Source organism: Deltaproteobacteria bacterium (assembly GCA_016180855.1).
Classification (GTDB): Bacteria; UBA10199; UBA10199; order JACPAL01; family JACPAL01; genus JACPAL01.
Genome location: JACPAL010000013.1, coordinates 1 through 57,671, shown reverse-complemented (window position 1 = coordinate 57,671; position 57,671 = coordinate 1). Strand labels below are relative to the sequence as shown.

Sequence of the window (57,671 nt, the reverse complement as noted above, 5' to 3'; positions counted from 1 at the left end):
CTCTCCCATCCTGGCAACATCATGAGGATGGACTCCGACGGCAGCATAGAGATTGGGGAACTGATGGGCCATAGTGATCGCTTCACGACTTGAGAGAAGATCAGTCCCAACATTGATCATCGTCGTCACACCGGCCTGCCTTGCCCGCTCCAAAACTTCCGGGAGGTCATTTTTGAATTCTTTGAAAAAAAGGTGGGAATGCGTGTCAATGAGCATCAGGTCTTATCGACAATGATATCGAGAACCTTCTCTTGCGGATTGTAATTGTGCTTGAACTCCTTGGCGGGGGAGGAGAGATCAATCTCACGCTGAAAGCGGTCCGGAAATGAATTAATCATCCCTGAAAATCTCTTGAGAGAGGCATCCTCCAGCCAGGCCTTTAACTTGAGACCGGTTCCGCCGTCTGTCATCTGGATATCAAATTTGTAATCCGGCATCTTGTTCGGGAGATTCATCTTATATTTGAGGGGATGCTCCGGAACAAAGGTCGGCAGTGAAAATCTGAAGTGATACTGGCTGGGGGTCTCCTCAACGGAATACGCCTGCCCATAACGCTTCATCCGTTCCCAGTAGGGCTCCGAGCCACGCTTTTCCGCCTCCGCCCAACGCACCTCCCAAGGTCGGGTATCAACAACCTCCGGCACCGGTAGTTTTTCTTCCTTGGTGCTCTTCGGTTTTTTACCTGCCGGGGGCGGTGGAAGCTCCCCTTTGATGAGTGAGATCGCATCAACCGGGCAGTCATAAATAATATCCCATGGATCAAACTGGCCCGCCTCAACCTCAGCATAGGCGATCGCACGGGTATGGTCGGCATTCATCTTGAATACTTCTGAAAAATCGTTACAACAGGCGTCACACGCAATACAGGCCTCCGAAACGGCATACCCTTCCATTTTCTTGGCAGCTTCACCCATGATGGACTCGGTATTATGTTTTTTTAACCCGTTTTGTCAAGAAACGCACTTACCAATCAATCCTTTGCCGAGACGAATCGGGAATGAGCGGACCAATCCATCGAAAAAGAAAGGAGTGGGGATTGGATTTGAATTCGCGGTCCGCCACGCGGCTCTTCACGATTCCCTGGTCCGTTCCGTCGATAAACTCGACCCTTTCAAGATCGACATAACTCAAGTCAATCTTGATCGGTCCATGCCGGGCCCCAAAATCTCCAAAGAGCTGCACCTTGCCAAAATCCTCAGCGATGAGATTCCGTTTTTTTTCGCGCAGACGAAAACCAAATCCGTTGTAAAAAATCAGCTCCCTCGCCCACTGGCACTTGCCATGTTCATAAACCGCAAAACCAACCCCTGAATTTAAAGGAAAACGCACCTCCGGCGCGTCAAAAAAAACGGTAAAACGCCTCTCTCTGTCCAACTCTACTTTCTGGATACGGTTCGGAAAGGAAGGATCCGTAAAAACCTTGGCGGCTAATAAGATCTCTGTAATGCCCGGAGGAGTCACCTCAAGGGGGATTTGCTCGGCACGATCCTTCTGGATGTAATAGAGCAGCCGAAAGAATTGCTCCAATTTTGTCCTGGGAGGTTCATTGTGAAAGATCATGTAGAGCTCCTCATCACGGGTGCTGACATCGAGTTTTTTTAAACCCCGAAGGAGTTCAATAAAATCGGCCCTCCGGTTGGAAGGCGGGGGAAGCTGGGCAAGCGGACACTGTTTATCTGGCCCTCTCCCCTCAGGGGTCTGCCGTTCGGAGGACCAAACCAAGGGGTTGCAGAGGATCAACACTAGTGCTAACCAGCGGACCATGTCATTCTCCGTCAAACAGTTGATTGAAGATCGATGGGGCGAGAACTACGAGCTTCACGATCGGCATGTCAATCCCCAGTTCGTCAAGGTGCTCCGAACGATCGGCTTTGACAAAATATATAAACGAGCCCGAGGGCCGTACCTTTATGACAAGGATAACAATCAGTATCTCGATTTTCTCTCCGGTTATGGCGTCTTTGCGCTGGGCCGCAATCATCCGCGCATCCAGGAGACAATCCGGGAGATTCTTGAGATGGACCTCCCTCATATGGTGCAGATGGACTGCTCCTTGCTCTCCGGTCTGCTGGCCGAAAGACTGTTAACTCTCACCCCGCACCTTGATACCGTCTTCTTCACCAACTCCGGAACCGAGGCGGTGGAAGGAGCCATCAAATTTTCCCGTGGGGCGACCGGCAGGGATCAGATTCTTTATCTGAAAAATGCCTTTCATGGATTGACGCTCGGCTCTCTCTCCGCCAACGGCAATCCTGAATTCCGTGACAATTTCGGAACACTCCTCCCTGGCAAGGAGGTCCCTAACAATGACCTCAAGGCACTCGAACAGGAGCTCTCTCAAAAAACATACGCCGCTTTTATCTTCGAACCGATCCAGGGGAAGGGTCTCTATCTGACCGAAACCGGTTTCTTGAAAGAGGCGGAACGGCTCTGCAAGAAATACGGGACCCTTATGATCGCCGATGAGGTGCAGACCGGTCTCGGCCGGACGGGAAGGTGGTTTGCCTACGAACAGGCCGGGATTTCACCCGACCTTGTCTGCATTGCCAAGGGGCTCTCCGGCGGTTTTGTTCCGATCGGGGCGATCCTCTACCGGCGTGAGATCTACAGGAAGATCTTCTCCAAGATGGATCGCTGCGTTGTCCACTCTAACACCTTTGGAAAAAACAACCTCGCAATGGCCTGTGGACTATCGACCCTTCAGATCATGCAGGAGGAGAAATTACCCGAGAGGGCTGAATCACTCGGAGCCCAACTCCTTCTGGGGATCAACGAACTCGGAAAGAGATACGAGATGTTCAAGGAGGCGCGTGGAAGAGGACTCATGATCGGAATTGAGTTTCAGGAGCCGAAATCGCTCAAGCTCCGGGCCGGCTGGAAGATGATCCATGTCGCTCATGGTCTCTTTGGTCAGATGATTGTGGTCCCTTTGCTGACCAAGCATCGGATCCTCACACAGGTCGCAGGACACAACGACCTCGTGAAATTGCTACCACCACTGATTATTGATGAAAAAGATGTCCAGAATTTTCTGCAGGCGTTTGATCAGGTTGTCTCTGATTGCCACAAATTTCCCGGCGCCGCCTGGGAGATCGGAATGACGCTCGCCAAAAATGCCTTATCTTCGTAATATGGTTGATCAGCTTTTGATTAGTACATTTTTGTTGATAAACCATACTAGGGTTTCCAGGGGGCGCAGCGCCTATGCCCCATCCCCTCAAGAGAGTTGAGATTTGAATCGCGGCAGACCTCACAAGGTCCGCGGCTATTAGCGGGATCCTCACAGTAATGGTAGCAATCTGCATCAACATCACAAAGGCTACCCCGCGCCTCACCATCAAGAGGCGCCTTTATAAATCTCCTGTTCGAAATCCGGAATTGTCGTTTGCGTGTCAGTGTCCGGCCGTCATACCCCTTGGCCTTCATCACGACACGATACTGCCGGAAGCGAGCATTGGAGATCTTGATGTGCGACCCACCACCACCCATCTCCCTCTCCTCCCGGCTGACGGTATTGTAGCTCCCCGGATCACAATCCTCATCAGGTATGACTTCTTCAGGTTGCGCAATGGGATGGATATTCCCCTGTAATTTATACTCGTTGTCAAAGTTGTAATACTTGACCCCGTCCAGTTGAGGATTGCGGGTCGAAATGTAGTAACCTTCTCCCATGCTTCCTGGAAACAACAGGGGGAGATCTTCATACCAATCCGTTCTGCTCAAATAGTTAACATCCGGATCCTCTTCGGCAAGCGCCTCAAGAACGTTATCTAAATCCCAATCATCACGTCCCAGGAAATCACTCCCGTAGAAAATCTCCTCTCCCCTTGTCTCTTTAAACCAGCCACAGACATTGGACCAATAATGACCTTGCTGGTAGGTAGCAAACTCTGAGAGCGTCGGCCGATGCCGGCATCCCCAGAAGTAGACCTTGGTGTCGATCTCCTTGATATGCTGGGCCTCAAATGGGATTCTCCAGGTCACCCCACGCCCCCAGCCATCACTATAGTTAACACACCAGTTGCTGATGGAGCCGATATCCTCTCGATCCCCCACCTCAAACTCCGAGTGATATTGCAGGTTCAACGTGTGCTGTTCCGTTTCACCACCGTCGAACGATTTCGCCTTGATCTTGTATCGGTTGCAGGTGGAATAGCTCCGCGAGACATTCTTCTGTTGCTTGATGATAAATCCTTGACTTGCTCCCGTTCTCCCCCCCCCGGGAATCGGGGCATTGTTGTACGGTTCAGGATCGCTCCAGTTGGAGGCAACGATGCTAAGGCCCGCATTCCCCTCCTTCAATATTCCGCCTTCTGTGTAATCGCTTGCCTTGAAGCTCCAAACATTATCATTGCAGGTAACGCCGTTGTTGATCGCCGCCTCATTCTCCGTCTGGTACGATTTAACTTTTAGTTCCCCTGTCCAGGGGGTCTTGTAGCGCCCCACGACCCGCTCCTCGGAAGAGACCTGGGTAATCTTCATGTCCTGGGCAAACTGCCAGAGAAGGGTCGCATTGCACTGGCCGCCATCGTCATCATGATCCATATCCTGGGGATTGTTCCCAAAATCCCAACGGATCATGCGCCAATCACAGTCATCCCCCTGACTTGTCTGGGGAATCGTATGGAAGGCAAAATCCCCACCCAACTGGAACCCGCTTTCACCCAACTCAATATTGCCGTCCTCTTCAACCACAGAGGGCAGGGGTCCAATCTCCACCCTGTGGACCACTGTCTCTGTATTGGTAATCCCCGAGGCCCGGCAGGTAATCTCCATGCGATTCTTTTTGATTGGGACATACCGTTTCACTTCATCAATGGCGATCACCCCGGACGGGTCGAGATCAAAAGAGGAGGTTTGCCCTGAAAGAAGCGACAACAGGTTGAAATTCATTAGGACCCGTGTAAATAAGAAAGAACCTCCTGTTCCATCACTGCCGGAGTCACTCCCTCCTGAACCGGAGCCTCCACCAGAATCCTCCTCGGAATCAGACTCTGGTCTTAAATATCTTACGGAGATACTCGCACTGAGTGCCTTCTGAACCGCCATATCGACCTGGATATGAGGGGACTTTTCCCAAGGGAGGAGGTTGCACGTAGGGATAGAGGCACGGGGCGATTCTTCGTCATCCCCTTCATGAACCTCAAGAGGATTTTCGCCACATCGAAAAACGGGAACAAACTGATGCCTCTCCTCACTCATCTCGAAGAGAAAGGCATATGACCCATTTTGAAGCGGGACCTTGTAGCGATAAAGATCCCCTTCAATCTCCTCAAACAGCTCCTCGTCGTCCATTTCGGGACAAAGCTCCGGAGTGCAGGGGACAAAATCTTGACTCGGCACTGCTCTCAATTGGTAGTAATCAGTACTGGGGGCCTCTGCCAACTCTGGATTAAAAATGAGGGGGATGACTCGTTCAACGCCCGTGAGATCATCCGTCTCATGTCTCACACTGAAGTTGCCGTAGATATAGGCCTCGGTCACATTGGGGGCGGTCAGCTTGATCGCGGCATACCGGACCGTTGGATCTTCCCCATCTCCAAGATCCAACTCTTCAATCTGCCGCTCATTGGCAGTCACATCAAGATCGATGCCGGCAACGACCGACTCAGTGCAAGACGTGGGGGGGCCATCGGGAACGCACAGTTCTCCTTCGCAATGCTCCCCTGCATCACAATCGGTATCGGCGTCACAGGTTTCCGGAGGAGGCTCCTCCTCAACATCGGGGCTCTCTTCAAATAGCGGGAGCCTTGAGAGTGTTCGGGTTGGCCCTACCTCAGCCGTCTGACGCTCCGTGAGCGAGGGCCCCGGAGGAGGTGTTAAACTATCTCCATCCTCTTCGATCTCACCACACCCTAAAGTAGACAAGAACAGACAGAGGCCAACCACGAGGACTGTTCTCAAAAGAGGGTTCGGAAAACGATAGAAATTCATCCGTCAGATTCTAGTGCAGATGTCATGCCAAGTGAGGCCAAGGGACCATGTTTTTAATTATTTGATTTTATTATTAAATTTTTCTATATTCCTGCCTGTTTGGGGGTAAACAGACAAAAAATGAGGTCTTGGTTCTACAGTCTGAGTGTTTTCCTCACCCTTCTCCCCTCCCTCCTTTTTGCCTTCCCCGGAGAGGGACAGTTGCCGGCGAGCCTCGATTTTGACCACCGTCACTCGGACAATTTCCGGATCGAGATGACCCCAATGGGGGGGGAATATTTTGGAGACAAGCTCAATCACACCTTTATTGTCGGCGGGGATTTTCAGTTCAATCTGATTCCCTCTCTCGGTATTTCTTTAAATTACGACTATTCCCAAGCCGGGGCCGATGGGACGAGCCTCCTCGGTCAGAGTCTCACCAACAGAAACATGCAGTTCCTTATGGGAGGATTGGTCGCCACAAAACCGGCCGCGTATGCCGGTAAGAATGAAACGGTCGAGGCGGATTTCTATTCCTCTCTGGGAGGAGGATTATTGGAGTTCAACGGGAATGGGAGTGGCGTTGGATATCTCGGGGGTGGGATGAAAATCAGATTCAAGAAGATCGACTGGATCGCCTGGAGAATTGATGTCCGGGGAATTCTTTATTCAATGCCGAATCCAAGCGGTAGCAATTTCGCTGCCGATTTGTCACTGATGGTTGGGCCAACTTTTCTCGTCTGGCCAATGCCCTAATTCCCCTCATCCACCTTTCGGGACCGTTGAAGAATGCCATTTTTCAACACACCCCTTTCAGGCCACGAGGGGAGAGGGAGGAGTCTCACAACTCTTCAACAATCTTTCAAATAACTGGATCGACTTCTTTTCGCTCCGTTGATGAGCCAGTGTCAAACCTTTCTCCAAATACTGACGACAGAGATCCAACTCAAAATTCCGGGCCGCAAAGGCGGCAACCACGTCCAGGTTGATATTGTCGGCCGTGATCATCGATTGAAAATCATCCCTCATCGACTCCACCATCTTGTCAATCGCTTCCTTTCGGTCACCCTTCTTAAGATAGGCAATCGCCAACAAGGCGTTGGCCTGGTGCTCAAAGGAGGGAACCCCTTTGGTCAGCTTCAGCACTTTTTTCAGTTTTTTAATTGCCGTATCAAACTGGGCAAACTGGTCGATCAAACACTTGGCGGTTATAATCTTCAAGGCAGGGTCATCCGGAAGGAGCTTTTCGGCCTTCTCGTAATGCCGCCAGGCGTTCTGAAAATCCTCTTTCAATTTGAAGAGAATTCCCAAGACTGAGTGAAAGAGCGCCTGTTCCGATTTCTTCTCCCCCTGTTCCGACTCTCTCAAACCGGATTGAAGCAGTTTTTCCGCCTCCTCATAGTTTTTCTCCTTCATCAATTCAAACGCCCTTTGAATTTTTGGGCTACCGGTGTCGGCCATGTTTTAAAACCTCCAGCATTCCATGATGAATCAGCCCATTGCTCGCAACAATCTCACGACCGTAAATATTGAGCCTCTGCCCGTTAAAGCTGCTCACCTTTCCCCCCGCCTCTTCGATGATTAGGGCGGCAGCGGCAACATCCCACGCCCACAAACCCAACTCCCAAAACCCCTCAAAGCGCCCGCAGGCAACATAACAGAGATCCGAGGCCGCCACACCATCCCGGCGAACCGCTTGGGCCGACATAATAAAATTCCCGAAGTTTTTAAGGTTATTATCCCTCACCCTCTTGAGGTCGTAGGCAAACCCGGTACAGAGAAGGGCCCTCTTCATCCTGTTTATTTTGGAGACCCGAATCCGACGACCATTGAGAAACGCCCCATGCCCACGCTCTGCATAAAAAAGTTCATCGAGATTCGGCTCGTAGACAGCCCCCGCGATAACTCGGCCTCGATGCTCCAGGGCGATCGATGTGCAGAACAGTGGATAGCCATGCGAATAGTTGGCCGTCCCGTCGAGAGGATCGACGATCCAGCGATAATCGGAGGGTCTTTCCATCATTCCGGCCTCTTCGGAGAGAATCTGGTGCTCGGGGAATCGCTTGCGGATGATCTTGAGGATCGTCGCCTCACACTGAAGATCAACCTCTGTAACCGGATTGATCTCCCCCTTGAACCGGAGGCGGCGGACACGACCCAGTTTAGCCATCTGAATCTTGCCCGACTCGCGCACCGCCTCAAGGGCGATCTTTAAAAATTGATTCATGGCGTCCTTGCAGCAACACAAACATTAATTTCAACCGCCCCTGCTTTTTTTAAAACCTTGCCGCACTCCCGAAGCGTCGCCCCTGTTGTGTAGACATCATCAATCAGGATGACCTGTTTCCCCTCCAGCAACGCCTCTTTTTCAACCTGAAAAGCCCCTTTCATATTTTTCTTTCGGTCAACTGCCTCCAGCCCCGTTTGGGGAGAAGTATCCCGGACCCGTCGGAGAAGGAAAGGGGAAAACGGAATCCCGGTCACTCGCGAGATCACCTTCGACATCACAACCGCCTGATTGAATCCTCTCTCACGCAATCTCTTGGGATGCAGGGGAACCGGGATGAGCCAATCTCCCTTTATCTGTTCATCGATCATCTTTCGGGCAAGACGCTCCCCAAAAAATTCTGCAACCCTCTCCTCCTGATGATATTTCATGCGAATAATCATCTCGTGAAGAAGCTCCTTATAGACTCCTAGCGCGATGGTTCGTGCAAAAGGGGGGGACACCTCAAGACAAGAAGAGCAAAGGTGATCGCTATCCAGACTGGAATCAAAAGGAAGTGAACAGAGGGGACAACACGGCCCCTGAAGAAACGAAAAGCGAGGCTCACATCGGTCACAAAAATCCCCACGGGCAATCAATGTCCGACATTCGAGACACTGAAGGGGCCAGAAGAGATTAAGGGCGAAATGACTGATCTGTGACAGAATCACCAGTTTTCAACCTCTTTAAGAGATAATGACTCTGATTGCCACTACGGGGATATAAATAAATCTCACGGGCCAGGTAACTTTCAGGATCAATAACCAGAATAATTTTTTTAAAAGGGGATCTTTCGCTCCTCGGCCTAAGCTCCAGTCTCTTGCTGACCCCTGTATCTTTCTTGACAGAGACATCAAACTCACGATTCATCTCGGCCAGACCGGAGAGAAAGGCAAGCGCCTCCTGGGAGACAGCCTCCCTCACATTGGCAATCGTTTCGATCTCTTTTTCCCCCGGATAAACGATCCAGAGCCTGCGGCCATCCGAGAGATACTTCCGCTCCCTCTTGCCATGATAATGGATGGCAAACCGTCCTGGCTTCGCCAAAAGAAGCGCCCCCTCTTCTACAACCTCTTTTTCCAGGAGTTCGACGTAGGTCCTCTGGACGAACTCGGCCCGAAGGACGACGGTTTCCTGGTACGCCTTCTCGACGCGGGCAACGAGATCATTGGCGAGACCTTGGACCGAAAACAGAATAAGGAGGACCGAAAAACAAAGCGTCCCTTTGAAAATCGACATGGAAAGTTCATCCTTCGATTCCGGACATCGCCCCGGCATAAACCTCGCGCGGTTTGGCCCCATCGGCCGGCCCAACAACCCCCTCTCGCTCCATCCTCTCAATCAAGCGGGCCGCCCGGTTATACCCGATTCGTAACCTCCGCTGAACCATCGAGATGGAGGCCTGACGTGTCTCGGTAACGAGACTGACCGCCTGATCATAAAGTTCGTCTTCTGCCCCCTCCTCCGCTTGAGAGTCGGCCGCCTCTTCCTTCTGCTCCAGTTCTTTCAAGACAGATTCCTCGAGATATTCCGGTTTCCCCTGGTTCTTGCAGTGTTCAACAACCTTCAAGATTTCATGCTCGGAGACATAGGCCCCATGAATCCTCAAAAGGTGAGAGGAACCCCCGGACATGAACAACATATCTCCGGCCCCCAACAGGTGTTCAGAACCGACGGTGTCAATAATCGTCCTGGAATCATGCTTGGAGGTCACCTTGAAGGAGATCCGCGCCGGAAAATTCGCCTTGATGAGTCCGGTAATGACGTCGACGGAAGGTCGTTGTGTTGCGAGAATCAGATGAATGCCGGCCGCACGAGCCATCTGAGCCAGACGGGTAATGAGTCTCTCCACCTCGTGGGAAGTGGTCATCATGAGATCCGCCAATTCATCGATAATAATAACAATGAGCGGCAACTGTTCCTTGGCCTCAACCTGACGATTGTAGCTATCGATATTCCTCGCCGATTTTTTGGAGAGGACCTCGTACCGTCTCTCCATCTCCTTGACGGCCCATTGAAGTGCCAGGGCAGCCCGACGGGGACTCGTCACCACCGGCAGTAGAAGATGGGGGATCCCTTCATAAATTGAAAGCTCCAGCATCTTGAGGTCGACCATAATAAGGCGGGCCTCACGGGGAGACATCTTGTACAGGAGCGAAAGGACCATCGAATTGATCGAGACCGACTTCCCCGAACCGGTCGCACCTGCCACAAGAAGATGGGGCATCCGGGCCAGATCGGAAACAAAGGGAATCCCCTCCGTATCCTTTCCCAAGGCGAGCGAAAGCTTCTGGGTCGACTTCTGAAAGCGGGAATGCCCGATGATATCTTTTAGCCAAACAGTTTCACGAAGATTATTGGGGATTTCAATACCAACCGCCGCCTTGCCGGGGAGGGGGGCGATGATCCGGACCGATTTTCCCCCCATGGTCAGCGCGAGGTCGTCCTCAAGATTCACAATCTTGTTCACCTTGACACCGGATGCCGGTTCGAACTCGTACATCGTAATCACGGGGCCTGGATGAATCTCCGTAATCCTCCCATCCACCCCATAGTCCTTGAGTTTGGTTTCAAGAAGCTTTGAATTGAGTTTCAACCCCTCTTCATCCACCTGGGTCTTTTCCTGGGAGTCAGACTCGAGAAAGCTCAAGGGAGGAAGTTCATAATCCGACCTCACCGGAGGACGTATTAACTCAAGCTGCTCCTGCGATCTCTGCTTATGATCAGAACGAGGCCGGATCTGTGGCCCAGGCACCGCCCTGTCAACGGCCTTTTCCATAAAAAAAGGTTTTGGTTTTTCAACCGCGATGACCGGTTCTCTTCCGACTATCCGATCCTTTTGTTTTTGGAAACGACTACGAACTTTTTTGAAGGCGCTTTCTACAAAACGGGTTGCAATGATCTTGGCACGCGCCCAAAAAATGCGCGAGACAGTCGTCAAGCGGCTTGAGATCTCTTTTGCAAGGAGCAGGAGAATCTTCCCAAACTGGGCCAGCGGAATTTCAGTCACCCAAACAAAGGCGACCAACAGGAAAACAGTCGTCAGGAGATAGGTCCCTACCAGACCAAAGGCCCGGCTGAGCAATCGGCTAAGCCCCCATCCCGCAAGCCCTCCCGCAGAAATGCCCCTCTCGCCGATCGGCGCCAACTGCAAATGACACAAAACAGATGCGGCGAGCAGAACAAGCAGGAGACCAAAAATTTTGACAACAGCCCCCCCCCTCCCGCGGTGGAGAAGACCCGCCACCCCGAGGCTCATAAGGGCTATCGGCAGGAGATAGGAACCATATCCGAGGAGAGTGATTAAAAAGTCCGCCAGATAGGAGCCGATAAGCCCACCCAGGTTTTGGATCTCACGGGAAGAAGAGTAGGAGTGGAGCGACGGGTCAAACGGATCGAAAGAGAAGAGGCAGAGGGCAACAAAAATGCCGATCGCAACGACCAACAACCCCTTAAGGTCGCCCGTATGACGTTTTCCGACAAGTTCGCCCCGCCCCCGAAGTGGCATGATATCAGAATTATAAGTTGGGCACCCTGAAAGTCAAAGGCTCTTTTGACAGGTGGTTCGCTTCTTCGATAGAAGACCTTTCTATGGGACACCTTCCGTCAAAATCAGTACTCCTCCTCCTTGCTTCTCTCACAATCATTCATTGTGCCTCTCTTGGCACGAAACGGGAAGAGACGATCCGGATCGCCACGCAAAGGAACCCCCTCACAATCATCGAGATCCCTCTGGAGGAGTATCTGATCGGGGTCCTGCAGAATGAGGTCTTTCCGAACTGGCCACTCGAGGCATTGAAGGCCCAGGCAGTCGCAAGCCGCACCTATGCGCTTTACAGAAGGGAACATCCCCGCACAGGAGAAAATTACGACCTCGAGTCATCCGTAAAGGATCAGCTCTACCTTCCAGAGACCAAAACCTCCCCTCTCATTCTACAGGCGGTGCAGGAAACGGAGGGGGAATATCTCACTTATGACGATAAAATCATTCCAGCCTTCTTTCATAGTACCTGCGGGGGAGTCAGCGAGAAGGCAAAAGATGTTTGGGGAGAACCTGACATCTCTCCTCTCAATCAGGTCCATGACGATCCCTATTGTGAGGAGGCCCCTTATTACTTCTGGGAATACGAATTCGCTCTGCCGGGGACCGATGTGGACCTCAAGGTTCTTCGAAAAACGGATTCAGGTCGTATCGACAACCTGCTTCTCGCCTCTACGGATCATCAGGAGGAGTTTAAAGGGAACGATTTCCGAAGGCGGTTTGGTTTTGACAAGGTCAAGAGCACACTCTTTGATATTTATCCCGAGGAGGGGGAGGCTCGTCTGGTTGGCAGGGGATACGGGCATGGTGTTGGGCTCTGCCAATGGGGGGCGAAGGGGATGGCGGATCAGGGATTCCACTATGAAGAGATCCTCGATTTTTATTATCCGGGGGCCGGCCTCAAGCAAAAAAGGCGGTGATTGATGGAAACCTCTCTATTTACCTATCAATACCCCGAGGAGCTCGTCGCCCAACATCCACTTCCGCGGCGAGAGGACTCCAGAATGATCGTCTTAAATCGCCAAACCGACTCCTGGCTCCACCAAGGATTTTCTGATTTTACCCAATATATTCGGGAGGGAGACCTTCTGATCCTGAACAACGCCGAGGCCGATCTCGTGGAAAGGGACGGGAAGAAGATCCCCCCCCTCCCTCCTTATATAAGGCGGATCGACCCCAGTGACTTTACCGAGGAAGACTTCCAGAGGTACCGGACGGTCTACGCCTCCGTTCCAGGCTCCAAGGCAGCCCCAACCGCCGGCTTCCATTTGACCGAAGAGATCTTGGGACGCCTTGCCCAAAAAGGGACCGAGATCAAATTCCTGACCCTCCATGTCAACTACGATACCTTCAAGCCGATCCGCTCCCAAAAGTTGGACCAACACCCGATGCACGGAGAGGAGTATCTGATTCCCCCGGAAACGATTGAGGCCGTTATAAAGGCCAAGGCGGAGAAGAGGAGGGTCGTCGCTGTAGGAACAACGGTGGTGAGGGCGCTCGAGTCGTGGGCCGGTATCGCCCCCCTTCCATGGTTGCAAAGACCACCAGTACTCCCCCCTCTTAATTTAAGAAGGGGGGATCCTGTCTCCGAAAAATCTTTGGGGGGGAGATATGAGACATCTCTATTCATCACCCCCGGTTTTCAATTTCAAATCGTCGACGCCCTCCTCACAAATTTTCACCGCCCCCGCTCAACCGTACTCGTTATGGTCTCGGCCTTTGCGGGCCGGGAGTTTATCCTATCGGCCTACAAAGAGGTGGTTCATCAAGGATATCGCCTCTTCTCCTACGGCGACTGCATGCTGATTTTATAACTTCTTCCGTCAAAATTCCGTCGTCAAACGGGTGAAACAGGACCCTTTTTAAAATTGACAGTTTCTAAAAATTGGATCATATTGCGCAGTTATAAAATCCCGTCTTTGGCACTGGGGTTGCACATCCTCCCTGTCCGGGACGGAAAAACAAGGAGGGGGATCCTATGTTCACTATTAAAAAGATCGCAACGGGGCTCATGGTCGTTGCCTTTGTCTGGGCCCTCAACACAGTAACAGGATTTGGGGGATGCGGGAGCACGAGAGGCTCTTCCAGCGATTCCGGAGGCTCTTCCGGAACCGGTTCAGGGGGCTCTACCGGCTCCACGACCGGAACGACCACTGCAGGGACAGCCGATGTCTCTTCCTTAAGGACGGTTCCATCGACTGACATTTCCACCCTGGATCTCTCTCAATCCTCAAGCGCCAGCGCATTGCAAACCGCCTCACGATCGGCCCTGGCCTTGAAGGTCGTTGAAGAGAAGGGGACAAAACTCGGTTCTTTCAAGGATGCACTCGATGCGGTTGACAAGCCTTCACGCGCCGGTTGCGAGAGCAACATGCACAAGAAGGAGGTCATCCGGATGAGCAGGCAGGCCCAGCTCCCTCGTTGTTACGTGGAGGCGATGGAAAAGGCTAAGTTGATTACCATCCCGGCGGGAGAGCGTGCCTTGTACAACCTTACCCCCCCGGCGGCAGCGGAAGACGACAAGGATGACTTCTGCGATGGCATCCCTGCCGAGAGGACCGAGGAGAAGGCGGCCTGCGAGTCGGAGGTTGAGACAGGGCCTGAAGAGATCAAGATACGTGTTGGTGTCATCGACAACGCCCTTCAGCTCGACATGTGTTTCAACGGTAGCCTTGAGGAGGAGGCGACCTATTCAGCCGACGGAGCGGTCTACACTGCCAGCATCGTTCACGCTGGAGAGTTCCAAGGGCGCAGTGAGTCTTCCTCTTTTAGTATGACAGTGGATCTCGGAGCAACCGGAAAGGTGACCGACGGTGTTGTGAGCCTCGGTGATGGAACAGCCACAGCAACCGCCAATGTGGATGGTGGTTTTGGCACTGGATTCATTGGATTCGAGGCAACAGCGAGCTACAATGCACTCCGCGGGGCGTTCGCGGGTAACTTTGTCGATCCTTTTACCCAGAAGAGGACCACATTCACCGGAAAGGCCTATGCCAAGTTCAACGCAACGGAAGGGTGCGCCAAATTCAGTTTTACCGGCTCTCCCCCTCCGATGCGCCTGTCCGACATGGTTCCATACAGTGTTGATACCGCCGCCTTGGGGGATTTCCTCCAGGCGTTCAGTGGTGAGATCTGCGGGCTTACAGAGGCGCTCACATCAACCAACTATACGACTGTAGCCGTCTGTCCAAATCCCGACTTTGATCCGAATGCAGCCAGTGCAACCGATTGTCCGATGGTTGCCGCGGAGGCCGATGGCTCCTGTGGGACAGTGACACATTCAGAGACCGAGTGTTTTGCAATCTCCAATGGGGTGACCACCTCCGAATTTGGTGGGCGGAAGATCACGCAAACCTTCCAGAGGATCGCGTCGGCAACCGCGAGGTACTTCACAGAGGTCGCCGCCTACAATGTTGATGCCTTGAGTGAATCGATTACAACCCCTGCCTTCTCCAGATCCTGGGATTGCGGAGGAACCTTCACAGCGATCAAGTTTGAAGGGATGTCCCAGGAGGATGGACGGAAGATCGAGGGCTACATGCAGGAATGTTTCGCAATGGAAGAGGGACTTCGTGATGAAGAAGGGATGGGTGGTTACAACTGTCAATCGGAAGAGATGGCCAATGGGGCAGAAGAACTCCACGAGGAAGGCCCCCCTAACTTCGGACAGTTTGGTGGTCAGTTACAAAGAACGTCGAATGTGTGCGGTAGCGGACGATCACCAGAGTCTATCTTCGTCAACCCGATCGATACTGATGCTAAAAAGTACTGCATCCCGACCGAGAGATCGTGTGAGGATTTTACCCTGACCCCCACGGGTCAGCCGAATATGCTTGGTGCTACAACAAATATCACGATGCCAGGACATCTGACAATCGTTACGGTCGGTTACAACACGAGCACGACCCCTGTAGTAGCCAGCCTTGGCTTTGGGGGGACCGCCCAGTCTCCGACCTGTACAGAAACCTACACTGTTGACCCGCCGAGCTTCGATAAGCCGCCTGAATTCGGCTCAGCAACCGGACCTAACGCTGCCCCTTCAGATGGCGGCACGCCTCAGGCCTGTATCGACGAGTTCGGTGATGATGTAACAAAACCGGAGTGTGATGCGTTCTGCCACCAACCGGGTAATGCCCAGACTTGCCGTGGGGAGGTCATGTAGGGAGTCTAGAATAAGAGTAAACTTAAAGAGAAGGCCCCTGTCAGTTGCGTGACAGGGGCCTTGCTGTTTTTAGCGAAATAACAGGACCCTTTCGATCACATCCCCCATCACCTGATTGGGGGTTGAGGCCCCTGAAGTAATGCCGATACTGAGCTCACCAGAGGGCAACCAGTCTTTACTCGTAACAACATCAAATTTGCCAACCGGCTTATGCCGGATCTCGTCCGGAGAGATAAGAAAATCCTTGTCTTCGATGTGATAGGTACGCGGGATCTTCGAGGAGGCGATCTTGGCCAGGTGGTTTGTATTGCTGGAATTGAAGCCGCCGATCACGAGCATCAAATCCAAATGCCTATTCTTCACCAAATCAATCATCGCATTTTGCCGATCCTCCGTCGCACTGCAAATCGTGTCAAAATTTCTGAAATGGGTTGCAAGATTTTCGCTCCCATAACGATCGGCCAGCGCCTGTTCCAGACGACGCGCAATCTCGATCGATTCGCTCATGAGCATTGTCGTCTGATTCGCCACGCCAATCCTCTTGAGATCCTGATCAGGATCAAACCCTGGAGAAACCTGTTTTGCAAAACGATCCAAAAAATCCTGTTTCTCCACCCCCTCCCGGATGTAGCGGCAGACATAATCGGTTTCATTCAAGTCCAACACCACAAGATACCGTCCACCGGGATACTCAAAAACACGAGAGCTCGTTGCCTGGGTCTCCTCATGATAATATTTTCCATGGATGACCGCCGTGAAGCGTTCCATGGCGTAGCTCTCCACCCTTTTCCAGACGTTCAATACGGAACCGCAAATGGTGTCAACCAACACACACCCAATCCCTTTCAATGTCTCAATCTGGCTCGCCGTCGCCCCAAAGGCGGGGAGGACAACGACGTCTTTGGAGGTCACCTGACTGTAGTCTTCAAGAAAATCGATCCCCATCTCCTGCAGGTTCTTGTTCACCCGTGGATTATGAATGATCTGCGCCGTGAGGAAAATACGGCGATCAGGAAACTTCTTCCGGGTTTCGTAGGCCAGATCGACCGCCCGATCGACTCCGTAACAGAATCCGAACGATCTCGCCAGATGAAAGGTCAAACCCTTTTCGCTGTACAGATAATCCGCTTCAACAATCTTCTGGATAATCGGACTGGCGTAATCTTGCTTCAGGCTCTCCTGAATCGCCTCTTTCAATCCAAAACTTTTTCTGACGATCTGGCCGGGCCGGAAGGAATCAGGATGAAGGTGGGAGGTCATTTGGAAAGCTCCATCGCCCCTTGATGTTTGGGATTCAGCTCAAGTGCCTTTTTGACAAGACGAGCCGACTCGTCTTGTTCCCCCTTTTCTTTGGCAATAAACCCAAGCTCATAGTAGGTCTCGGCGTCCGCCAGGTTATGATCCACGACCTCCCGAAGAAGAGGCTCGGCATCATCATAATGCCCCGACGCAAAATAGGCGAAGGCCAGCTTCTGTTTGAGGGGAATATTGTCGGGATATTTAACTAACATTCTTTTTAGGGTCTCGATTACAGGGGCATACTGCTTCTCCCTGACCCCTTGAGCTCCTTTTTTCTGAAAGTAGTCGTGTTGCTCTCTCAGGAGACTTTTTGTCTCCTCAGTGGAAACTGTCTTGGGGGCCTGCGGCGTCCCTCTGAAATGCCGGTAAATCAAAAAGGATCCAATGATGGCCGTCAGTAGGGCAAAAACTAACACTCCCTTTTTCATTCCCCTCTCCTCTCTTGAATCAGTAGCTGCTGTCAAGAATCGGAATTGACTTCGTCGGCGGCTCCTCGACGTACCACAGCAAGTACGCCTGCGTCGCGCCTCCTCGTCTGCCTCGGATCTTTCTCATTATTTTTGGAAGGCATCGTCTTTCTATGGCTTATGTGTAAGTCAATAAGAAATGTCTAAAATGTGCGAGATGATTTTTTGCGCCAGCTGTTTTTTGCCTGTTACCTTCCTGGAATCAGACCTCCCCTTTAAAAGCAGGTACCCCGTATGCCTCTCGTCATCCCCTTGTGGGAGTTGATTCACCAGAACAAGATCGGCGCCGGAGTCACGCAAAAGCATCCTCCCTCGACGAATGAGCCTGGGGACCGAAAGACCGCTCTCCAGCTTGAAGCCGACCAGAAAAACATCGGGAGACCATTTTTTTATTCTTGAAATGATCTTGGGGGTCGGTACAAACGTCACGGACCATCGGCCTACCCTTGAACTTCTCTTACCCTTCCCAATCTTCTCCGGCCTGAAATCCAGAACCGCCATCGCGTGAATAACGGCGTCATACCGCCTGTTTTTTAACTCATGCCTTAAAACAGCCTTAAGGTCCTCGTTCGTTTCGATTGCGATGGTTTGTAAGCGGTGGTGCCGTGGAGGGATCTCACTCCCAATTCCATAGACAAAGGTAACGCGACATCCTCTCTTCAACGCCTCTCTGGCCAACAGCGTCCCAAAACGGCCCGTTGACCGGTTCGTCAAGAACCGGACGTCATCCAGAGCGGCTCGGGTAGGGCCGGAGGTGACAAGAATTCTTTTGGACATGGGGGATCGCTATATGCCAAGTAAGTGCCGGCTGCAATGGCAACCCCTCGTATCACACAAATAGCGACCCCCCACGGCTCCTTGACAACTCCTATTTTTATGCCGGTGGGAACTGTTGGTACCGTTAAGGCACTCTCCTCGGAGGAACTGGAGGCGTTGGGGGCTGAGATCATTCTGGGAAATACCTACCATTTGATGCTCCGCCCCGGACATGAGACCGTGAGAAATCTTGGGGGATTACACCACTTCATGTCCTGGAATCGCCCCCTCCTGACCGATTCCGGCGGTTATCAGGTCTTTTCCCTCTCAAAAATCAGAAAGATGAAACCCGACGGCGTCGAATTCCAGTCTCATATCGACGGAGAACGTCACTTTCTTACGCCAGAGAAGGCAATTGCAATCCAGCAGGCATTGGGATCGGATATCATGATGGTCCTGGATGACTGCACACCTTATCCGGTCTCCGAAAGTGACGCAAGACGATCGATGGAACTAACGATTGAATGGGCCAAGCGGTCGACAACCGCCGTTCTTCGTTCACGTTCTTTGTTGTTTGGGATTATTCAAGGAAGCATCTATAAAAACCTTCGCAAGGAATGTACGGAAAGACTTCTTGAAACGACCGGCTTCGCCGGTTTTGCCATCGGTGGCCTTTCGGTTGGTGAGCCGAAGGAGCTGCTCTACGAAATGGCAGCAGAAACGGCCGACGCAATCCCTCCGGAATACCCCCGCTACGCAATGGGGATCGGATTACCCGAAGATATCGTAGAACTGATTGGCGCAGGAGTTGACATGTTTGATTGCGTCGTACCGACCCGCAACGCCCGTAATGGGGAACTTTTTACGACGTTTGGTGAAATGCAGATACGACATGCCTGTTATAAGGAGGATGCGCGGCCGATCGACGAAAATTGTTCTTGCCCGGTCTGTCAGAGATATAGTAGGGCCTACCTTCGACATTTGTACCTTGCGAAAGAGATTCTTTCAGCGAGGCTCAATACGATACATAACCTTCATTATTACCTAACGCTGATCCGGGAACTCCGGACGGCGATTCAGGAGGGGAGATACGATGAATTTAGAGAGTCTTTTTATCGGAACCGCAGCGGCTCAAGAGTCTAGCCCTGTCTCACAGGCAACCCCGCCGGGAGGAAGCCTCATGACGTTTCTCCCCCTCATACTGGTCTTCTTCGTCTTCTACTTCCTGATCCTTCGGCCACAGTCCAAACAGAGGAAGAAACATCAGGAGTTGATCAACAACCTTAAAAAGGGGGATGAGGTCGTAACGCTTTCGGGGATTCATGGCAAAGTTGCCAATCTGGTCGATTCCATTGTTCACCTGGAAGTCTCTGAGAATGTCCGACTCAAAATGGACAAGCACCAGGTGGCCTTGGTCAAGACAGCCGCAACGACTCCATCCAAGTGACCCCCTTCAAGCCCTACGGTCCTTAAACAATGCCGTCTCATTGGCGTACAAAAGCAATCTTAAGTTCCGTTATGATCCTTCTCTCCGTCTATTTTCTCGTTCCGACGATCGGACATTTTGAGAATGTTCGTACCTTGGCACAGGAGAAAGAGACTCCACTCCCTTTCTATGTTTACCTCTTTCCGCCCGACGAGATCAAGCTCGGTCTCGATCTTCAGGGAGGGATTTATGTCGAACTTGAGGTTCAAGTCGAAGAAGCCCTCAAGAACAAGGCGGACCTTCTCTCTTCCGATCTGGAACGCCTACTCAAGAAAGAGCCGTTTGCGCCGGAAAAAATCGAGAGAAACCCCGACAATTCGGAGATTCTTATCACCCCCAAGGAGGGTCAGTCTCATGAAGAGATCTCCCACTGGATCAGAAAAAACTATAACGAGACTTTGATTGAGGCCGGTGGTCAGAACGGAGAAAAGAGACTCGTTTATCATCTCACCAAAAGTTTTGAAGATCAGACAAGAAATTATGCAGTTCAGCAGGCCCTGGAGACAATCCGGAACCGAATCGATCGTTATGGGGTTTCTGAACCGACGATCGTACGGCTAGGCGGCAACAAAATTTCCGTGGAACTCCCCGGAATGACCGATCCCGATCGCGCACTCAATCTTATCAAAAAATCCGGTAAACTTGAGTTCAAACTGGTTGATGAATCGGTTGCCGATGATACGGTGCGTGGATGGGTTGCCGAAACCCGAAATGAGTCGAACCTGACGGAAGATTACTCTGAACAAAGCATCGCCAAAATTAATGAGAAACTCAAAGAGAGATTGCCGGTCGAGAGTGAGATCCTTTTTGAGATCCAGCGTGATCCACTGACAAAGAAAATTGTGGGCGGCACGCCCTATCTTCTGAAGAGAAAGGCGGAGGTCACCGGCGAGATGCTGAAAAACGCCCAAGTTAACATCAACAATAATGAACCTTACGTCAGCCTTTCATTCAACAGTATCGGGACAAGGCTTTTTGCCGACCTGACCAAAAATCACGTCGGAAAACGACTGGCGATCTTATTGGACGACAATGTGGCCTCTGCGCCGGTTATTCGTGAGCCGATTTTGTCGGGGGAGGCCCAAATCACGCTCGGCCTTGGCGATTATCAAACGCTCCTAAGGGAGGCGGACGACCTGACCCTCGTTCTGCGTGAGGGGGCCCTGCCGGCAAAACTCAAGGAGCTGACAAAAACAGTTGTGGGGGCTTCTCTCGGAAAGGACACGATACAGCGCGGAATGAAGGTCATGCTCATGGCGAGCCTCGTTGTCATCATTTTTATGATCACCTATTATAAACTGTCCGGTCTCTTGGCGGATATCGCACTGATCTTAAACATTCTCTTCGTTCTGGCCGCGCTGGCCATTTTTCAGGCCACGCTGACCATGCCGGGCATTGCGGGCCTTGTTCTGACGATCGGTATGGCGGTCGATGCCAATATCCTGATTTTTGAAAGAATGAGGGAAGAGCTTCGCCATGGGCATTCAGGTCGCTCTGCGATTGAAGCGGGTTATCATAACGCTACGAGGGCGATTCTAGACTCGAATATTACCACTTTCCTCGCCGGCATTGTTCTGTATCAGTTTGGAACAGGCCCTATTCGAGGCTTTGCAGTTACCTTGATGATTGGAATTGTTTCTACTCTGGTCACTGCCCTGTGGGTCACCCGTGTCCTGCAAGACGGAATTCTGTATGGTCTGAAAAAGGAGTCGATCAGTGTTTAATTTCCAATTTATCCGCCGGATGAACCTCTTCATACTGGTCTCCGTTATTGCTGTTGGCGGAAGCCTTTACCTCATGGGCAGTCGAGGACTTAATTTTGGTATCGATTTTAAAGGGGGGATCAAGCTTCACTACCGTTTTTCGGAACCGGTCTCAGAAACCGCTCTACGGACACTTCTGGAACCATTAGAGTTGGGGGACTTTTCGGTTCAGCAGGTGGGAGAGATCTCTGAAAATCGGATGATGATAAAATTTGAAGTTAGTGAAAAAGAGGGGCTGTCGTCAAAGATCACGGAGGCGTTTCGTAAAGGGCTGAACGTCGCCTCCCTTGAGATAGAACAGGAGGAAACGGTTGGCCCGAAGGCCGGTTCCGAACTCCGTAAAAAGGGGATCCTGGCAATTATCGTCTCATGGCTTCTCATGCTGATCTATGTCGGTTACCGTTTCGACTTTATTTTTGCCCCGGGCGCCATCCTGGCCCTTGTTCACGATGTGCTGATCACCCTGGGCGCCTTTGCCCTGACCGGACGTGAGGTCAGCCTGACGGTCATCGCCGCGCTGCTGACGATTATTGGTTACTCCATCAACGATACAATTGTTATCTACGACCGTGTCCGGGAAAACCTTCCGATTATGGAAAAGAAGCCGCTTAGAGAACTGATCAATATCACCTTGAACGAAACCCTTTCACGAACGATCATCACCACACTCACCGTCCTGTTTGTCGTTGTCTTGATGTATCTCTTTGGGGAGGGTGAGTTTCAAAACTTTGGATTCGCCATGACGGTCGGCTGTATTTCGGGGACCTACTCGACAATTTTTGTCGCCTGTCCATTCTATATTTATCTTAAAGAGTATGGTCCCCGTCTTACACAAAAATTTAAACACCGCTAGCAGGATGGTGAGAAATGGTTTATCAACAGACTTCCAGTTGGAAACCGTCTGAACGAAACCAGGAAAAGGAGACCCTTCTTGCGGAGCCCCTCTCACTGCATCCTGTTATCGCCCACCTCCTGATCCGAAGGGGATTGGCCTCTCCGGAAGCGGCACGCCGCTTTCTCTATCCCCAATGGGATCATCTTCCCGACATCACACTTCTTCCGGATGTTGAAAAGGGGTTGGCGCGACTTCTGCAGGCCTGGGAGAGGCAGGAGAACATACTTTTTTACGGCGATTACGACGTTGATGGGATCACCGGTACGGCCCAATGGGTCTCCTTTTTTCGTGAAATCGGTCTTCCGGTCGATTTCTTTCTGCCACATCGTCTCAACGACGGCTATGGTCTCAACCGAAAATCACTGGAAACTCTGCTCGCCAAGAAAAAACCGGATCTTCTCGTAACCATAGACAACGGGACCAATGCCTACGAAGAGCTTTGTTATCTGGCGGAGCAGAAAATCGACGTTATTGTGATTGATCATCATGAGGCACCGAAAAAACTGCCTCCTGTAACGGCCCTCCTAAACCCAAAAAGGAGTGATTCGCAATTTCCAGACCCGGTCGCTTCCGCAGGGCTTGTCTTTCTTCTGCTAATTGCTTTTCGGAAAAAATTGCGCGAACGAGGCGTGTCGCCCCTTCCTAATCTGAAACGCTATCTCGACTTGGCCTGTCTCGGGACAATCGCCGACATCGTTCCCTTGACAAATACCAACCGCCTTCTGGTGAAAGAGGGGCTCAAAGAGATTGAAAGATCGGAGCGACCCGGTATTCGGGCCCTTTTAGCCCAATCACAATCCCGACCGCCTATTGGAGTCGGAACCGTTTCATTCCGATTAGCTCCCCGCATCAACGCCGCTGGAAGGCTTTCCGATCCCCAAATAGCCCTTAAACTCCTGCTTTCTGAAAACGAGGAGGCGGCGACATGTCTCGCATCCGAACTCGACTCCCTGAATCGAAGGCGACAACAAATCGAAGAAGAGGTCCTCCAGGAAGCGGTCATCATCATTGAAAGAGAGCAAAAACAAAATCCAGGTATTGTTGTGGCATCGGAAAAATGGCACCTTGGTGTCGTTGGCATTGTCGCTGCCAAGCTGGTGGAAAGATATGGACGCCCCGCTATTGTCCTGTCACTTCAGGATGGGATTGGAAAGGGATCTGGAAGGACGGTGCCTGGCATTTCGCTCTACAAGACCCTGAACGATTTAAGGGACTGCTTTATAGGATTCGGAGGACATGACGCTGCCTGTGGTCTCACACTGGATCGCGAGAAAGTCAGTGAATTTCGATCCCGTTTCAACGAAAGACTCCGGGGGGAACCTCTTGCATCCAATAAAATTCGGATCCTGGATGCCCTCGTTCCATTCTGCGAGATCTCACCTCTTTTTGTGAAACAGCTCCAACTTCTGGAACCGTTCGGTCCGTCAAACCCCTCTCCTCTCCTCGGAAGCTGTTCCGTACGTTTTCACGATTGCCGAATCGTTGGCCAGAAACATCTCAAGGCAAAAGTCATCCAGGAGGGAACTGCCTTGGAGGCAATCGCGTTTGATCAGGGTGATTTTCTCCCAAAAATTTCGTCGGGAAATCCTGTTACCATTATCCACACCCCCCAAATCCAGTGCTGGAATGGCATTGAAACCCTGCAATTGAATATAAAAGAAATATCACTAACTAATTGAAATATAAATACATTTAAAGTATTCATAACGCAACGCATAAAATTCCCTTGACTCATTAACGCGCTGTGTTATATTGAGTTTGAAAAAAACAAGGAGGTCTCTATGGCAGCCAAAAGAAAAACAAAGAAGGGTCTTGAGAATCTTACCGATCTTTTGACCCGTCTTGAGAAAGAGGCAGAGAAGGTCGTTCACCAATTGCGTCTTCTGGCGGAACAGACGTCCGAAGAGCTGAGAACGAGTATTCGTGGTCTTGTGAGTCAGATTCGACATGATGGCCTTTACAGTGTCGCCTCTGAGAAAACAGAGAATTTGAGAGAGCTCGTTGATGATGTCATCGAACGCGCAAGAGAAATTCAGTCTGGCACCTTTAGCAAGGATTTCCTGATCCAGGAGGCCAGAAAAAATCTGGAGGATCTTGTGGAGCGGTTTCAGGCAAGTGAATTGGTACTGCGTGCCCGCAGCACGGCCCGCCAGACAAAGAGGCAATTGCTCACAGCCTTGAGCATTCCTTCCGAGTCCGATGTGGAGCATCTGTCGCGTAAAATTGCCCATCTTGAAGATAGAATTAAGAAGCTGTCGCGAAAAGCGGCTTAGTCCTTCGATTCATAAATTCGGTGACGAATTTATTGTCTCAGGACTAGTAAAGCTACACCCCATAATACCCTCGATTTTGCCTGGTCCACAGACCAGGCAAAATCGTTATTGCCCCCCTTGATATTAGGAGAATCTTTTTGATAGAGCGTCCGCATGGCTCATCACTCTATCTTGATTCTCTCAGGAGGTCTGGACTCCACGGTCTCTTCCTGGATTGCTCGGGAGCAGACAAAGCCGGTTCTGGCACTGACTTTTGATTACGGACAGCGGGCCGTAAAAAGGGAGATTGAGGCAGCAAAGTATCAGGCAGATCTCATGGGGGTCTCCCATAGGATCATTACACTGCCATGGCTCTCTGAAATCACCAAGACCTCCCTTGTCGATCAAGGGAAAAAAATCCCCTCCCTGGCTGAAGAGGATCTTGATAATACAGACAAAACCTTTCCGTCCGCTCAGGCAGTCTGGGTCCCCAACCGTAACGGCATTTTTTTAAATATCGCTGCCGCTTTTGCCGAATCGGCCGGCGCTGAAACGCTTGTCACCGGTTTTAATGAGGAGGAAGGAATTACATTTCCCGACAACAGCACCCCCTTTGTCCACGCCGCAAACGAGTTCTTTTGGTATTCGACACTAAGTCGCGTCAAAGTCATGAGTTTCACCGTCGCTATGAACAAGCGAGAGATCGCCAACAAGGCAAAGGCACTGGGTATCGATTTTGAGAAAATCTGGTTTTGTTATGAGGGCGGTTCGTCCCCCTGCCGGCAGTGCGAGTCGTGCAGTCGTTCATTCCGCGCCTTCCGGGAAATCGGCATCACAATATGAAGATTCAGTGGCTGAGTGAACGGATGAACTACGACGGCCGTCAGTTAAGACCCCACTGGATATTCCAGACAACGAACATCCTCGGAGATGCACTGGTAGCCTTTCAGGGAGGATGTCATGTTGCAACCGATCAGATGGTCGACCTGGTCGATCAAAAGGACGGGAAAAAGATCTATAGCGAAGAGATGCTCCATTTTATCGGAGAGTTTTTTGGTGCTGATCTCTCTAGAACAATACTCGTTCAGAGGCTGTTGGTCAGTCTGGCACAACAGGAGATCATCTTCAGGGCAAAGACAACACAGCTGATTCGTGCCGGAAATGATCTTTTTGAAGGAGATGCCAAGCTCTCTGTTTCGATCGCTACAGCCTCTCCTGTCTCTACACTGATTCACTTTGGGATCAACGTCTCCTCAAAAAATACACCGGTAAAAACAAAGGGGCTTCTCGACTATGGACTCGATCCAGCTGTCTTTGCCCAATCACTCCTGGAGACGTTCAAGCATGAGGTTGAATCGGTTTCTATTGCCCAATCTAAGGTCAGACCTGTTTCATGAAGGCAGCCAATCTGGTTGAAATTTTCCCTTCCTTTCAAGGAGAGGGACCTTATGCGGGTGAAGGACACCTGTTTGTCCGTTTTCAAGGTTGTGAACTCTCCTGCCAATGGTGTGATACGCCAGCCACCTTTCAAATAAACAGATTTTGCAAGGTAATCCCAGACTTTTTTTCGGAAATGAAACTCGAAATTCCAAATCCGGTCTCTGTGGACACCCTTCAAAAAGTCATTAGCGATTTTCCCAAAATCCCGATCGCCCTAACGGGTGGTGAGCCACTCCAACGATCCAAATTCTTAAAAGAATGGTTGTCCAATCTTTCGGGGAGAACGATTCTTTTGGAAACAGCCGGTGTTCATATGGCAGCTCTGAAGGAAGTACTCCCCTTTGTCTCCATCATCAGCATGGATCTTAAACTCCCCTCCTCCACGGGAATGAGGCCTTATTGGAAAGAGCATGAGGAATTCTTAAAGATTGCCCTCTCCAGAGAGGTGTATGTGAAGGTGGTTGTCACCGCAGAAACAAGAGATGAAGAAATTGCCCAAGCGATAAATTTAGTTGCCAAGCTGGCTCCTCAAGTACCTTTTATCCTCCAGCCGGTCAGTGAGACATCTACTTTTGATGGGGTACCAATCTTGAGGCAACTATACCAATGGTGGCAGTTGGCCAATGACCTCTTACCAAACGTCCGAGTTTTGCCTCAAATGCATAAGACGCTGGGAATGCCATAATTGACCCTCACCTTTCTCAATAATTTATCTATTGCCAATTCATTCTTTTACACTAGAAAAAGAAATCCCCATGTTAACTCGCCAAGAGTACGAGCAGTCTGAACAGCAGTTTTTAGCCCCTTATGCGATGAAGAGTGGTGACAGTGAGGGACGAGAATATCCGGAGCAGGAACATCCCTATCGAACCGCTTTTCAACGCGATCGGGACCGGATCATCCATTCCAATGCCTTCCGGCGGTTGGAGTACAAGACACAGGTTTTTGTTTATCATGAGGGGGATCATTACCGAACCCGCCTGACTCACTCCATTGAGGGGGCTCAAATCGCCCGAACGCTCGCCAGAGCACTTCGATTAAACGAGGATCTTTCCGAGGCGATTATTCTGGCCCATGATTTAGGTCACACCCCGTTTGGACATTCCGGCGAGGTTGTTTTGAATCGTCTCATGAAAGAGTGCGGCGGCTACGAGCACAATCGACAAAGCCTAAGAATCGTCACCCTGCTGGAAAAGAGGTACCCGCAGTTCCCGGGCTTAAACCTGACCTATGAGGTCCGGGAGGGGTTGGCCAAGCATATGACGACCTATGATCAGCCGAACCCCCAAGCAAGTTTCAAAAAGAAAGGTCATCCGACACTCGAGGCACAAATTGTCAATCTGGCCGATGAGATTGCCTATACGAACCATGACCTGGATGACGGAATCCGGTCGGGCCTTCTCAACTACGACGAATTAAAAGAGATCACGCTCTGGAAAGAATACTTCAAGGGCGATCGAGGCCTCTTTCTTGGAGACAAACTTGAGACAAGGCAGGCGATACGCAACATCATTAACGCTTACGTTACCGATCTCGTAAACCAGATCGAGACAAACCTTAAACAGACGGATGTCAGATCGTTACAAGAGGTGCGAGAGAGCAAGGTGAGCCTGGTTGCCTATAGTGAATCATTTGACAGAAAAAACAGGGAGATCAAAAAATTCTTGCGCGAAAAGATGTATCGACATTATCGCGTGGAGCGGATGGCCGACAAGGCCCAGCGAATTATCGAAAATCTTTTCAAGACCTATCTGAAAAACCCAAAGATCCTCCCCCCCGATGTTCAAGCACGAGGTGCTAACGAGACAATCGAAAGGGTCGTGTGCGATTACATCGCCGGTATGACCGATCGGTTTGCCCAGGAAGAATATCAAAAATTGTTTGATGCAGAGACCCGAGTCTAAAAATCGAGAGGAATGGTGATCGTAAATCCTACTCTTGGAACCGGATCGGGGGTATGAAACTTTCCATCTTCCATGATCGGCCAGCCAACGGTCAGCGTCGCTCCGCCCAGGAAATTAAGCTCCACACCAACTCCGACCCCCATACGCTGATGCCATCCAGCAGGATCTCCAGAAAAGGTTAGTTCATTTGAGCCTGTCCATGTGGCCCCGGCAACGAGGGTAACCGGTCCAAGCGGTTTTTTAATAAATCCACCCAGATGGGCGTTGGTCCTATAAGGCGCACGATCCATACCAGCGGAAAAGTCGATTGGCCTATCCATGCCTTGGTACATGCGATAAATTGACGGTTTCTCACCAATAAGAGTTTCACGGTGGAAAAGATTCGCCTGCCACTCCCAATACATCCCCCACAGATTAACGGGATGCCGGTAGCCTATCTTTCCTTTCGTTGTTGTATCGGCCGTCTCTCCGTCTTTTTCCACATCAATATCTTGTCCCAGATAGAGTGAGAGGAGGTCGTTTTTTGTGAGCAGCGAGCCATCGAGATAAGAGAGGCCCGCACCCGTTCCTAAAAACGTGTGGGACTCACTCCCATCCGGCCCCTTTTCAAGTATATGCCTTGCCCGAAACGGGAGGTGAAGCTGCCAAGGACTCGCAATTCCCTCCTTCCCTAATGGAATGAGAAATGTGGCGTAGGGCCCAATGGAAAGGGTCGAGGCATCAGAATGAGAATAACTCTGTCTATCCGCGCTAATTCCTCCCACAACCCGTGTCCCCCCTTCGGTGATCGGGAGACTCGTCGCACTCGCACTGACCCCTTGTGTCGCTCCTCCCAAGACAAGTTGTATGCTGGATCGCGAGGTGCCCGGAACGCGATGAGGAACGGAGAGAGAGCCTTGAACGAGCGGTGTCCCGGAAACGATATCGATACCCGCGCCTACCATGGCGGCCGCCTGTGGGGCCTTGAGCGGAATGGTCACATTAAGATGGACGCCGTCTTCATAAAAATACTCAATCTCTCCATCTAACTGCAGATCGAGCCGCTGAAGGATCCGTATGAGTTTTTTTTCAAACTCCTTGGGTCGAAAAGGCTCTCCCCTCTTCCACTGGATTCCTTTTCGAAACGCTTCTAGAGATGATTTCTGCAACCCGTCTTTTGCCCTCAGGCTGAATTGCCCGCAACGAGCGATACGAAGAGAAAGATGGGCCTCCTCATTATGAAGCTGAACAGGAACCGTACCACTCTCCTTGTTATCGGGATAAGATGAGGCGAGAAGAAAATCGGACTTGCGAAATGTCTCTCCTAATCGAATCGCCCCCTCTTGCAGTTCTTGCCGATTGATCTTTTTCTTCTGTTGAAAAAAGGCCTTTTCGAGAGAGGCCTTATCAGGGAGACCCTTTAAATCGGAATCGGCAACAACAAGATGAATGTTCTCGACCGGCAGAAGTGGGAGGAGCTGTTTGACCTGTAGCCAATAGATCTTTCCTTGATCATAAGAAACGGCCGACTCAGGATGGTCGTGCAAGAACTCGAACCCGGCATCCCGATACTTCTTTTGAAGTCGTTCGATGAAATGATTCCACTGCCTTTGAGACCAATCACCGGTCCCACGATCAAGTTCCTTTTTCTCCTCATTTAAATCAATGCCGATCTTTTGGAGCTCCTCAACATCTTTTGCAAAAATGCGAATCTGTGAAAATGGCTTCTCAATGACCTGAAATCTCCAGAATCCGTCTTTTGCCTCCGGCTGAACATTGATCTCATATTTTCCGACCTCTCGCTCCAACCTTGTTGTAAGCCAGAGCTGAAACTCCTGAAAGAGACTCTGAGGAATCGGCATCAATTCATAAGGAAGAAGCCGAGGGGCCAAAAAGGGGTCCACATCGGTCGTGAGCTCGGTCAGACCACGACCAATCGAGGTAAACTCAGTTTGGGTCGGAGCCCTATCGGGATAATGCCAGGAAAGGTGATTTAAGCTATGATCCAAGACGGGATCTTCGAGGGAATCATCTTGGAAACTATCATTCATCGCACCTCGATTAAATTCAACGACAAGAGGGTGCCTCTTCAAATGGGCTGCCATCCGGGGGCCGAGAAAATGGCCCGCTTCATCCACAATATTGACAGGGAGCCCATCAAAATGAATTCCCAAAGGGGCTCCTCTCACGGCAATTTTTAGACGATATTTTTTTGAGTCGTGAATCTTTTCGAGGTTGAGACTGACCTGTCCTGCGAGACTATCCGTGAGAAAACGTATCTTCTGAATCGCCTGGGCGATCTCTGGTTGGTCAAAACCCTCTTCCTTCTTCTCTTTAATGACTCCTAGAAAGTAATCTTTGAGTCGCCCAGCTAAAAACTGTTCATGGGGTAGCGGATTTTTTGAGTCGAGCTTGACCTCACAATTCTCAATTTGAACCATCCCTTCGTTATCAATCACCTCTTTCAAGGTAATCTCTCGGGAAAGAACCGGAGCTCCCTCTGGGTCGGTCTCCGAAAGCTCCTCCTGAAAAGGGAGTTGGATCTTATAATCTTTAAGCTGCTTGCCTAGTAAGGAGAAGTGTGTCGCGTCCGCTTGAACAACATAGACCCCTTTTTTCTCTCCTTGAAAGAGAAAGTAGTCGGAGAAGGGAGAACCTTCTTGCTCAAGTGTCTGTTTGATTTTTTGGGGATCTTCTTGGGGAATATACTGAATTTCCCCCTGGATTACCTCTCCCGCCCCCCCGGGACCCTGTATTAAGATACGGGTCGCGTCTGCCACGGCGAGTTCTCCTCGCCCCCAAAGACTCTATTGACACTGCTATTATCGTGGATGTTCTTTAAAAGTTGCAGAATATTTTAAAGAAAAAAACAATTATCGTCGCCCTATTCACAAACACCGGATTCTGTCGAACAGAACAGTACTTGATTGTTGGAGAGCCCCGAGTAGGTCCCTCCACCGCGAATGACGACATCCGCAGGGTTGTTTCTTATCGACCTCCCGCGAGATGTTCCAAACTGATTCCATGAGAATGGAGGTTCGATCATCAACGTACTTTCGCCATCACCGCTAACGAGTTCAACGGCCCCCGAACTCTCTTCCATGGCAAAGGTTGCTGAGATTGAGGAATCACCCCGTAAAAAGGCAACTGAATCTTCGAGGTATAAGGCAGTCCCGCGACCCGCCCTCATATTGAAGAGATGGGTATTGACCCCCTCGATAACAGAACCTCTTTCCGCGTAGATCCCTGCCCCCTTCCCCCCTTCAACAAGATCCTCATCCATGAGTGTTTCATAAGTGGTAAACAGGGAGTGGCTTAAAAAAACCGCGGCCCCCTTTTCGCTTGCCTCACAAACAGAGATAAACATCGCCTGCTCCCGCCTCTCAAGACGGCAAAGACTGTTGAAACAAGCAAGTCCTCCTCCACGAACGGCTGTTCCACCCCCTATTTGGGAATCATATAAATGAAGCTGACTATCCTGTACACGAACAACGCCCCCTTCATCCGCTTCTCCATGGGCAAAGCCGATATTTCCAACGGTCACATTCGCACCCGCACTTATTGCCAAAGCCCTCTCTCCCTCTATCGGATTAATAAAAACAGGGTCGATGGTCCCTGGTCGAGAGATATTAGCCGCCAACGTAAAAGATCCTCCGTGAATATTGAGACTTTCAAAGTAACCACCACGGCAAACGACAATCTCCCCTCCCCATGAGATCTGATCCACCGCCTCCTGGATAGAACCCAGGGTTTCAGGATCGTCATCACACCCTACCGTTAAACTCTCTATACGAGGGCGCTCTTCCTCAGTGAGGTTTGGATTGAGATGAGGGGCAACCTCTTCCGATAGAAGACATTGAAGCGTCTCTTTCTCATCCTGATTCAAAGGATCTTGCAGATCATAAACCCCCATCTCTATTTTTTCATCCTCACGATCATAAGTAAGTCCAAAATAACGGGCGAACGCATGAACCCAGTCGACAGGATCGCTCTCTGGAGATAACGTGATAGCAGGATCAAAGGGGGTTACCTGATCCTCTCCGGATTCGACAATAAAGAGATTAATCGCACCTTGGGTAAGCTGATTGAGTGAATCGTCTCCTATCGGAATATCAGACTCCTGATGGAGATAGATCTGGATGCCTGCCGGCTCAAACGCCTGTCTCAATGCCTCAAGACGGTCATCAATCGCTGCCCGAGAGGAATGTCCCGAGTGATTGGCACGAAGCAAATGGTGTATGACCAGTGGAAATCGAAGGGGACGATTTGCTGGTAAGTAACGGCTTCTGTAGTCCGGGTCGTAACAGGGGTGATCGCTCAGGCTTTCCTCACGTAAACTGCAGGCAGCCGTGGCACCCACGCCGACGGCAGCCCCTAAGAGACGAACGATCGATCGTGCAGAAATTCCTAACATAACCTCTAGGGTTATCGGCCAAAATCGGAAACTGTTGTTGTTTTATTCACCAGGAGAGAATCTCGCGAAGGTATTGATGATTAAACAGATTCCACCGCGATGGGCATCTCTCAATCGGCTCATCAAGATCTCTTGACTCTCGAGAACGAGAGCTACAGTCATCGAGATCTCCCCCAAAACCACCCCCTCGGTTACTCATAATTTCTTTAGGGATATAGCGAACTGCTGCCACAAAGGGGGGCTCCATAGGGGTATGACCGATTCCATAGCGGGATCCAGCACGTCGAATTTGAAAGTCTGTGGGATAGGAACTGAATAATCGATAATCAACGAGTCCAAGGGAATGCCCAATCTCATGTGAAGCCGTACCCGCTATCCTTCGTGCGATATCCGTTGCCCTGGTTGATAGCGATTCCTCGGGACTGAAGAAGAAATTCCTTGAATAAATAGAAACCAAATCAATTATACTTGATAGATAAATGTGACAAGGAGTTTCGCTATCGGTATACGCAGGGAAATCATCTTCAAAACCATCAACCAGATTGTCATTCAAGTAATCAATGGTACCACTCCCAGCAGGATAAAGCGCGCAGTCCTCCTCTGTCGTCCCCCCTCCACACGACTCAATCTGAACAATTTGAACGTCGGCCCCTGGCGTTTCTCCCGATCGCGACGGTTCCCAAAAATAGATCCTTAACCCATGAAAATATTCCTGAATGACCCGTTCTATCTCGATCTTGGCCATTTCAACGCCGACGGCAGCCATTTCTTCCGGATCATCAAATCGGCTCAAATCCAATGTCTGTAAAAAGAAATCCTCAAAGTGGGGTCCCGTAATATCTCCCTCATAATCCCAGTCTAAATAGATCCACTGATCGCTGGAAGAATGAAGATCAGGTCGTGAGGTCACCAAATGATGACGCGTATCAATGAGAGGCGGCTCAAAATAAAATCGGTAAAGCCCTGGTAAAGACATCTCAAAATCAGCGCTAAAAATCCCGGCTGTGCCTGACCGAAGATCGCACCCTAAATCAACAACACCACCTCCCAGATAATCCTCATGAGTCTCCCCGTAGTAACTATAATTACATGGCATAGTCGTATCGGGTAGAGGTTCGGACGATTCTTCCACAACGTCCAGAAGAAGACCTGTCATTCTAAATGAATCTGCCCTTGTCAGTTCATCATCCAAATTGGGTTGAACAACACAGGTTGTGGGACAACCTGTTTTGAAAATCAATAAAACAGAGAGTAAATATAATTTCCTGCTCACTGGATCTTCTCTAAATACTGTCTGTTAAATGAATTAAAACGGGCGGGGCATCGCTCTACTGGAAAACCGGGAAGCCTTGGTGTTCTGGTAAAGCAATCTTCTATCCCAAGACCCCAAACCCAAGGTGCCTGCACCGAGCGCATGATGACACGGGGTAGATTCCTCTTGGCGGCGACAACGGCCGGTTCGTACGGATTGTGCGAAGAATCTCCCGTCAGATTTCCATCGTCATCGCGTATGACATTCCCGTAGAGATATTCATAATTCACCAACCCTAACTGATGGCCGATCTCATGTGCCATTGTACGACTGATGAATCTCCCCACATCACCAATTCTCTCACTGATCGATTCATCTGGACTGAAATGATCTGAGTCTTGATACAGGTCGATAATATTTGACCCGATCGCCGGAATCAGGATCTCACAGGCATCGTCACTTGGATCCGAATTTAACCAGTCTTCGTAACAATATCCGAGGGCATTTGGGATATTGACATCACAGCCAGAGGAATCGGTACTCGAAATGGTATTACCTGCAGCATCATAATTATAACAGACATCCATATTGACGACCTGTACATTGGCGGCAGCCCCTTCGCCGGCGGTCCACTCCTCACCCGAAGGAGGCTCCCACATCTCTACCCGAAGGCCTGCATATTTTGCCATAAATTGACGTTCTGCCTCCACCTTCGCAAGTTCGGCCATGGCGAGCGACTCCGAACGGTTAATACCGGCTCCGACAAGATCGATTGTTTGGTTAAAAAATTCAGTTAGTGCGAGATCGACAAGGAATCCATCGGTACCACCATCACCACTCCAGCTCGGAGGGTTCCATTCGACATAGATCTTCTGAGTTGGCGCCGCCGCCGACGCAAGGTCGGGTCGATAGGTGAGCAATCGAGAATAAGAGGGAAACAAGAGGGGAGAACAGTAAAGTTCATAGAGTCCGTATTGCGCGACACCGGCACCGGAAAGCCCAAGCTCCATCTCGAAAAAACCGGTCTCATCGGACATAGTCGCATAAGGGTACTCGACTGTTCCTAAATCGAGATAGTCTTCATAGCCATCCCGATAAAAGGTCGAGAGGCACGAGAGTTCTTCCCTTGCCCCAATACCTTCAAACTCCCCGTCAGAATTAAAATTAAATAGAAAGCCACTGGCGGTTACCGAGTCTTCAGTTGTTAAAAGATCCTCTTGTGACGGACGATTGATTAAAGCGATCGATGTACAGCCGAAGTGTGATACGAGAAGGACCGGAATGATTACGAACCTTAGAAGAGAGTTAAAATCTCTTGTCATAATTTCCCCTGTTTCTTTGTGGAGGTTGTAGCGCCCTCTCCCTTTTGAAGCAGTTCTCCCACCTTTTTGATCTGTTGGAACCGACTTCCCTGACCGATCTGAATCACCTTCTCCTTCTGTTTTGATTCCATAAATGCCATGATCGCATGGCTCTGCCAATATTTCTGGGCATCGGGCCTCATCGCAACCTGCATGATCTGAGAGTCGATCTCAGGGCTTGAATAGTATCTCTTCAAAAAGTGCATCACCTCGGGGACCACCTGAGGATCACCACTCTGGAGTTGATGCATCATCGCCTCCTTGAGACCCTCTTCTGACGGCGTGATCATTTTTTTGTAAATCTGCATCTCAAGCGCCGTAACGGCCTGCTGCTGGATCTGAAAACTGACCTTTCCCCCTTTCGTTGGGAAGGGCCAATCGTGAGGTGAATCCGCCAACAGTGAAATGAGCTGCTTGGCCTTGCCCGGTTGATGCCCCTTGCATCGGGTATAATGTTGAGCGATCGAATCCCAGTCAGGGTTTTCAGCATACCCTTCGAGGTAATGAGCCGGGAGAAATCGTGATAAACCCATGAGATGTTTTTGACCCTTTTCGATATATTGATCCATGAGGTCGCATTGATTCGTCATGAATAGGGCATAGGCGATCTGATCGAGAATAACCGTTGTGAGCTTCCGCGGATTTTTCTCGAAGAACTCGACCCCCTTTTTCACTGCAGCGGCATCCCGTGTGAAGGCAAGGTGATAAGGAACCAACATCGTGACAAATTCATTTTCAGACTTCTGGAGTTCACTCAAAAGCCAGTTAGCGTTACCGGAACAGGAGAGTTGGGTCCGAAGGGTCAGTTCTACTTCATTTAAAATATTCGGCTGAGATTGATTGAAGCTCCCCTTCACCACATCACATAGGGGCCCTGCATTCCTTTTCAATTTTGAAGACGACTGGGCCAAAACCCTTAAAACGGCATCTTTGTCGACGGTCTTGTCTGTCGCCAGGACCTGGGACAGACAGGTCGGCAAGACAGGATTTCCCGGTTCCTTCTCTGCAATCAGAGAACAGACAGAGGCCTTGATGTAAGAATTACGAGTTCCACCGACCTGATTCCAAACGGTTGCGGGTTTCTTTGCTGCCTTCAAAAATTTGAGGAGATCATTTTTATCCTCGGCCTTAAGGGCAACCCCATCACTCGGATGAAACTGATAAAGAACCTCTTTCGCGACCTTTCCCTTTTCTTTTGAAGCGGTCTTTCTCGGGAGGATCTTCGATGTTCTCTGTACAAAAATAAAGGGAGACTTCCTTCGTTTAACCTCACATCCTTTTTTATTCATGGGGTCTGAGCAGAGGAGCTTGATCACCTCATTTTTCTTGAGGGAACCCTGTAGAACATCAGTAACTTTCGCCCTATAGGTTTTGACTCCCCCCTGATCACTCACCAATTCAACAGAGGTGACAGAAATGACCTCTCGAGTCGTCAGGTGATGTAAGAGGTGATAGTCATAACCGCAGGTCATTGCCTGTTCTGGTTGAATGAGAACCCCGATGAGGACGAGCAAGGCCGTTCCAAATGTTCTTTTCATAGATCCCCCTCTGGTTTGATGCTTTTTAATGCAATTTAAAGGCCAAAATCTTCAACTGTTATTTAAAAAATATTAGTAATTACAATTAGTTGTAAGTTTCCCCTAAAACAGGCCTTCTCTCAAAATGATAATACCTATCACTTTGATAATACGCTTATCTAAGTACTTCGATTCATAAATTCGGTGACGAATTTATTCACTCAGGACTAGTGCTGAGCGAGTAATTTCATTGGTTTTTTTGGCTTTTCAGATACGTCATGGTAATTACGAGTCGAAGTACTAAGAAAACTACAGGAAACCTTTTCATACGCGGTGTCGATGGCCTTCTTGCGTGGGGACAATTACTCGAACTTATCCATCTTGTCATTTTGAAACTCCCGATCCGGTTCTTCAGAAACCACCGCTCATTGGCCCCCAGGGACTGCGCATCGATTATCAACATACCTCTGATGCATCCCCCTATGCGACGCTCCTGCTTCACCGAAACCCTGCCCAATCGGTTCTTGTCCTGGAGGGTAACCAGACGGTACCGATCGACAAGTGGCCAATCAGCTTTTTGTATGCCCTTGATCATGCCACAGAACAGACCAATCAGTTCATTCACCAGGCTCCGCAAGCAGAAGCCTCTCTTTTCGCGAGGCATGTCCTCTTTGAGAACTATGAACGATTCATTCAGGCCGCCTTGGCGGGGCATTACCAAAAAAGCCTGCCATTTGGATGTCCGCTCACAACGGAGGAGAAACTCCCCACACTGCCCGCCACTGTAAAACCGATCGATCTCCTCGAAATCAAAGACTACAACAAACGAGAAATGGTATTAATGGGCAATTTTCGTATTTCCGTCATCAGCCAAAGACCCCTCTGGGACGATCAAATAACTAGACTTAAGTACTACCTCCAAACCCTTCCGGAGGAGGTTCAGGAGTATTTCCAAAAGACCCACGCGACCGATCCACTGGCAATCGCCATTGTCTCCCCAGCGGAGTTGGCCCAACTTGCAGAGGTTGAAAGCCACACCGTCAGGCGAGCCGCCTATTCCCGTTACACAAAGATCCTGTATTTCCCGGATAACCTTCTGGTCGATCGACCAACGCCGGAGGCAACCTCCCACTTTCATCACGAATTCTACCACGCCACCTTTGACCGAATCTCCCCCGATTCCTTGAGTTTTGATCTCTGGAATAAAGTGAGTCGGCATGCCCTGGAATCCCGATGGGAGACCCACAATCTCTACGACACCTTCCTGCCACGAACGTTAGCGCAAGTTCTCGTTGATGTCCTGGCGGGGGGAAGTGCGATCGCCTCGCTCGTCCTTGGTGTTCACGTCCTCAGAAAATTTCCAAAGACCCGATACGGCCTTCTGGCCGTTGTCACCCTGGGAGTCCTTTTCTTAGCCTGGGACCAATTGCGTTTTTTTAATGCCAACCGACAGGGACTCATTTCAACAGAATTTCGTCGTCTTCGAGAGAAAGGGGAGGGAGATCTCTATAACTATCAAAACACCGTTTCGGCCTATGCGGGAAGTGATCCGGATGAATTTTCAGCCGAAACGCTGGTCGCTTATTTTCAGACGAAAGAGGATGTCCTAAAAAAAGGATATTACGTTACCGATACCAACCATGGCTTTAAAACGAGAGAAGAGCTCATGCAAAAACACCCCCGTCTCTTTCTCGCCTATGAACTTTTTTTTGCAAAAGATTCCCGCGCGCGATTTGACGCGAAGGCGTTTCAGGAAGACTCCATAATAAAAATCAACGAAGCGCTCCACCAATCTAAGCAGGGAAATCAACGGCCCAATTTGATACAGGCCCGCCGACAGCTCTTTTCAAATCACTTATAGATCCAGCGGTAGGCCTTGTAGTTCCGGTAGATCTTCTTCACATAATCCCTCGTCTCATCATAAGGGATCATCTCAATAAGCTCTTCCTCCTCACTCTCCTTCCGATAGGGGAGCCATCTCTCAATCACTTTTTCACCAGCATTGTAGGCAGCGGCGATTAGATACCACTTTTCATAAAACCGCCGAGAAAGTGTTCCTACATAGTGGAGGGAAAGTTCAATATTGGTCAAGGGATCATAAAGCCAGTCAGGGCGATAATCGCTCCAGTCAGCCTCTTTTGCGAGACGTCGCCCTGTCGCCGGCATAATCTGAAGAAGACCGATCGCTCCGGCCGGTGAAACAACATCCTCCCGATAATGACTCTCCTGACGCATCATCGCATATAAGAACAGAGGATCAACATCCAGGTCAAACTCATCGGCCCTCTTGAAGAGAAACTTCCCGTACGGAAGCGGGTAATCAAGGGTTTCATTCTTCAAGGTATAAACCTTAAAGGAATACCCCTCTTTTTTTCTTCGTATTCTTTTAGGCTCAAAAGGGAGAATCATCCCAGACACCGCCCGCAACCGTCTTCCCTCTATCTGGGCATCTTCCTCGAGTCCCACCGCATAAAGTTCTTCAATCCGCTGCAGAAGAGTCGACAGCCCCATAGAGAAGGTCTCCTTGTGCCACCGGATACGATACCGCCGGGGAGACCACCACTCCCGGAACGCTTTTTTTTCAAACGAAGAGGAAAGGTGTTCCAACGCACGAACGGCATAATAGCTTCTGGGATGACGGAGAACCAGTTCTTTAAAGTTTTCCTTTGCCTCATCCTTCTTTTTCAAATGCTCGAGGGATCGACCTCGCCAATAAAGGCTGAAGGAAGAATCGTTCTCACGCAGATGACCATCAAAGACGTTCAACGCCCTCTCAAAGTGACCTTGTCGATAAAGATTCCAGGCGAGTCTCTCCTGATAGAAAGACCTCTCCTCCACAGAAAGATCGGAGGTCTGTAGCTGTTCAATCGCCTCGACCGCCCTGTCCGGCTCCCCCTTCATTTCATGGAGATAAGCGAGTTTCTTTAGCGTCTCCCACTGAACGTGACTGTCCGAAAATTCCGACCGAATCCTCTCACCCACGGCAATCGCCGTCTCATAATCCTGACTCCGGGAAGCTGAACTGGCGTATCGCTTTAGAAGAGTCAATCTCTCTTCCCCAACGGCTTTCTCGGCCAAGGCCCGATAAAGCTCCTTGGATTCGAAATATCGCTTCGACTCGAAGAAACAGTCGGCCTGTCCCCTCTCTCCGGGAAGATATTCGCATTGAAAGGCAGCCACCTCTTTCAAAAACTCCACGAGTGGAGGACATTTTTCCTCCTGCCCGACCTGGAAGGCGGCAAAACGGCTCCACCGGCTGTCCGGATAATCACGAAGAAGGGTGTCAAAGACCTCGCGGGCCCGTCCACACCGTTTCTCCTCAAGCAGACTTTTCCCCAAGTGGAAAAGAATATAATCACGAAAGGCAACCGGAGCCTCTTGAATCTTTTCGAAATGCCGAGTCGCTTCCTCATGCCGTCCCTTTTGGGTAAGACGGTAGGCCGTTCGAAATTCTTTTTTAACCAACGAATCGATTTCGGCGGACACTGGCAACGATATTAAAACCGTCAGAATAGAAAGGATACGTGTAATCAAGATTTTACAATCTTAGGTGTAATAAAAATCATCAATTCCGTATCGGTCTTGGTCCTCGATTTATGCCTGAAAAAGTAGCCAACAACCGGCACCTTGTGCAGGCCGGGAACACCACGAACCTGATTGGAGGTCCGAACGCGGTAGAGCCCCCCGATCACCGTTGTCGCCCCGTTCCCCAAGAGAACAGTAGTTGAAGCGGTACTGTCAACGACCGCCGGAATTCCGTCAACGGTTCGCGAGAAATCAGCCTCGCTCTGCGTCGCATCAATCTTCATCTTGATAAAATCATCGACCGAAATTTGAGGCGTCACCGTGAGCTCAATACCAGTATCGATCTGCTGAAGTCCCCCGGTGTCACCTGAAGCCGAGGTGCCCCCCGACGTTCCCAGACTGATCGTCGAGGTCGACTTGACATAAATCTTGGTGCCGCTCCGGATCTTTGCCGGCATATTGTTCAGGGTGGTCACCGCCGGTTGGGATAAAATTTTTACGTCCCCTTTTTGTTCCGCTGCGGTGATCTGGGACTCAATATCAAGCCCCGCCACATTACCAATAATAAAACCGATACCGGAAGTCGGACTGGCAGTCCCCAGATTGACATTGAGGGCCGTATCCGTATCTGCACTTTTTCCGACATCTTTTGTCCCGCTCACCTTGAAGTCCCCACCCTGATCTTTCAATCCCCATCGGATGCCGAGCGCTCGCGAAAAATCCCGGGTCGCATCAACAATCCTCGCCTCAATCCGAACCTGCTGGTCTCTTCGGTCAATGACCTCAATCATTTCCCGAATGCTGGCAATGACCGCATCACGATCTTTTACCGTCAACGTGTTGCTTCTTTCATCCGCAATCACCTGTCCACGATCCGATAAAAGAGGTTTGACCGAGTCGACAAGGTTCTTTGCAGTGGCAAATTTCAGGCGGAAATTGGTCGTCAAGAGATCCGTGCCACCGGCAAAATCATCCGGTCGTCCGACCCGGATAATGCCCGACTCAATCGCATACTCGTACCCATTCACGCGTAAAATGGAGCGGATCGCCTGAATGAGATCGACATCATGAAAACTGACCGTTACCTGCCCTAGGAGTCCCTCCGGCGCGATGAGATTCAGGTCGGCGGCACGGGAAAGCAGGCTTAAGGCATCTCTCAATGCCGCGTTTTGAAATTCCACATGAAAAAGACGCGGGATCCCTTTTTCAGTTTTGACGAGATGAGGTAGCTTAAGGGGATATTCAATCCCTCCGTAGGAGAGGATCACCCCATCCTGGGAGATCTCCTTGATGAGATAGCTCCCGAGTTTGTCTCCCACGTTCACCACAAAGTCGGAGAGAAGGGCCATCCGAATTTTTTCGCCCCAAACAACCCCCTGCACGACAACAGTATCTATCTCGAATGCCCCAAGATCACTCTGCCCCGGCTGAAAAGGACTTCGGGGAACGGGGGAAAGAAACTGAGGCCCCCTCTGAAATTCCTCACGGGCAAGATCCGAAAAAGGAGCCGCCTCCAAGGAGAGAGAAAAAAGAAGAAGGATGAGTAAACTGTATCGTTTCATCCGGGGGGCTCCTTTATAATACGATAAAATCGGCAGGAAATTTCTCCTTTAATTCCGCCTCCACGCTCCTCGGAACGACTCAAAATAATATCGGCCACCTGGAAGAGCGCCGGGAATGTTTCAAGCTGCCGAAGATACTGAACAACCCCCCCAAAGGTCCCGCTGGCCTGGAGGATAAAATCGGTCTGGACAATTTTCTGATCTATCTTTTCTGGCTGAAATGAAAACCCCTCTAGACGGGTCCCTTTGAGAAAAGCAGGAGTTGTCAGATGCGATAAAAGGGAGGGGAGATCCTGATAAGGCGCCCCTTGTTCTTTGAACGCCTTTAGTTTCGACTCCTCCAAAGAATCGGCCGGTCGAACCTTGGGAATACGGGGCGTGTTCTTCAGAAATTTCGCCAGGGCATCTCTCTCTATAATCAAGGCCTCCAGACGAGCACGGCGCGTTGCCTGACTTCCCGATTTTAGCGAAAAATGAAACTGGATCAAGAAGAGAAAAAGAGTCGTCAATACCGCAAGAAAGAGAATTCCCTCCCGCTGGGGGGGGGTGTCATTCCATTCCATTTAAAATCCTCCCCACTCTTCGGGAACAGTAACACGGGCGTCAATGGTATAGATGAAAAGACGCCCGTTCCCCCTCTTTTCCTCCTTGGAATCGGTCAAAACAGGTCTCGTAAAATATCTCGACCTTGCGAGTTCCTTCAGAAATCCGGAGACCGATTGCAGGTCGTCCGCCTCCCCCGATAGGAGGAGACCACGACTCATCGCATCTTCCGACCGGACATACGACTTGATACTAACAAGCCAGCTATCCGATGGAATGAGCTTGGCCACCTCTTCCAAAATAAAAGACCAACGAGGCGACCGTTGAAAGAGGCTCCGAAGATGTTCGACTCCTCCCGCCATCGTCCCGGATCCTTTTTCCACTTGGGCCAAAACCTCCTCTTTTTGTTCCCTGAGCTGGTTAACCTCGCTGACAACGGAGGAGATCTCATGATCCAACAACATGAGCGTCAAACCGTGATAGCCAATGATCACACCAAAAAGAGCCCCCCAAACTACCCCCGCCCAGGCAAGAAGCCGGTAGTTCCAGACAACCCACTGTCTCTCCAAAAAATTGATCCGTTGCATCATGGTCGATAAAGGGCAAGTCCGGTTGCCGTCGCATAGCGGCATGGGGCCTCATCAGCAATCTCCCAACCCTGAAAGGGATTCAGACAAGCAACGGACATCCCCAAATTTTTCGAAAGCTCATCAACGAGTCCCGGTTTGGCTCCGCTCCCTCCACAGAGCAGGAGAGTTTCAACTTTCTTCTCCTTGAAGACAAGGGAAAAGGCATCGAGAGATCTCTGGACCTCCACAGCGATATTTCCCTCCGTCTCCTGGATCGGACGTGAGAAGTAAAGCTTCTCCTCGGAGACAACATAAAAACCGGCCGGCCCATTTCCCCAATTAAGAATCCCGTAAAAGACACCCGGTTCCCATTTCATGAAGCGATCCAAAGAGGCGAGAATGGCAACCGGTGTCGGCTCAATCAATACAGGTTTCAGAGAAAGTTTTTTTAAGAGATCACCAAGCCGCGTGACGGCTTCCTTTTTCACGGCATAGACAAGAAGGGCCAACCGATCTGCCTCATTGACTGAATATTCCTCAAGAACCGTATAACGAACCACGTAGTGATCGATCGAATCCTCTACCAGGTCGCGTAACTGCCACTTCACCGCCTCCTTTAAGTCAAAATCCGGCATCTTGGGAAGGTCAGCCCGCCGAATCTTGAGGCTGTTGTCATTCAGACTGCAGGCAACAGGCATTCCAGACAGACCTTCCTTCTGAATCCACTCGCGAAACCGTTCCAGAGAGTTTTGATCCCCACCGTCAATAACTTCAGGGTACTGCCAATGGGTCACATGAACGAGATCTCCCTTGCCTGTCACACGGACCATCCTGCCTCCGGTTGAATCAAGGTCGAGACCGAGAATGACCGAGTTCCGAAAGCGGTCCCAAAAACAGGATTTAAGCTGCAAAAGAAAATCCACCATAATTCAACCGATTGTTACTCCTGTCAGCTCGCGGGTAAAGATTCAATTCTCTCCCGAATCTCAATCATTAACTTTGGATCAACCTGCGGGGAGAGTCCAAGAAACTTCTGGTAATACCCTTTGGCCACACCCTTCTTCCCCTGAGCTTCGGCAATCAATGCCAGGTGAAAATAGGGCTCGGCGTAATCTTGACGAATATCCACTGCCCTTTTGAAGTTGATCTCGGCCTCGATCAGTTTTGCATCACTCAAATAAAGCGCTCCCAGATTGTTGAGCGCCTCCGGATAGTCTCTGCGTAACGCCAAGGCTTTCTGGTACTGCTGGTAGGCCCTGTTTTTTTGCCCCAGTTTTTTCAGGGCAAGGCCCAGATTGTTGTAAGCCTCCGGGTTCTGTGGATCAAGTACCACCCATTTTTCTAAAATCTGCCTCGCCTTTTCCCATTCCCCCTGTTTGAGATGGAGATCGGATTCCTGAATCAGGCGGGGAAGGCTTGTCGCACTTCCAATGCCAAGAGGCGTGTTCAGAGAAGGAGGGACTGAAACAACGGATGGCACTTTTTCCGAGAACCATCGGAGGTAGACAAGATAGCCAAGTCCGATCAGGACCAACGCCATCAAAACAATAACCCTTTTTCCGATCTTCGATGGGGACTCCGGGCTATCGACAAACGCCTCTCCCTCAATACCCTTTCCCCCCTCCTTTTCCATCTCCGCCTTCTTCAACGCCTGGTGTAATAAAGACATACTAAAATCTCCCCCTGATCATGGAAATCAGTTTTCCGTGAGGCTTAACCCAGGATTTATCGTTCAATTCATGGAAAGCGATCTCCACAATTTTTTTGGTGATCATATGGGTCTCCCGCGTGTAAGCTGCTAAAAGGGTCAGCTCGCACAGTGTGTTGATGAGCCGGGGAATGCCGGAAGTGTAGTTATGAATTCTTTCGAGTGCCTCCGGATTAAAGACAAGACAGCACTTGGGAGATGCCTTTCTGATACGATGCAAGATATAGGCTTGTGTCTCAGATCGGCTTAAGGGGCCTAAAAAGTAGCGGATCTGGATTCTTTGGCGAAGCTGCCGCAATGCCTCCTGATTCAATTTTGAATCCAACTCAGGCTGGCCAACCAGGATGATCTGAAGAAGCTTGTGTGTCTCCGTCTCCAGATTTGAGAGGAGACGAACCATCTCAAGTGCCTCTAGAGAGAGGTTCTGGGCCTCATCAATAATGACCGCCGCAATTTTCCCCTTTCGATCTGTCTCAAGTAAAAAATGATTGAGGAGGCCGATCTGTTCCTGAATAGAGACCGCCGATCCCGTATCGAGTCCAAAATCACGGGTAATCGACTGTAGAAGCTCCAGGGTCGAGATGAGGGGGTTGATGATGAGGGCCGTCTCGACCTTCTCTTCCATACTGTTTAATAACTGACGAATGGAGGTCGTCTTGCCGGTCCCTACTTCACCGGTCAAGACCATGAAACCACGCCGCTCTCTTATCCCGTATCGAAGGGTCTCAATCGCCGCCTCATGCTGAGGAGAGGGATAGAGAAAGCGCGTGTCGGGAGTAACATCAAACGGCCTTTCCGAAAAAGAAAAGAAATCGAGATACACACCCCCCCCTTTACGCTGTGTGTGATTATAGCTATTTTTTCAAATAGTTAAAGTGTCTTTAATGAATTAACAAGAAGAATGTGGGCAGCGACTCAAGGTAAAATTCACCTCTTTCTCACTCCCATCCCCAAAGTAGAGTGTCAGACGAAAGCTCCTGTTGTTTCTCATGTCGACCCCAAACCAGATATCCTTTAGCTTGTATTGTTGGTTCCTGATCATTGTGGCATTAATGAGATCAATCTTTGTATCCGATCTGACATTCGGAGGGGCATCATAAAGGCGGCTCTGACTCACGGAGCTGAGTCTCACCTTGGTAAAGTTTTCCCCTTGATCCGGAGACCAGGAGAGTTTCATCTTGTCCAAAACTACCTCCTGACCGCATTTCTTGACGAGCCAGATCCTCGCCAGCTCACGCCCGCTGTAATGGGTGTGCGACTGTGAGGTGTCAATATCAAGACAGCCGGCCTGACGGGGAAGATCGACAACATGCTGGACAAGCGCCTCTCCAACCGAGGCCGACACACGAAGGGAACGGCCACTCTGAGCCACCTGGAAAGCGCCGGGTCCAAAGCGGACCGAACCGGTCACCGGGCTACGACCTTCATAGATTTTTTTCATCGCATACTCGATCCCGGCCTGATTTACAAAGTTCGCCCGATCCTGATCAATATGATCAATTCGTAGAGAGTAGGAGGTCGTTACAAGAGAAGTGATCGCCAGACCAAAAATACCAAGCACGGTCATCAAGCCGACAAAGGCGAGAATGGAAAATCCTCTCTCGTCATACACAAACCTTTTCTTCTCAATCATCATCCGGTGTGAAGGTATAACTTTCCGCACTCCCATCCCCCATAATAAAACTGATGGTAAACGTCTTCCCTTCCATGTCGTTGGTAAACTTGATCTCGTTAAAATTGTTGTTATTGCCTCCGTTCATGATGTAGTCCGCCAACTCCGCTACCTGCCCTGAGGGGACCGGGGGATTGTCATAGATGGTAGAACTTTCCACGCGAACCTTTTGAAGCCCCTCCGTACCAGGATTACTCCATGAAATATTGATCTTATCCAGAACGGTCTGTTCCAAACAGATCTTCTGGAACTGAATATGGCTGAGTTTTTCGTTATCGATTTCAGCATGTGTCAGATCAAATTCAGTGCAATCGGCGTGCGAGGGACTTGTGACACTGTGGACGGCCTGGGAAGTGCTGTAAGTCCCGGTGACCGTTACCTGGCGTCCCGCCCGGCTGATCGTGAAATTTCCCCCACCAAAATTAATACCCGGGGGATCGACTACAGGATTGGCTCCCTCATATATTTTGCGCATCGCATACTCGATCCCGGCTTGGGTCACATAAGAGGTCCGGTCATAAAAATACTGATCCCGATAGATCTCCTTGGAGTTTGAAACGACGGAGGCAACCGCTAATCCAAGGACGGAGAGAAGCACCATAACGGCAATGGCGGCCAAAGCCGAGAGACCTTTTTCACTGAAAGTTGTCATAAAGGTAATTCCTTGGAAAAACGTCGGTACGCAGTGAAAGACGCCCTGCCTCTACAGACTCAGTCACGAGTTCCAGATGAATCCGGCGAACCTGTGGGGCCGCCTCTGTTTCATTACCGTTGTCACGATAATAGGTAAAGGTGAGGCGTGTGATATCCTCTGCCAAGATATCGTTTCCACGATAAAGCCTTCCCCCTTCCAGACGAAAATCGGTCTCCACCATATTGGGATCACGAAAGGCAATCCGGTCGGGCGCCGCATGGGTCACTTCCCTTAATCGTTCCAACTCCTTTTGCATCCTGACCAGTGCCGTTCGTGCCTGATGGACCGTCTCTGTACGAGAGGTAACAAGCCGATAGGCATCAACCCCCCGCCCCATCAGAAAACCCGAAACGGCAACGACAATCGTGATCAACGTCATTGCCAGGACCAATTCAACAAGGGTAAAGCCTTTTGAGTTTATTCGTTCCATTTTGTTAAGAGAGTCTCCAAGGAGACATTATTGCCACCAGGCCAGGCAACGCTGACATTGACCCTTTTATAGCCAGACCGGTTTTCGAGAGTGCTTAAATCCGAGGCCCTTACCTCCTGGATGGTAATTGTACGGCTGAAAGGGGCATAATCGCCCGTAAAGTTCTCAATGGCCGGATAGTTGGCGGAGTTCACGTAGTCATAGCCGAACATCTTTTTATCGAAGGTAAGTCGTTCCAGACGTTCACGTGCCAGTTGTGTTGCCTGGATGGCACGATCGGTCGTAAATGACGAGCTGACACTCCCCTGAAAAAGATTCATGACCCCAAAGAGGCCGACACCAATCACCAAAACCGCCAAAACTGCCTCAATGAGGGTAAATCCATGCTGTTTGTCTCTCATGGTATCACCGTAATGTGGCCTGTATTCGGCGAGATCGCCAGTCTCCTTGTCTGACTCCCGTTGACAAGGGTGAGCCCCCCTCCGCCCCCTCCCAAAACGGGTTGCCCCATCGGATCAAATTCCAGAAGAAAATTGTTGGCAACCTCTGTTTTCCCAAAACGGATTAGATCTTCCGAAAAATTTTGACGGGTGAGAGGATCGAGAATCGGAATACCAACGCTCCCGCGGTAGAGAACATAAGAGCCGCCGGAAACAAAATTTATCCCATGATTGACCCCGCGGCTCATCGCGAGCGACTGTGCGTAGAGTATGTCGCTTTCTATTTTCCGGCTCGCAGCATCGATCCCACTAGGAGAGGGTGTAAACCTCGGTATCACAGCAACTGCAAGAAGAGCTGCCAGGGCAATCACTAAAACCAACTCCAAGAAAGTGAACCCCCGCACTCCTCACACACCCCCTCCCCTCAACATTCGAGACCTTGAGACCTAAAGACAAGGCCGTTACTACTGGAACGTTCCCGCAGCAGTCGTATAGGTAAAGGTCGAACTCGTCGGCGTGTGGGTGTAGGTCCCATCCGCATTGCGTGTCCAGTTTCCATCCTGGATCCCTTGTTCCAGCACATTTCCGAAACAGGGATTGGTTGTATTGCAGGCCCCTGCTGAGGCGCTGTCCAAGGCTGTCGGATAGCTCCCTGAATTTCCCTGTACCAGATCGTTCGCCCTCCACAACGCAATGCCCGACCTGACACTACCGACCACACCCTCGCGAGCCGCCGTCTGGGCACCAGTACTCATGTTGAAGAACCGCGGTAAGGCCACAACCGCAAGAATGCCCAGAAGGGTGATCACAAGGATCAGTTCGATCATCGTAAAACCTTTCTCCCCCTTCGTCATAACCCCCTCCTTTCGATCGATTGAACTCATGGGACACATAATAAAAACCAACCTCCTTTCTTTTTATAATGCAATATACTGTAAATTATACTTATTTTTGATTATTAGTAAATTATATTCTTTATTGATAAAAAATTACGCGTGTAGTTTTATAATTAGTTGATTTATTTTACTATTTGTGTCATATTCCATATTGGAAGGAAGATTGCGAGCGCAAAAAGCCCGACCATTCCAAAGACAATAATGAGTAGAAGAGGCTCCAAAAGGGTCGACAGGTTCTTTACAGTGTGCCCCACTTCCGTGTCGTAGTGATGTCCAATACTCTCCATCATCTCGTCCAGGGCGCCTGACTTTTCACCCGCCGCAACGGCCTCCATCACAACGGGGGTAAAATAGGAACAGAGGCCCATTGCCTCAGCCAAGCTACGCCCCCTTGTTAATTCGGTACGTAACCGCTGGATATCCCGCCCAAACGCCCCATTCTCAATCGTCCCCTCAACAATCTCGAGGGCCCGGATCACAGGAAGGCCGCTTCGATAGAGGGCAGAGAAAATGTGGCAGAATCTTGCGTTAGCGACGCGCAAGGCGAGGGGGCCAAAAACTGGCAGCTTGAAAGCAATCTCCCCCAACCTTAACCTCCCCCTCGCTGTTTTCTGATACCAGTGAAACAGGGAATAGCCTCCAAAAATCACGGCGGCCAATAAAAACCAGTAATGAACAAAAAAGGAGCTGGCTCCCATTAAAAACAGGGTAGGCCACGGAAGGGAGACATCCATGCTGCTGTAAAATGTTGCGAATTTTGGGACCACAAAAATCATGAGGACGGTCGTTGCTAGAATAAGAACCCCAATGACAATCTTGGGATAAAGGGTAGCCGATTTGACCGAGGCATGGATCTCTCGCTCCTTTTCCAGGAGAAGACCGAGGTGCTCCAGTGATTTGTCGAGGATCCCCGCCTCTTCTCCAGCCCCCAGCATGTTAACATAGAGATCTCGAAACAAACTGGAATGCTTGGAAAACGCCTTCGCCAAAGTAGAACCTCCAGCAATATCCGCGCGAATCTTCAGAAGAACTTCGCGAAAGCTCTTGTTCCGGCACTGCTTGATCAGCGCTGTCAGGATGGCATCCATCCCAAGCCCTGCTTTAAAAAGCGTCTGAAATTGCCGGGTAAAGACGATCAACTCCTCCGAACGGATTTTTCTTTGGAACTTGAGCGAGAATGACGGAAAACGAAACCGGGATGAAACCTCGCGAATGAGGACCGGAATCAACCCTTGATCCGTTAATCTGGCCAAGAGATCCGATTCCTTCAGAACTTCAAGGTGTCCTGTGATGAGCGAACCATGCAGATCCCTGGCACGGTAGTAAAAGAGCCCCATGCGTCTTCTCCTTAGCAGTCCGTTGACAAACCCCTTTTCACCGAAGGATGGTGAGAAAGGCCCAGCGGTTCGACAAGCTCACCGTCCTGAGCGAAGTCGAAGGAATGCAAGGCGCCCGCGAGGCCGTAACCGGAGCGTACTTTCGTGGTACGTGAGGATTGCGGACGAAGCGGGCAACGCAGCAAATGGGTCTTTGTCAACATCCTGTTAGTCCTCCTGAACCACCCTCAAGACCTCATCTAACGTCGTGACCCCCTTGACGATCTTCTCAATACCATCATCCAGCATCGATCGAATTCCTGCGGAGCGGATCTCCTTTTCAATCTGATCCTCCTTCGCCCCATCGGCAATGAGCTGAAGGATCTTTCCACGAACAGGCACCAATTCAAAAATTCCGACACGTCCGCTGTAGCCAGAAAGATGGCATTCAGGACACCCTTTGCCTCGGAACATCGTCTCAATCTTCCCTTTAAAAAAGTGAGGCGGACCCTGATCGGAAGAGGGGACCTCTTCGCGACAACTTGAACAGATCTTGCGGACTAGTCGCTGGGCAAGAACTCCGACGAGGGAAGAAGAAAGAAGAAAGGATTCTACCCCCAGATCATTCAAGCGGGAAATCGCTCCTGCAGCCGTATTGGTGTGAAGTGTGGTTAAAACCAAATGCCCCGTAATGGCGGCTCGAACCGAAATTTCAGCCGTCTCACGATCCCGGATTTCACCCAACATGATGATATCCGGATCCTGCCTGAGAATGGCGCGGAGGGCAGAAGCAAAGGTGATCCCTGCCTTGGTATTGATCTGGGCCTGGCTGACTCCGGTTATCTCACGCTCCACAGGATCCTCAATGGAAACAATATTTTTTTCCGGTGAATTAAGCCGTTCGAGCGCCGCATAAAGCGTCGTCGACTTTCCTGAACCGGTGGGCCCGGTCACCAAAAAGATACCATGGGGACGACTGATCAGTTCGGAGAAAATTTTTCTCTCATGTTCGGAAAAACCAAGCTCTTCAATCCCGATTTTTTCAGAAGTGGCCAGGAGTCGAAGGACCACCTTTTCCCCATGGATTGTTGGATAGGTTGAAACACGAAGGTCAATCGGTTTTCCGCCAACCTTGATCCGAACGCGCCCATCCTGAGGGCTCCGCCGTTCCGCAATATCCAGACCTGAAATAATCTTGATACGGGAGACAATCGGCAGATGCATCTCACGCGCATAACGGGCCTTTTCCTCCAGAAGACCGTCAACACGGTAACGAACGATAAGATCTTTCCGGCGCGGCTCAATATGAATATCGGACGCCCTCTCCGTATAAGCCCCAACAATCACTTCATTGACGACCTGAACCACACGGGATCCTACCGCTATCTCCTCAATCTTTTTCTCTTCATCAGGATGAACATAATCATCCTCCGAACTGATTCGTCCCATGGAGGACTCAAGCGAGACGTCCTTGCCGGACCTTCGGGCATGATAGATCCGATGCAGGGTCTCCTCGATCTCATCCGAGGAGGCCAATACTGGCCTTACCTCTGCGCGAAAAGAATGCCGAAGATCCTCGATCGCCTGCAGGTTAAGGGGATCCGACATCGCTACCACCACCTCAATTCCTTCCCTTCTCAAGGGGATCAAATGATGTCGTTTGGCCAGATGATAGGGGAGCTCGTTCGCCACCTGGGTATCAATCGGACATTTCTTTAGCGAGACATAGGGGATAGAAAGATACTTGGCGAGATGGCGCAGGAGCTGCGCCTCACTGATAAAACCTTTCCGGACGAGAACCTGGCCCAAATCTTCTCCAAGATCTTCGTGACGAACCCTTGCGACCGCAACCTGATCGGGGGTTAACACCCCCTCTTTGAGCATCCCTTGAACCAGCTGCTCCATCAGATTAGGACTAATGGAAGTCTCCACAACGGCTGATTATATCTGAAAAAACTCCCGTAATCAATTTTGCTTTATATAAAATTTATTATTTGATAACATGGGGTTCCATTTAAAATATGGCTGATTTTCTCAAAATGGTTTTAGACAAGGGTGCTTCTGACCTCCATTTGGTCCCCGGAAGTCCCGCACAACTGCGAATTGATGGGAGACTGAGATCGGCCTCCGATAGTCCGTTGTCGCCCAAAGAGGTTTATGATTTTTGCATCAATTTTTTGAGCGCTGAGGAGATTGAACTGCTGGCCTCTAGAAAGGAATATGATTTTGCCTTGGAGCCCCCATCGGGCGGACGATTTCGTGTGAATCTCTATCGAGAAAAGGGTCTCCTCGCAGGGGCCTTTCGGCCGATCCCGGAGAAAATTCCGAGTTCCGAAAAGCTGGGACTCCCCGCTTCGGTTCTGGACCTTACGTCCCTCCCCCGAGGACTCGTCTTGGTCACAGGTCCGACCGGTTCAGGAAAGTCGACGACGCTCGCCGCCATGATCAACAAGATCAACATGGAACAACCGCTTCATATCATCACGATTGAAGACCCGATTGAATTTGTCCATGAGCACAAGAAATCGGTCGTGAGCCAGAGGGAGATCGGGCGTGACTCTGCCAATTTCTCCGACGCCCTGAAATATGTGTTACGGCAAGATCCCGATGTCATTCTCGTTGGCGAGATGCGCGACCTTGAAACCGTCGCCGCCGCCATTACCATCTCGGAAACCGGTCATCTGGTCTTCGCGACACTCCATACCAATTCCGCCGTTCAGACGATCAACCGTATTATTGATGTATTTCCTCCACACCAACAACCCCAGATCCGAACACAGCTCTCCTTCATTCTGGAAGGGGTTGTCTCACAACAACTCATCCCCAAAATAGGAGGGGGGCGGGTATTGGCGATGGAGATCATGATCCCGACCCCTGCCATCCGCCATCTGATACGCGAAGATAAGATCCACCAGATCGCGGCACAGATGCAGATGGGGCAGGAAGGGACACGAATGCAAACGATGGACCAGTGTTTGTCGGAGCTCGTTAAGCAAAAGGTGGTTTTAAGGGAGGAGGCGGAGGCGTACGCCTACAACCTGGAAGAATTTCAACGTTTCTTAAGCCCCGTAAAAACGGCAAAATTTCATTCCTTGTCAAAAACAGGAGTCTGACCATGCCAAAACTAAGAGAGTTGCTTCAAGTCATGATTGAACGCCGTGCGTCTGATCTCCATATAGGGAGCGGTTCTCCTCCCCAGATCCGGGTAGATGGTGAGTTGGTCGCACTGGAATCCCCTCCACTGACCCCTGAAGAGTCAAAGAGTCTCTGCTATGAATTTCTGACCCCTGAACAGGTCAAGCGGTTCGAGGCAGAGATGGAATTGGATACCTCTTTTTCGGTCGGCGGTGTTTCCCGTTTTCGGGCGAATCTCTACAGGAACAAGGAGGCAATCGCCGGAGCCTTCCGGGCGATCCCATTCGGCATACCTCCTCCAGACCGCCTCGGCATTCCGGCAGCGGCCCTGGAACTGGTAAAGAAACCCCAAGGACTGATCCTTGTGACAGGTCCTACCGGATCCGGAAAATCAACGACGCTTGCCTCACTCTTGGATCAGATCAATTCAACACGTCATGCTCATATCGTAACCGTTGAGGATCCGATTGAATTCACGCACGATCCCAAAAAATCATTTATCTCACAGAGGGAGGTTGGTCAGGACACCAAAAACTTTTCCGAGGCATTGAAGCATGTCCTGCGGCAGGATCCGAATGTCATCCTGATCGGAGAGCTCTGGGATCTGGAATCAATAGCCGCGGCCCTCACGATTGCGGAAACGGGCCATCTGGTTTTTGCGACCCTTCACACGAACGGGGCCGTACAGACCGTCAACCGGATTATTGATGTCTTTCCACCACATCAGCAGGCACAGATCAGAACCCAGCTCTCTTTTATTCTTGAAGGGGTCCTTTCCCAGCTTCTGATCCCCAAGGTGGGCGGTGGGCGGGTTCTGGCGACAGAGATTTTGATACCAAACCTTGCCATCCGTAATCTTATCCGGGAAAACAAGGTGCAACAGATTCAGAGCATGATGCAGACCGGCCAACAGGAGAGTGGCATGCTGACGATGGACCAATCGTTGGCATCTCTCGTTCAAAAGAAGCTGATCTCACCGGAGAATGCGTTGGCAAGGGCATCGGATCCAGCGCAGTTGAAGAGGCTCTGCCAGCTCAGCTAAAACGAAGTCCCCAGTTCAACGATGAGGACACCATTCTGGGCCGCCCCACCCGTCAAGGGATCACTCAAATTACCAAGACGCCCACGGTTCGTCACGATAAGTCCGTACCCGAGCCGACCTTGTATCGGCATAAAATAGCCCAAGACAAATTCGGCCCGAAGCTCGGCACCAACGCCCAACATTGGTCTGAAACTGTTTCCGGAGCGGGCATAGATATCGCCCAGATCGGCAAAGAGTGCCATATGACCGGCATTCATCGCGAGAGGGAGCGTTCCAAACCCACGTTCCAGATAAAACAGTGGAATCCGATATTCCGCGGAGGCGACCCAGGCCCGATCCTGTGAAAAGGAGACAAGGGGAAGGCCGCGCAGGGTAAAAACCCTCGTTGAGGAACCGGCAAACGGGCTCTCACCCAGCGACCCACCTAACCCGAAGTTCCCTTGAGCAAGTTCATCACCAAGGGTGACCCCTCCGGCCCCTCGCAGCGCAATGACGTGATGAGCCCCCAGATGGAGGTAGTTCCGCAGATCCCCCCAAAAGACCTGCTGTTCAAGGTTTTCATCAGTGCCGAAAATACGGGCGGCCAATTCTCCGTTGAGGGTCAATGAGTATCCCTCTTCTACACTGATCGCCGCGCGTGTCTGTTCCTTGCTGGCAATCCGATAACGCGCCGAGACGCCAGCATAGTGTCCAAGGGTTAGAAGTCTGAAGGCAGGATCAAGTCCCGATTCCTCACTCCGATTTTCAAAAAAGTAACTTAAGGAGAATCGCTGTTTCCCAACCGGAAAACTGACGCCCCCAAAGCCCCTCAACCTTTTTTCAAAATAATCGCTCGTCGTCTGTGTGATATTTCCAAAATGAACGCTGTAGAAAGACGACCCCGCAAAAAAGGAGGGGTAGAACCGATTGTAGCTGTAGGCAAGATCGTAACCCAAAAACTGGTTGTCGCTCCGGAACGTCCCGGTCCCTTGCCAGTAATGACGCACAAGGGGATCGAAATTGTCCACCGTGGCCGAAAAGAAAAAGGCGTTATCGATAAAAGCGGCGCTCGGAACGAGGTAGCGCGGAATGAGAAGGGTAGGGAAGGGGGAGTAAGATCTCGCCTGGGATAGCGCCCCCCTTCCACTATCGGAATTGTTATTAACCTTCTCCCCTCTTACCCTAAGAGGGGGGAGTGAAGTTACTTCCTTTATTAAAGGGGAAGTTATCGAAAGCGACCGAATCTCAAAACCCCGCCCATTATAGTATTGAAAGGCAACCTGACCGTCGGGAGAGACTGTTGGATTAAAGGCCCCCGTCAGAACATTGGTTATCTGGCTTGTATGGCCACTGGCTAAATCATATCGATAGATATTCGGTATTCCGCTGCGGTCCGACGAGAAATAGACGGACTCTCCATTACCCCAGGCAGGGGAGGTATCCATCGCCACATCGTTGGTAATCCGTTTCTGGTCGTTGTTTTCCGTATTGATGAGCCAAATATCCCGTTCTCCTTTTTCATGGATAGAAACGGCGACCCACTTTCCATCGGGTGACCAACGCGGGTTGTTATATTCACGCGCAAGATCCTGTTCGGACAGCTTTGGCCTTTCCTCAAACTCCTTCTTTTCCAGATCAAAAAAGGCCAACCGGGATCTCCCTGTCTCCTGTACCACGCAAACGATTTTCTTGCCGTCCGGCGAGAAGTCGGGATCTCGAACCCTTTTCCCCTTTGTTAATTGTTTTGATTTTCTCGTCTTAAGATTAAGAAGGTGCAGATCGGAATACTCATAATAACGTTTGTGTTTGCCGGAACGGGCATAAACCAGCGACTCACCATCCGGCGCCAGATCAAACTGCGCCACTTTTTTCTTTCGGAGATAATGATTAACCTCATCCGTCTTGAGATCATGGATCCTCAACTCCGGATAGTGATGAAGAGAGTCGTAATAATAGATCATTTTCTGTTGATCCGCAGAAAAAAGGGGACGTTCGAGACTTTCTCCTCTCTTGAGGGGGGGCCACGATTCCCCCTCACGAAGTCCCATCTTTTCAGTCACCTCCCTGACGGAGGCGTACCGTTTTGAGAGAGCCGCCCTCCACTCCGCCCACAATTCATAAAAACTTTTCCCAAAAACCTTTCTGGCCTTGTTGTTTAATGAAAAGAGCCAGAGGGAGCGTCCATACCGATGACTGAACTCTGTAATCTTTTCAGTCCCGTAGGTATCAGCGAGATACTGCCAAAAGCCGACACCGTAGAGATACATTGCCCGCCAGGCAGGCCAGGAATATTGAGTCCCCGCCATCTCATCAAGGTGGAGAAATTGATCATTAAATATATCGGTCCTCAGGACCATGTCGGTATAAGTGGATCGGCCACGGCCACGGCTGGTTTCAACGGTCTCAAAATAGGTTGCCATCCCTTCGACAACCCATCCAGGAGCCACCCCGTTGGGGGCAATCAATTTTCCAAAGAGAAATTGGAGCGCCTTGGCCGGGTAACGGGTGTCACTGATATGAATGATGTGGGTGAATTCGTGGGTGAAAAGCTCGCGAAGCCATTCGTCGTAATCACCAATGACCGTATCCGGGGTGGGAGAGGCGATCCGGAGCGACACATGATTGTAAGGAAGGACCGTTGCAAAGCCGTTGGCGGCATCATGGTTATCCGCCAAAATGAGGTGCGTCCGACCCCAAGGCCGGGCATCAAATCGCTCAGAAAGTATTTGATAAACCTCCTCTGCAATAACCGTCATCCGCTCCGCAACCACCTCAAGCCCCTTGTGATAGTGGATAAAAAAATGTTCCGTCGTAACGGTGCGCCACTCAAGAGAAGGATCGTAGGTAGCCGCTTGAAGAGGAGTCGAGAGAAGAACAAAAAAGAGAATCTGTTTTAGAAAAGGCCTCCCCCGAGGTTTCATGGAGAGGGCATCATAACTTTCTTTTTGGATCGGATCAATCAAATTGGCAGGAGGTCTCTACTGAGAGAGGGTACCGGTTGTTGTCACCGGACCACAGGGAAAGGAGAAAACGGAACAGTCACCTGAGTTAACCGTTATACTCAAAGAGAGGGTTCCACCTGCCAATGGAGAAATCGAACAGGCCTGGGTCCATGTCTGCGTATAAGTGCATCCCATAGCTGAGGTAACACCAGAAAGAGTAAACGTGCATGAGTTGCCCGATTTTGATCCTGTTCCCGTTAAACTATTAGGGCCGGTAAGTGAAAAACCGGTGGAGGTCTGATTTGAGATTGGTAGAGTAACACCGCTCACAGCATTAAAATTCGCAGATCCACAAGCCACAGATGATCTTGCCCAGGTCATAGAGGACGGCAGATTATTGCTGCAATCACTCGCACAGGTACCCGTTGTCTCCCCTCTAGCCGCCTGACAGCTCCCATCCCCACAATAACCGCCGCCTCCTGCAACACTCCCGCAATCCGACGGACAGTTCGTCGGTGACTCCGAGCCGTTGCAAAGGGCATCCCCGCAGA

Annotated in this window: 51 protein-coding genes (1 of these 51 running past the window's edge); 18 read left to right on the top strand and 33 right to left on the bottom strand. The window is 50.5% G+C overall.

All coding sequences use genetic code 11. The annotated features are described in order from the left end of the window. The 3 genes in view from HYT77_07285 to HYT77_07275 are tightly spaced (at most 49 nt apart) and all read right to left on the bottom strand, a layout consistent with a single transcriptional unit that may run on beyond the window. A protein-coding gene (locus HYT77_07285; protein MBI2067799.1) for a TatD family hydrolase crosses the window boundary here: on the bottom strand, nucleotides 1-216 show its 5' end (the start). Its footprint begins 552 nt before the window's first position; 216 of the gene's 768 nt are visible here — the first part of the coding sequence; it begins with the start codon at nucleotides 214-216; the stop codon falls past the left edge of the window. Beyond that, the gene (locus HYT77_07280; GenBank protein MBI2067798.1) at nucleotides 216-914 is read right to left on the bottom strand and encodes a ferredoxin; all 699 of its coding nucleotides are present in this window, start codon (nucleotides 912-914) and stop codon (nucleotides 216-218) included. The genes HYT77_07285 and HYT77_07280 overlap by 1 nt, the downstream gene beginning before the upstream one ends. Before the next feature lie 49 nt (nucleotides 915-963). Further along, the gene (locus HYT77_07275) at nucleotides 964-1,764 is read right to left on the bottom strand and encodes a hypothetical protein (GenBank protein ID MBI2067797.1); all 801 of its coding nucleotides are present in this window, start codon (nucleotides 1,762-1,764) and stop codon (nucleotides 964-966) included. On the opposite strand from HYT77_07275, the gene HYT77_07270 reads away from it, so the two are divergent. Beyond that, nucleotides 1,763-3,130, top strand: a complete 1,368-nt coding sequence (locus HYT77_07270) for an aspartate aminotransferase family protein (protein MBI2067796.1) — start codon at nucleotides 1,763-1,765, stop codon at nucleotides 3,128-3,130. The genes HYT77_07275 and HYT77_07270 overlap by 2 nt on opposite strands. 47 nt (nucleotides 3,131-3,177) lie before the next feature. Here HYT77_07270 and HYT77_07265 read toward each other — a convergent pair whose 3' ends face one another. Further along, complete coding sequence (locus HYT77_07265) at nucleotides 3,178-5,934, bottom strand: hypothetical protein (protein MBI2067795.1); 2,757 nt, start codon at nucleotides 5,932-5,934, stop codon at nucleotides 3,178-3,180. A gap of 120 nt (nucleotides 5,935-6,054) precedes the next feature. Between HYT77_07265 and HYT77_07260 the strand changes: the two genes are divergently transcribed. Beyond that, entirely contained in the window at nucleotides 6,055-6,669 is a 615-nt protein-coding gene (locus HYT77_07260) for a hypothetical protein (GenBank protein ID MBI2067794.1), read from the top strand. Nucleotides 6,670-6,726: 57 nt separating this feature from the next. Here the strand turns inward: HYT77_07260 and HYT77_07255 are convergent, their stop codons facing one another. From HYT77_07255 to HYT77_07235, 5 genes are read right to left on the bottom strand one after another with little or no spacing between them, the layout of a single operon-like run. Next, entirely contained in the window at nucleotides 6,727-7,374 is a 648-nt protein-coding gene (locus HYT77_07255; GenBank protein ID MBI2067793.1) for a tetratricopeptide repeat protein, read from the bottom strand. Then, nucleotides 7,358-8,140 (bottom strand): inositol monophosphatase, encoded by a 783-nt coding sequence (locus HYT77_07250; GenBank protein ID MBI2067792.1) that lies wholly within the window; start codon nucleotides 8,138-8,140, stop codon nucleotides 7,358-7,360. Before HYT77_07250 ends, HYT77_07255 begins: the two co-directional genes overlap by 17 nt. Further along, entirely contained in the window at nucleotides 8,137-8,850 is a 714-nt protein-coding gene (locus HYT77_07245; protein MBI2067791.1) for a ComF family protein, read from the bottom strand. Before HYT77_07245 ends, HYT77_07250 begins: the two co-directional genes overlap by 4 nt. Next, nucleotides 8,816-9,418, bottom strand: coding sequence for an outer membrane lipoprotein carrier protein LolA (locus tag HYT77_07240; GenBank protein MBI2067790.1), 603 nt, complete (start codon nucleotides 9,416-9,418; stop codon nucleotides 8,816-8,818). The genes HYT77_07245 and HYT77_07240 overlap by 35 nt, the downstream gene beginning before the upstream one ends. A gap of 7 nt (nucleotides 9,419-9,425) precedes the next feature. Continuing rightward, a complete protein-coding gene (locus HYT77_07235; GenBank protein MBI2067789.1) occupies nucleotides 9,426-11,687 on the bottom strand; it encodes a DNA translocase FtsK 4TM domain-containing protein in 2,262 nt (753 codons plus the stop codon). 83 nt (nucleotides 11,688-11,770) lie between these two features. Here HYT77_07235 and HYT77_07230 point away from each other — a divergent pair, with 83 nt between their 5' ends. From HYT77_07230 to HYT77_07220, 3 genes are all read left to right on the top strand, one after another. After that, complete coding sequence (locus HYT77_07230) at nucleotides 11,771-12,640, top strand: SpoIID/LytB domain-containing protein (protein ID MBI2067788.1); 870 nt, start codon at nucleotides 11,771-11,773, stop codon at nucleotides 12,638-12,640. 3 nt (nucleotides 12,641-12,643) lie between these two features. Continuing rightward, nucleotides 12,644-13,534: an S-adenosylmethionine:tRNA ribosyltransferase-isomerase gene (locus HYT77_07225; protein MBI2067787.1), complete on the top strand. Its 891-nt coding sequence runs from the start codon at nucleotides 12,644-12,646 to the stop codon at nucleotides 13,532-13,534. Nucleotides 13,535-13,698: 164 nt separating this feature from the next. After that, nucleotides 13,699-15,882, top strand: coding sequence for a hypothetical protein (locus HYT77_07220; GenBank protein ID MBI2067786.1), 2,184 nt, complete (start codon nucleotides 13,699-13,701; stop codon nucleotides 15,880-15,882). A gap of 69 nt (nucleotides 15,883-15,951) precedes the next feature. On the opposite strand, the gene HYT77_07215 is transcribed toward HYT77_07220, so the two are convergent. The 3 genes from HYT77_07215 to HYT77_07205 all read right to left on the bottom strand — a co-directional run bounded on the left by HYT77_07215 (nucleotide 15,952) and on the right by HYT77_07205 (nucleotide 18,425). Then, nucleotides 15,952-17,142 carry a 4-hydroxy-3-methylbut-2-enyl diphosphate reductase gene (locus HYT77_07215; protein MBI2067785.1) on the bottom strand — a complete coding sequence of 397 codons (1,191 nt, stop codon included), beginning with the start codon at nucleotides 17,140-17,142 and terminating at the stop codon, nucleotides 15,952-15,954. Then, entirely contained in the window at nucleotides 17,139-17,609 is a 471-nt protein-coding gene (locus HYT77_07210; GenBank protein MBI2067784.1) for a tetratricopeptide repeat protein, read from the bottom strand. The genes HYT77_07215 and HYT77_07210 overlap by 4 nt, the downstream gene beginning before the upstream one ends. Nucleotides 17,610-17,777: 168 nt before the next feature. Then, nucleotides 17,778-18,425: a hypothetical protein gene (locus tag HYT77_07205; GenBank protein MBI2067783.1), complete on the bottom strand. Its 648-nt coding sequence runs from the start codon at nucleotides 18,423-18,425 to the stop codon at nucleotides 17,778-17,780. A gap of 36 nt (nucleotides 18,426-18,461) precedes the next feature. On the opposite strand from HYT77_07205, the gene tgt reads away from it, so the two are divergent. From tgt to HYT77_07155, 10 genes are all read left to right on the top strand, one after another. After that, on the top strand, nucleotides 18,462-19,547 hold the full coding sequence (gene tgt, locus HYT77_07200; GenBank protein MBI2067782.1) for a tRNA guanosine(34) transglycosylase Tgt: 1,086 nt from the start codon (nucleotides 18,462-18,464) through the stop codon (nucleotides 19,545-19,547). After that, nucleotides 19,498-19,851: a preprotein translocase subunit YajC gene (gene yajC, locus HYT77_07195; protein ID MBI2067781.1), complete on the top strand. Its 354-nt coding sequence runs from the start codon at nucleotides 19,498-19,500 to the stop codon at nucleotides 19,849-19,851. Before tgt ends, yajC begins: the two co-directional genes overlap by 50 nt. Nucleotides 19,852-19,922: 71 nt before the next feature. Continuing rightward, nucleotides 19,923-21,614 (top strand): protein translocase subunit SecD, encoded by a 1,692-nt coding sequence (gene secD / locus HYT77_07190; protein ID MBI2067780.1) that lies wholly within the window; start codon nucleotides 19,923-19,925, stop codon nucleotides 21,612-21,614. Next, the gene (gene secF / locus HYT77_07185; GenBank protein ID MBI2067779.1) at nucleotides 21,607-22,506 is read left to right on the top strand and encodes a protein translocase subunit SecF; all 900 of its coding nucleotides are present in this window, start codon (nucleotides 21,607-21,609) and stop codon (nucleotides 22,504-22,506) included. Before secD ends, secF begins: the two co-directional genes overlap by 8 nt. 14 nt (nucleotides 22,507-22,520) lie before the next feature. Further along, entirely contained in the window at nucleotides 22,521-24,227 is a 1,707-nt protein-coding gene (gene recJ / locus HYT77_07180) for a single-stranded-DNA-specific exonuclease RecJ (GenBank protein MBI2067778.1), read from the top strand. Between the two features lie 102 nt (nucleotides 24,228-24,329). Next, on the top strand, nucleotides 24,330-24,821 hold the full coding sequence (locus tag HYT77_07175) for a hypothetical protein (GenBank protein ID MBI2067777.1): 492 nt from the start codon (nucleotides 24,330-24,332) through the stop codon (nucleotides 24,819-24,821). Nucleotides 24,822-24,974: 153 nt separating this feature from the next. Then, nucleotides 24,975-25,643 (top strand): 7-cyano-7-deazaguanine synthase QueC, encoded by a 669-nt coding sequence (gene queC, locus HYT77_07170; protein MBI2067776.1) that lies wholly within the window; start codon nucleotides 24,975-24,977, stop codon nucleotides 25,641-25,643. Beyond that, entirely contained in the window at nucleotides 25,640-26,197 is a 558-nt protein-coding gene (locus tag HYT77_07165) for a DUF366 family protein (GenBank protein MBI2067775.1), read from the top strand. Before queC ends, HYT77_07165 begins: the two co-directional genes overlap by 4 nt. Then, on the top strand, nucleotides 26,194-26,925 hold the full coding sequence (locus tag HYT77_07160) for a 7-carboxy-7-deazaguanine synthase QueE (GenBank protein ID MBI2067774.1): 732 nt from the start codon (nucleotides 26,194-26,196) through the stop codon (nucleotides 26,923-26,925). The genes HYT77_07165 and HYT77_07160 overlap by 4 nt, the downstream gene beginning before the upstream one ends. 70 nt (nucleotides 26,926-26,995) lie before the next feature. Beyond that, nucleotides 26,996-28,144 carry a deoxyguanosinetriphosphate triphosphohydrolase gene (locus HYT77_07155; GenBank protein ID MBI2067773.1) on the top strand — a complete coding sequence of 383 codons (1,149 nt, stop codon included), beginning with the start codon at nucleotides 26,996-26,998 and terminating at the stop codon, nucleotides 28,142-28,144. On the opposite strand, the gene HYT77_07150 is transcribed toward HYT77_07155, so the two are convergent. From HYT77_07150 to HYT77_07130, 5 genes are all read right to left on the bottom strand, one after another. Beyond that, the gene (locus HYT77_07150; GenBank protein MBI2067772.1) at nucleotides 28,141-30,903 is read right to left on the bottom strand and encodes a hypothetical protein; all 2,763 of its coding nucleotides are present in this window, start codon (nucleotides 30,901-30,903) and stop codon (nucleotides 28,141-28,143) included. The two genes, HYT77_07155 and HYT77_07150, sit on opposite strands and share 4 nt — an antisense overlap. Nucleotides 30,904-31,007: 104 nt before the next feature. Beyond that, nucleotides 31,008-32,537: a hypothetical protein gene (locus HYT77_07145; protein MBI2067771.1), complete on the bottom strand. Its 1,530-nt coding sequence runs from the start codon at nucleotides 32,535-32,537 to the stop codon at nucleotides 31,008-31,010. Nucleotides 32,538-32,583: 46 nt separating this feature from the next. Beyond that, the gene (locus HYT77_07140) at nucleotides 32,584-33,693 is read right to left on the bottom strand and encodes a hypothetical protein (GenBank protein ID MBI2067770.1); all 1,110 of its coding nucleotides are present in this window, start codon (nucleotides 33,691-33,693) and stop codon (nucleotides 32,584-32,586) included. A gap of 113 nt (nucleotides 33,694-33,806) precedes the next feature. Further along, a complete protein-coding gene (locus HYT77_07135; protein MBI2067769.1) occupies nucleotides 33,807-35,111 on the bottom strand; it encodes a hypothetical protein in 1,305 nt (434 codons plus the stop codon). Further along, nucleotides 35,108-36,688 carry a hypothetical protein gene (locus HYT77_07130; protein MBI2067768.1) on the bottom strand — a complete coding sequence of 527 codons (1,581 nt, stop codon included), beginning with the start codon at nucleotides 36,686-36,688 and terminating at the stop codon, nucleotides 35,108-35,110. The genes HYT77_07135 and HYT77_07130 overlap by 4 nt, the downstream gene beginning before the upstream one ends. A gap of 331 nt (nucleotides 36,689-37,019) precedes the next feature. Here HYT77_07130 and HYT77_07125 point away from each other — a divergent pair, with 331 nt between their 5' ends. After that, entirely contained in the window at nucleotides 37,020-38,528 is a 1,509-nt protein-coding gene (locus HYT77_07125; protein ID MBI2067767.1) for a hypothetical protein, read from the top strand. On the opposite strand, the gene HYT77_07120 is transcribed toward HYT77_07125, so the two are convergent. From HYT77_07120 to HYT77_07050, 15 genes are all read right to left on the bottom strand, one after another. Continuing rightward, nucleotides 38,519-40,132, bottom strand: a complete 1,614-nt coding sequence (locus HYT77_07120) for a transglycosylase SLT domain-containing protein (GenBank protein ID MBI2067766.1) — start codon at nucleotides 40,130-40,132, stop codon at nucleotides 38,519-38,521. The genes HYT77_07125 and HYT77_07120 overlap by 10 nt on opposite strands. A gap of 65 nt (nucleotides 40,133-40,197) precedes the next feature. Further along, the gene (locus tag HYT77_07115; GenBank protein MBI2067765.1) at nucleotides 40,198-41,754 is read right to left on the bottom strand and encodes a hypothetical protein; all 1,557 of its coding nucleotides are present in this window, start codon (nucleotides 41,752-41,754) and stop codon (nucleotides 40,198-40,200) included. Continuing rightward, complete coding sequence (locus HYT77_07110; protein ID MBI2067764.1) at nucleotides 41,751-42,317, bottom strand: hypothetical protein; 567 nt, start codon at nucleotides 42,315-42,317, stop codon at nucleotides 41,751-41,753. The genes HYT77_07115 and HYT77_07110 overlap by 4 nt, the downstream gene beginning before the upstream one ends. Next, entirely contained in the window at nucleotides 42,318-42,887 is a 570-nt protein-coding gene (locus HYT77_07105) for a PilN domain-containing protein (GenBank protein MBI2067763.1), read from the bottom strand. It lies immediately after the preceding gene. Next, the gene (gene pilM / locus HYT77_07100) at nucleotides 42,884-43,792 is read right to left on the bottom strand and encodes a pilus assembly protein PilM (protein ID MBI2067762.1); all 909 of its coding nucleotides are present in this window, start codon (nucleotides 43,790-43,792) and stop codon (nucleotides 42,884-42,886) included. The genes HYT77_07105 and pilM overlap by 4 nt, the downstream gene beginning before the upstream one ends. A gap of 23 nt (nucleotides 43,793-43,815) precedes the next feature. Continuing rightward, nucleotides 43,816-44,535 carry a tetratricopeptide repeat protein gene (locus tag HYT77_07095; protein ID MBI2067761.1) on the bottom strand — a complete coding sequence of 240 codons (720 nt, stop codon included), beginning with the start codon at nucleotides 44,533-44,535 and terminating at the stop codon, nucleotides 43,816-43,818. A gap of 1 nt (nucleotide 44,536) precedes the next feature. Next, nucleotides 44,537-45,397 carry an AAA family ATPase gene (locus HYT77_07090; protein ID MBI2067760.1) on the bottom strand — a complete coding sequence of 287 codons (861 nt, stop codon included), beginning with the start codon at nucleotides 45,395-45,397 and terminating at the stop codon, nucleotides 44,537-44,539. 66 nt (nucleotides 45,398-45,463) lie between these two features. Further along, nucleotides 45,464-46,237 (bottom strand): hypothetical protein, encoded by a 774-nt coding sequence (locus tag HYT77_07085; protein ID MBI2067759.1) that lies wholly within the window; start codon nucleotides 46,235-46,237, stop codon nucleotides 45,464-45,466. After that, the gene (locus HYT77_07080; protein MBI2067758.1) at nucleotides 46,200-46,898 is read right to left on the bottom strand and encodes a hypothetical protein; all 699 of its coding nucleotides are present in this window, start codon (nucleotides 46,896-46,898) and stop codon (nucleotides 46,200-46,202) included. The genes HYT77_07085 and HYT77_07080 overlap by 38 nt, the downstream gene beginning before the upstream one ends. Beyond that, nucleotides 46,882-47,370: a prepilin-type N-terminal cleavage/methylation domain-containing protein gene (locus HYT77_07075; GenBank protein MBI2067757.1), complete on the bottom strand. Its 489-nt coding sequence runs from the start codon at nucleotides 47,368-47,370 to the stop codon at nucleotides 46,882-46,884. The genes HYT77_07080 and HYT77_07075 overlap by 17 nt, the downstream gene beginning before the upstream one ends. Beyond that, on the bottom strand, nucleotides 47,358-47,771 hold the full coding sequence (locus tag HYT77_07070) for a prepilin-type N-terminal cleavage/methylation domain-containing protein (protein ID MBI2067756.1): 414 nt from the start codon (nucleotides 47,769-47,771) through the stop codon (nucleotides 47,358-47,360). The genes HYT77_07075 and HYT77_07070 overlap by 13 nt, the downstream gene beginning before the upstream one ends. Continuing rightward, nucleotides 47,768-48,214, bottom strand: a complete 447-nt coding sequence (locus HYT77_07065; protein MBI2067755.1) for a prepilin-type N-terminal cleavage/methylation domain-containing protein — start codon at nucleotides 48,212-48,214, stop codon at nucleotides 47,768-47,770. The genes HYT77_07070 and HYT77_07065 overlap by 4 nt, the downstream gene beginning before the upstream one ends. A gap of 60 nt (nucleotides 48,215-48,274) precedes the next feature. Continuing rightward, nucleotides 48,275-48,664, bottom strand: a complete 390-nt coding sequence (locus HYT77_07060) for a type II secretion system protein (GenBank protein MBI2067754.1) — start codon at nucleotides 48,662-48,664, stop codon at nucleotides 48,275-48,277. 164 nt (nucleotides 48,665-48,828) lie between these two features. Continuing rightward, on the bottom strand, nucleotides 48,829-50,043 hold the full coding sequence (locus HYT77_07055) for a type II secretion system F family protein (GenBank protein ID MBI2067753.1): 1,215 nt from the start codon (nucleotides 50,041-50,043) through the stop codon (nucleotides 48,829-48,831). Between the two features lie 207 nt (nucleotides 50,044-50,250). Beyond that, nucleotides 50,251-51,954 carry a type II/IV secretion system protein gene (locus HYT77_07050; GenBank protein MBI2067752.1) on the bottom strand — a complete coding sequence of 568 codons (1,704 nt, stop codon included), beginning with the start codon at nucleotides 51,952-51,954 and terminating at the stop codon, nucleotides 50,251-50,253. An 89-nt stretch (nucleotides 51,955-52,043) separates the two neighbouring features. Between HYT77_07050 and HYT77_07045 the strand changes: the two genes are divergently transcribed. Beyond that, nucleotides 52,044-53,135 (top strand): type IV pilus twitching motility protein PilT, encoded by a 1,092-nt coding sequence (locus HYT77_07045; GenBank protein ID MBI2067751.1) that lies wholly within the window; start codon nucleotides 52,044-52,046, stop codon nucleotides 53,133-53,135. A 2-nt stretch (nucleotides 53,136-53,137) separates the two neighbouring features. Continuing rightward, on the top strand, nucleotides 53,138-54,199 hold the full coding sequence (locus HYT77_07040; GenBank protein ID MBI2067750.1) for a type IV pilus twitching motility protein PilT: 1,062 nt from the start codon (nucleotides 53,138-53,140) through the stop codon (nucleotides 54,197-54,199). Here the strand turns inward: HYT77_07040 and HYT77_07035 are convergent. Then, nucleotides 54,196-57,099, bottom strand: a complete 2,904-nt coding sequence (locus HYT77_07035; GenBank protein MBI2067749.1) for a PD40 domain-containing protein — start codon at nucleotides 57,097-57,099, stop codon at nucleotides 54,196-54,198. The two genes, HYT77_07040 and HYT77_07035, sit on opposite strands and share 4 nt — an antisense overlap. Between the last annotated feature and the right edge of the window lie 572 nt (nucleotides 57,100-57,671).

Coding starts and splice junctions, on each gene's coding strand:
- HYT77_07230 (MBI2067788.1), top strand. CDS start 11,771: ATGGGACACCTTCCGTCAAAATCAGTACTCCTCCTCCTTGCTTCTCTC.
- HYT77_07060 (MBI2067754.1), bottom strand. CDS start 48,664: ATGACGAAGGGGGAGAAAGGTTTTACGATGATCGAACTGATCCTTGTG.
- HYT77_07080 (MBI2067758.1), bottom strand. CDS start 46,898: ATGACAACTTTCAGTGAAAAAGGTCTCTCGGCTTTGGCCGCCATTGCC.
- HYT77_07055 (MBI2067753.1), bottom strand. CDS start 50,043: ATGGGGCTCTTTTACTACCGTGCCAGGGATCTGCATGGTTCGCTCATC.
- HYT77_07250 (MBI2067792.1), bottom strand. CDS start 8,140: ATGAATCAATTTTTAAAGATCGCCCTTGAGGCGGTGCGCGAGTCGGGC.
- HYT77_07280 (MBI2067798.1), bottom strand. CDS start 914: ATGGGTGAAGCTGCCAAGAAAATGGAAGGGTATGCCGTTTCGGAGGCC.
- HYT77_07165 (MBI2067775.1), top strand. CDS start 25,640: ATGAAGATTCAGTGGCTGAGTGAACGGATGAACTACGACGGCCGTCAG.
- HYT77_07135 (MBI2067769.1), bottom strand. CDS start 35,111: ATGACAAGAGATTTTAACTCTCTTCTAAGGTTCGTAATCATTCCGGTC.
- HYT77_07040 (MBI2067750.1), top strand. CDS start 53,138: ATGCCAAAACTAAGAGAGTTGCTTCAAGTCATGATTGAACGCCGTGCG.
- HYT77_07095 (MBI2067761.1), bottom strand. CDS start 44,535: ATGTCTTTATTACACCAGGCGTTGAAGAAGGCGGAGATGGAAAAGGAG.
- pilM (MBI2067762.1), bottom strand. CDS start 43,792: ATGGTGGATTTTCTTTTGCAGCTTAAATCCTGTTTTTGGGACCGCTTT.
- HYT77_07160 (MBI2067774.1), top strand. CDS start 26,194: ATGAAGGCAGCCAATCTGGTTGAAATTTTCCCTTCCTTTCAAGGAGAG.
- HYT77_07270 (MBI2067796.1), top strand. CDS start 1,763: ATGTCATTCTCCGTCAAACAGTTGATTGAAGATCGATGGGGCGAGAAC.
- HYT77_07205 (MBI2067783.1), bottom strand. CDS start 18,425: ATGTCCAAAAGAATTCTTGTCACCTCCGGCCCTACCCGAGCCGCTCTG.
- HYT77_07130 (MBI2067768.1), bottom strand. CDS start 36,688: ATGAAAAGAACATTTGGAACGGCCTTGCTCGTCCTCATCGGGGTTCTC.
- HYT77_07220 (MBI2067786.1), top strand. CDS start 13,699: ATGTTCACTATTAAAAAGATCGCAACGGGGCTCATGGTCGTTGCCTTT.
- HYT77_07240 (MBI2067790.1), bottom strand. CDS start 9,418: ATGTCGATTTTCAAAGGGACGCTTTGTTTTTCGGTCCTCCTTATTCTG.
- recJ (MBI2067778.1), top strand. CDS start 22,521: ATGGTTTATCAACAGACTTCCAGTTGGAAACCGTCTGAACGAAACCAG.
- secD (MBI2067780.1), top strand. CDS start 19,923: ATGATCCTTCTCTCCGTCTATTTTCTCGTTCCGACGATCGGACATTTT.
- HYT77_07265 (MBI2067795.1), bottom strand. CDS start 5,934: ATGAATTTCTATCGTTTTCCGAACCCTCTTTTGAGAACAGTCCTCGTG.
- HYT77_07075 (MBI2067757.1), bottom strand. CDS start 47,370: ATGGAACGAATAAACTCAAAAGGCTTTACCCTTGTTGAATTGGTCCTG.
- HYT77_07155 (MBI2067773.1), top strand. CDS start 26,996: ATGTTAACTCGCCAAGAGTACGAGCAGTCTGAACAGCAGTTTTTAGCC.
- HYT77_07210 (MBI2067784.1), bottom strand. CDS start 17,609: ATGAAAAAGGGAGTGTTAGTTTTTGCCCTACTGACGGCCATCATTGGA.
- HYT77_07260 (MBI2067794.1), top strand. CDS start 6,055: ATGAGGTCTTGGTTCTACAGTCTGAGTGTTTTCCTCACCCTTCTCCCC.
- HYT77_07145 (MBI2067771.1), bottom strand. CDS start 32,537: ATGTTAGGAATTTCTGCACGATCGATCGTTCGTCTCTTAGGGGCTGCC.
- HYT77_07225 (MBI2067787.1), top strand. CDS start 12,644: ATGGAAACCTCTCTATTTACCTATCAATACCCCGAGGAGCTCGTCGCC.
- HYT77_07275 (MBI2067797.1), bottom strand. CDS start 1,764: ATGGTCCGCTGGTTAGCACTAGTGTTGATCCTCTGCAACCCCTTGGTT.
- HYT77_07215 (MBI2067785.1), bottom strand. CDS start 17,142: ATGACCTCCCACCTTCATCCTGATTCCTTCCGGCCCGGCCAGATCGTC.
- yajC (MBI2067781.1), top strand. CDS start 19,498: ATGAATTTAGAGAGTCTTTTTATCGGAACCGCAGCGGCTCAAGAGTCT.
- queC (MBI2067776.1), top strand. CDS start 24,975: ATGGCTCATCACTCTATCTTGATTCTCTCAGGAGGTCTGGACTCCACG.
- HYT77_07035 (MBI2067749.1), bottom strand. CDS start 57,099: ATGAAACCTCGGGGGAGGCCTTTTCTAAAACAGATTCTCTTTTTTGTT.
- tgt (MBI2067782.1), top strand. CDS start 18,462: ATGGCAACCCCTCGTATCACACAAATAGCGACCCCCCACGGCTCCTTG.
- HYT77_07175 (MBI2067777.1), top strand. CDS start 24,330: ATGGCAGCCAAAAGAAAAACAAAGAAGGGTCTTGAGAATCTTACCGAT.
- HYT77_07235 (MBI2067789.1), bottom strand. CDS start 11,687: ATGCCACTTCGGGGGCGGGGCGAACTTGTCGGAAAACGTCATACGGGC.
- HYT77_07105 (MBI2067763.1), bottom strand. CDS start 42,887: ATGATGCAACGGATCAATTTTTTGGAGAGACAGTGGGTTGTCTGGAAC.
- HYT77_07045 (MBI2067751.1), top strand. CDS start 52,044: ATGGCTGATTTTCTCAAAATGGTTTTAGACAAGGGTGCTTCTGACCTC.
- HYT77_07255 (MBI2067793.1), bottom strand. CDS start 7,374: ATGGCCGACACCGGTAGCCCAAAAATTCAAAGGGCGTTTGAATTGATG.
- HYT77_07110 (MBI2067764.1), bottom strand. CDS start 42,317: ATGGAATGGAATGACACCCCCCCCCAGCGGGAGGGAATTCTCTTTCTT.
- HYT77_07070 (MBI2067756.1), bottom strand. CDS start 47,771: ATGAGAGACAAACAGCATGGATTTACCCTCATTGAGGCAGTTTTGGCG.
- HYT77_07140 (MBI2067770.1), bottom strand. CDS start 33,693: ATGACAGGTCTTCTTCTGGACGTTGTGGAAGAATCGTCCGAACCTCTA.
- HYT77_07115 (MBI2067765.1), bottom strand. CDS start 41,754: ATGAAACGATACAGTTTACTCATCCTTCTTCTTTTTTCTCTCTCCTTG.